General features: G+C 67.3%; 53 protein-coding genes and 1 pseudogene (1 of these 54 cut by a window edge). 14 read left to right on the plus strand and 40 right to left on the minus strand.

All coding sequences use genetic code 11. The annotated features are described in order from the left end of the window. From dapF to AC50X6_RS13655, 6 genes are all read right to left on the minus strand, one after another. Window positions 1-176 carry the start of a diaminopimelate epimerase gene (gene dapF / locus AC50X6_RS13630; RefSeq protein ID WP_494966742.1) on the minus strand. The gene continues 781 nt to the left of window position 1, outside the view, so the window shows 176 of its 957 coding nt (coding positions 1-176); its start codon is at window positions 174-176; the stop codon falls past the left edge of the window. A gap of 222 nt (window positions 177-398) precedes the next feature. Then, window positions 399-1,298, minus strand: coding sequence for a tRNA (adenosine(37)-N6)-dimethylallyltransferase MiaA (gene miaA / locus AC50X6_RS13635; RefSeq protein WP_494966792.1), 900 nt, complete (start codon window positions 1,296-1,298; stop codon window positions 399-401). 121 nt (window positions 1,299-1,419) lie between these two features. Next, window positions 1,420-3,012: a tRNA (N6-isopentenyl adenosine(37)-C2)-methylthiotransferase MiaB gene (miaB, locus tag AC50X6_RS13640; RefSeq protein WP_494966743.1), complete on the minus strand. Its 1,593-nt coding sequence runs from the start codon at window positions 3,010-3,012 to the stop codon at window positions 1,420-1,422. A 98-nt stretch (window positions 3,013-3,110) separates the two neighbouring features. Next, complete coding sequence (locus tag AC50X6_RS13645) at window positions 3,111-3,608, minus strand: regulatory protein RecX (RefSeq protein ID WP_494966793.1); 498 nt, start codon at window positions 3,606-3,608, stop codon at window positions 3,111-3,113. Between the two features lie 178 nt (window positions 3,609-3,786). Continuing rightward, complete coding sequence (gene recA, locus AC50X6_RS13650) at window positions 3,787-4,839, minus strand: recombinase RecA (RefSeq protein ID WP_494966744.1); 1,053 nt, start codon at window positions 4,837-4,839, stop codon at window positions 3,787-3,789. A 312-nt stretch (window positions 4,840-5,151) separates the two neighbouring features. After that, window positions 5,152-5,370 carry a DUF3046 domain-containing protein gene (locus AC50X6_RS13655; RefSeq protein WP_494966745.1) on the minus strand — a complete coding sequence of 73 codons (219 nt, stop codon included), beginning with the start codon at window positions 5,368-5,370 and terminating at the stop codon, window positions 5,152-5,154. A gap of 44 nt (window positions 5,371-5,414) precedes the next feature. Between AC50X6_RS13655 and AC50X6_RS13660 the strand changes: the two genes are divergently transcribed. Beyond that, window positions 5,415-5,924, plus strand: coding sequence for a MarR family winged helix-turn-helix transcriptional regulator (locus AC50X6_RS13660; RefSeq protein WP_494966746.1), 510 nt, complete (start codon window positions 5,415-5,417; stop codon window positions 5,922-5,924). 451 nt (window positions 5,925-6,375) lie between these two features. Here AC50X6_RS13660 and AC50X6_RS13665 read toward each other — a convergent pair whose 3' ends face one another. The 8 genes from AC50X6_RS13665 to AC50X6_RS13700 all read right to left on the minus strand — a co-directional run bounded on the left by AC50X6_RS13665 (window position 6,376) and on the right by AC50X6_RS13700 (window position 15,235). Then, a complete protein-coding gene (locus tag AC50X6_RS13665; protein WP_494966747.1) occupies window positions 6,376-6,828 on the minus strand; it encodes a helix-turn-helix domain-containing protein in 453 nt (150 codons plus the stop codon). A 152-nt stretch (window positions 6,829-6,980) separates the two neighbouring features. After that, on the minus strand, window positions 6,981-7,472 hold the full coding sequence (locus AC50X6_RS13670; RefSeq protein ID WP_494966748.1) for a CinA family protein: 492 nt from the start codon (window positions 7,470-7,472) through the stop codon (window positions 6,981-6,983). Further along, window positions 7,469-8,110, minus strand: coding sequence for a CDP-diacylglycerol--glycerol-3-phosphate 3-phosphatidyltransferase (gene pgsA, locus AC50X6_RS13675; RefSeq protein WP_494966749.1), 642 nt, complete (start codon window positions 8,108-8,110; stop codon window positions 7,469-7,471). Before pgsA ends, AC50X6_RS13670 begins: the two co-directional genes overlap by 4 nt. Window positions 8,111-8,119: 9 nt before the next feature. Then, window positions 8,120-11,062 carry an FtsK/SpoIIIE family DNA translocase gene (locus AC50X6_RS13680; RefSeq protein WP_494966750.1) on the minus strand — a complete coding sequence of 981 codons (2,943 nt, stop codon included), beginning with the start codon at window positions 11,060-11,062 and terminating at the stop codon, window positions 8,120-8,122. Between the two features lie 168 nt (window positions 11,063-11,230). Next, the gene (locus AC50X6_RS13685; RefSeq protein WP_494966751.1) at window positions 11,231-12,922 is read right to left on the minus strand and encodes a ribonuclease J; all 1,692 of its coding nucleotides are present in this window, start codon (window positions 12,920-12,922) and stop codon (window positions 11,231-11,233) included. A gap of 60 nt (window positions 12,923-12,982) precedes the next feature. Further along, window positions 12,983-13,891 (minus strand): 4-hydroxy-tetrahydrodipicolinate synthase, encoded by a 909-nt coding sequence (dapA, locus tag AC50X6_RS13690; RefSeq protein ID WP_494966752.1) that lies wholly within the window; start codon window positions 13,889-13,891, stop codon window positions 12,983-12,985. Window positions 13,892-13,986: 95 nt separating this feature from the next. Then, a complete protein-coding gene (locus AC50X6_RS13695) occupies window positions 13,987-14,736 on the minus strand; it encodes a carbon-nitrogen hydrolase family protein (protein WP_494966753.1) in 750 nt (249 codons plus the stop codon). Between the two features lie 61 nt (window positions 14,737-14,797). Next, window positions 14,798-15,235, minus strand: a complete 438-nt coding sequence (locus tag AC50X6_RS13700) for a hypothetical protein (RefSeq protein ID WP_494966754.1) — start codon at window positions 15,233-15,235, stop codon at window positions 14,798-14,800. Window positions 15,236-15,352: 117 nt separating this feature from the next. On the opposite strand from AC50X6_RS13700, the gene AC50X6_RS13705 reads away from it, so the two are divergent. Next, complete coding sequence (locus AC50X6_RS13705; RefSeq protein WP_494966755.1) at window positions 15,353-16,588, plus strand: heparan-alpha-glucosaminide N-acetyltransferase domain-containing protein; 1,236 nt, start codon at window positions 15,353-15,355, stop codon at window positions 16,586-16,588. Window positions 16,589-16,641: 53 nt separating this feature from the next. Here the strand turns inward: AC50X6_RS13705 and AC50X6_RS13710 are convergent, their stop codons facing one another. The 7 genes from AC50X6_RS13710 to AC50X6_RS13740 all read right to left on the minus strand — a co-directional run bounded on the left by AC50X6_RS13710 (window position 16,642) and on the right by AC50X6_RS13740 (window position 22,571). After that, window positions 16,642-17,121: a hypothetical protein gene (locus AC50X6_RS13710; protein ID WP_494966756.1), complete on the minus strand. Its 480-nt coding sequence runs from the start codon at window positions 17,119-17,121 to the stop codon at window positions 16,642-16,644. Between the two features lie 5 nt (window positions 17,122-17,126). Then, entirely contained in the window at window positions 17,127-17,885 is a 759-nt protein-coding gene (gene dapB / locus AC50X6_RS13715) for a 4-hydroxy-tetrahydrodipicolinate reductase (RefSeq protein ID WP_494966757.1), read from the minus strand. 101 nt (window positions 17,886-17,986) lie between these two features. Beyond that, window positions 17,987-18,505 (minus strand): molybdenum cofactor biosynthesis protein MoaE, encoded by a 519-nt coding sequence (locus AC50X6_RS13720; RefSeq protein WP_494966758.1) that lies wholly within the window; start codon window positions 18,503-18,505, stop codon window positions 17,987-17,989. After that, window positions 18,495-19,007 carry a MogA/MoaB family molybdenum cofactor biosynthesis protein gene (locus AC50X6_RS13725; protein WP_494966759.1) on the minus strand — a complete coding sequence of 171 codons (513 nt, stop codon included), beginning with the start codon at window positions 19,005-19,007 and terminating at the stop codon, window positions 18,495-18,497. The genes AC50X6_RS13720 and AC50X6_RS13725 overlap by 11 nt, the downstream gene beginning before the upstream one ends. Next, window positions 19,004-19,540 (minus strand): cyclic pyranopterin monophosphate synthase MoaC, encoded by a 537-nt coding sequence (moaC, locus tag AC50X6_RS13730; RefSeq protein WP_494966760.1) that lies wholly within the window; start codon window positions 19,538-19,540, stop codon window positions 19,004-19,006. The genes AC50X6_RS13725 and moaC overlap by 4 nt, the downstream gene beginning before the upstream one ends. After that, on the minus strand, window positions 19,528-20,751 hold the full coding sequence (locus AC50X6_RS13735) for a molybdopterin molybdotransferase MoeA (protein WP_494966761.1): 1,224 nt from the start codon (window positions 20,749-20,751) through the stop codon (window positions 19,528-19,530). The genes moaC and AC50X6_RS13735 overlap by 13 nt, the downstream gene beginning before the upstream one ends. 53 nt (window positions 20,752-20,804) lie before the next feature. Further along, on the minus strand, window positions 20,805-22,571 hold the full coding sequence (locus tag AC50X6_RS13740) for a molybdopterin-dependent oxidoreductase (protein WP_494966762.1): 1,767 nt from the start codon (window positions 22,569-22,571) through the stop codon (window positions 20,805-20,807). A gap of 119 nt (window positions 22,572-22,690) precedes the next feature. On the opposite strand from AC50X6_RS13740, the gene moaA reads away from it, so the two are divergent. Both moaA and AC50X6_RS13750 read left to right on the plus strand, forming a co-directional pair. Further along, complete coding sequence (moaA, locus tag AC50X6_RS13745) at window positions 22,691-23,836, plus strand: GTP 3',8-cyclase MoaA (protein WP_494966763.1); 1,146 nt, start codon at window positions 22,691-22,693, stop codon at window positions 23,834-23,836. A 7-nt stretch (window positions 23,837-23,843) separates the two neighbouring features. Continuing rightward, window positions 23,844-24,110 (plus strand): MoaD/ThiS family protein, encoded by a 267-nt coding sequence (locus AC50X6_RS13750; protein WP_494966764.1) that lies wholly within the window; start codon window positions 23,844-23,846, stop codon window positions 24,108-24,110. A gap of 91 nt (window positions 24,111-24,201) precedes the next feature. Here the strand turns inward: AC50X6_RS13750 and AC50X6_RS13755 are convergent, their stop codons facing one another. From AC50X6_RS13755 to AC50X6_RS13785, 7 genes are all read right to left on the minus strand, one after another. Continuing rightward, window positions 24,202-24,687: a DUF1579 domain-containing protein gene (locus tag AC50X6_RS13755; protein WP_494966765.1), complete on the minus strand. Its 486-nt coding sequence runs from the start codon at window positions 24,685-24,687 to the stop codon at window positions 24,202-24,204. A 146-nt stretch (window positions 24,688-24,833) separates the two neighbouring features. After that, window positions 24,834-26,177 (minus strand): M16 family metallopeptidase, encoded by a 1,344-nt coding sequence (locus tag AC50X6_RS13760; protein ID WP_494966766.1) that lies wholly within the window; start codon window positions 26,175-26,177, stop codon window positions 24,834-24,836. Window positions 26,178-26,321: 144 nt separating this feature from the next. Then, window positions 26,322-28,571, minus strand: coding sequence for a polyribonucleotide nucleotidyltransferase (locus AC50X6_RS13765; protein WP_326966979.1), 2,250 nt, complete (start codon window positions 28,569-28,571; stop codon window positions 26,322-26,324). A 247-nt stretch (window positions 28,572-28,818) separates the two neighbouring features. Beyond that, complete coding sequence (gene rpsO / locus AC50X6_RS13770) at window positions 28,819-29,088, minus strand: 30S ribosomal protein S15 (protein WP_069951170.1); 270 nt, start codon at window positions 29,086-29,088, stop codon at window positions 28,819-28,821. A 186-nt stretch (window positions 29,089-29,274) separates the two neighbouring features. Beyond that, window positions 29,275-30,558 carry a kynureninase gene (gene kynU, locus AC50X6_RS13775; protein WP_494966794.1) on the minus strand — a complete coding sequence of 428 codons (1,284 nt, stop codon included), beginning with the start codon at window positions 30,556-30,558 and terminating at the stop codon, window positions 29,275-29,277. A gap of 5 nt (window positions 30,559-30,563) precedes the next feature. Beyond that, window positions 30,564-31,418: a tryptophan 2,3-dioxygenase gene (kynA, locus tag AC50X6_RS13780; RefSeq protein WP_494966767.1), complete on the minus strand. Its 855-nt coding sequence runs from the start codon at window positions 31,416-31,418 to the stop codon at window positions 30,564-30,566. Between the two features lie 138 nt (window positions 31,419-31,556). Further along, the gene (locus AC50X6_RS13785; protein ID WP_494966768.1) at window positions 31,557-32,579 is read right to left on the minus strand and encodes a bifunctional riboflavin kinase/FAD synthetase; all 1,023 of its coding nucleotides are present in this window, start codon (window positions 32,577-32,579) and stop codon (window positions 31,557-31,559) included. Between the two features lie 418 nt (window positions 32,580-32,997). On the opposite strand from AC50X6_RS13785, the gene AC50X6_RS13790 reads away from it, so the two are divergent. After that, complete coding sequence (locus AC50X6_RS13790; RefSeq protein WP_494966769.1) at window positions 32,998-33,393, plus strand: hypothetical protein; 396 nt, start codon at window positions 32,998-33,000, stop codon at window positions 33,391-33,393. Window positions 33,394-33,543: 150 nt separating this feature from the next. On the opposite strand, the gene AC50X6_RS13795 is transcribed toward AC50X6_RS13790, so the two are convergent. Continuing rightward, a complete protein-coding gene (locus tag AC50X6_RS13795; RefSeq protein ID WP_494966770.1) occupies window positions 33,544-35,235 on the minus strand; it encodes an HNH endonuclease signature motif containing protein in 1,692 nt (563 codons plus the stop codon). A 141-nt stretch (window positions 35,236-35,376) separates the two neighbouring features. Continuing rightward, window positions 35,377-35,514 carry a hypothetical protein gene (locus tag AC50X6_RS13800; RefSeq protein ID WP_494966771.1) on the minus strand — a complete coding sequence of 46 codons (138 nt, stop codon included), beginning with the start codon at window positions 35,512-35,514 and terminating at the stop codon, window positions 35,377-35,379. A gap of 439 nt (window positions 35,515-35,953) precedes the next feature. On the opposite strand from AC50X6_RS13800, the gene AC50X6_RS13805 reads away from it, so the two are divergent. From AC50X6_RS13805 to AC50X6_RS13815, 3 genes are all read left to right on the plus strand, one after another. Further along, window positions 35,954-36,157, plus strand: coding sequence for a hypothetical protein (locus tag AC50X6_RS13805; RefSeq protein WP_494966772.1), 204 nt, complete (start codon window positions 35,954-35,956; stop codon window positions 36,155-36,157). Between the two features lie 107 nt (window positions 36,158-36,264). Next, window positions 36,265-36,951 (plus strand): hypothetical protein, encoded by a 687-nt coding sequence (locus tag AC50X6_RS13810; RefSeq protein ID WP_494966773.1) that lies wholly within the window; start codon window positions 36,265-36,267, stop codon window positions 36,949-36,951. A gap of 245 nt (window positions 36,952-37,196) precedes the next feature. Next, a complete protein-coding gene (locus AC50X6_RS13815; RefSeq protein WP_494966774.1) occupies window positions 37,197-37,793 on the plus strand; it encodes an NUDIX domain-containing protein in 597 nt (198 codons plus the stop codon). Between the two features lie 17 nt (window positions 37,794-37,810). Here the strand turns inward: AC50X6_RS13815 and AC50X6_RS13820 are convergent, their stop codons facing one another. From AC50X6_RS13820 to truB, 3 genes are read right to left on the minus strand one after another with little or no spacing between them, the layout of a single operon-like run. Further along, window positions 37,811-38,305, minus strand: coding sequence for a hypothetical protein (locus AC50X6_RS13820; RefSeq protein ID WP_494966775.1), 495 nt, complete (start codon window positions 38,303-38,305; stop codon window positions 37,811-37,813). A 19-nt stretch (window positions 38,306-38,324) separates the two neighbouring features. Next, window positions 38,325-38,678, minus strand: a complete 354-nt coding sequence (locus AC50X6_RS13825; RefSeq protein ID WP_494966776.1) for a hypothetical protein — start codon at window positions 38,676-38,678, stop codon at window positions 38,325-38,327. Further along, window positions 38,678-39,631: a tRNA pseudouridine(55) synthase TruB gene (gene truB, locus AC50X6_RS13830; RefSeq protein WP_494966777.1), complete on the minus strand. Its 954-nt coding sequence runs from the start codon at window positions 39,629-39,631 to the stop codon at window positions 38,678-38,680. Before truB ends, AC50X6_RS13825 begins: the two co-directional genes overlap by 1 nt. Before the next feature lie 111 nt (window positions 39,632-39,742). Here truB and AC50X6_RS13835 point away from each other — a divergent pair, with 111 nt between their 5' ends. Together AC50X6_RS13835 and AC50X6_RS13840 are read left to right on the plus strand one after the other, a co-directional pair. Next, window positions 39,743-40,900 carry a pyridoxal phosphate-dependent aminotransferase gene (locus tag AC50X6_RS13835; RefSeq protein ID WP_494966778.1) on the plus strand — a complete coding sequence of 386 codons (1,158 nt, stop codon included), beginning with the start codon at window positions 39,743-39,745 and terminating at the stop codon, window positions 40,898-40,900. A gap of 124 nt (window positions 40,901-41,024) precedes the next feature. After that, window positions 41,025-41,231 carry a hypothetical protein gene (locus AC50X6_RS13840; RefSeq protein WP_494966779.1) on the plus strand — a complete coding sequence of 69 codons (207 nt, stop codon included), beginning with the start codon at window positions 41,025-41,027 and terminating at the stop codon, window positions 41,229-41,231. 48 nt (window positions 41,232-41,279) lie between these two features. Here the strand turns inward: AC50X6_RS13840 and trxA are convergent, their stop codons facing one another. Both trxA and AC50X6_RS13850 read right to left on the minus strand, forming a co-directional pair. Continuing rightward, complete coding sequence (gene trxA / locus AC50X6_RS13845) at window positions 41,280-41,717, minus strand: thioredoxin (RefSeq protein WP_494966780.1); 438 nt, start codon at window positions 41,715-41,717, stop codon at window positions 41,280-41,282. Window positions 41,718-41,845: 128 nt separating this feature from the next. Continuing rightward, a pseudogene (locus AC50X6_RS13850) lies at window positions 41,846-42,266 on the minus strand (tRNA-specific adenosine deaminase). A 191-nt stretch (window positions 42,267-42,457) separates the two neighbouring features. On the opposite strand from AC50X6_RS13850, the gene AC50X6_RS13855 reads away from it, so the two are divergent. Further along, window positions 42,458-43,582 carry a ScyD/ScyE family protein gene (locus AC50X6_RS13855; RefSeq protein WP_494966781.1) on the plus strand — a complete coding sequence of 375 codons (1,125 nt, stop codon included), beginning with the start codon at window positions 42,458-42,460 and terminating at the stop codon, window positions 43,580-43,582. Between the two features lie 83 nt (window positions 43,583-43,665). Here AC50X6_RS13855 and rbfA read toward each other — a convergent pair whose 3' ends face one another. The 5 genes from rbfA to rimP form a co-directional block, all read right to left on the minus strand. Further along, on the minus strand, window positions 43,666-44,190 hold the full coding sequence (rbfA, locus tag AC50X6_RS13860) for a 30S ribosome-binding factor RbfA (protein ID WP_494966782.1): 525 nt from the start codon (window positions 44,188-44,190) through the stop codon (window positions 43,666-43,668). A gap of 251 nt (window positions 44,191-44,441) precedes the next feature. Next, window positions 44,442-47,348, minus strand: coding sequence for a translation initiation factor IF-2 (infB, locus tag AC50X6_RS13865; RefSeq protein WP_494966783.1), 2,907 nt, complete (start codon window positions 47,346-47,348; stop codon window positions 44,442-44,444). A gap of 152 nt (window positions 47,349-47,500) precedes the next feature. Then, the gene (locus AC50X6_RS13870; protein WP_494966784.1) at window positions 47,501-47,842 is read right to left on the minus strand and encodes a YlxR family protein; all 342 of its coding nucleotides are present in this window, start codon (window positions 47,840-47,842) and stop codon (window positions 47,501-47,503) included. A 181-nt stretch (window positions 47,843-48,023) separates the two neighbouring features. Further along, window positions 48,024-49,004, minus strand: coding sequence for a transcription termination factor NusA (gene nusA, locus AC50X6_RS13875; protein WP_494966785.1), 981 nt, complete (start codon window positions 49,002-49,004; stop codon window positions 48,024-48,026). Next, complete coding sequence (rimP, locus tag AC50X6_RS13880; protein WP_494966786.1) at window positions 49,004-49,621, minus strand: ribosome maturation factor RimP; 618 nt, start codon at window positions 49,619-49,621, stop codon at window positions 49,004-49,006. The genes nusA and rimP overlap by 1 nt, the downstream gene beginning before the upstream one ends. A gap of 115 nt (window positions 49,622-49,736) precedes the next feature. On the opposite strand from rimP, the gene AC50X6_RS13885 reads away from it, so the two are divergent. From AC50X6_RS13885 to AC50X6_RS13895, 3 genes are all read left to right on the plus strand, one after another. Then, window positions 49,737-50,873 (plus strand): DUF4439 domain-containing protein, encoded by a 1,137-nt coding sequence (locus tag AC50X6_RS13885; protein WP_494966787.1) that lies wholly within the window; start codon window positions 49,737-49,739, stop codon window positions 50,871-50,873. Between the two features lie 97 nt (window positions 50,874-50,970). Beyond that, window positions 50,971-51,699, plus strand: coding sequence for a VIT1/CCC1 transporter family protein (locus AC50X6_RS13890; RefSeq protein ID WP_494966788.1), 729 nt, complete (start codon window positions 50,971-50,973; stop codon window positions 51,697-51,699). A gap of 72 nt (window positions 51,700-51,771) precedes the next feature. Next, window positions 51,772-52,818, plus strand: coding sequence for an aminoglycoside phosphotransferase family protein (locus tag AC50X6_RS13895; protein ID WP_494966789.1), 1,047 nt, complete (start codon window positions 51,772-51,774; stop codon window positions 52,816-52,818). The last annotated feature ends 321 nt before the right edge of the window (window positions 52,819-53,139 follow it).

Raw genomic sequence — 53,139 nt, forward strand, 5'->3', positions numbered from 1 at the left:
TGGCGGTCGCAGAGGGCCGCGACCTGCTCGGGAGTGATGGAGAGGGTACCGTTCGGGTCTGCGAGGAGCACAAAGTCGTTGCCCGTGCCGTGGCCTTTGGAGAATTTAAGTCCGCTCAGGGCTGCCGTGCCACCGATGGAGCTGCGGTCAGCGGCCACGGCCAAGGATTTGTCCATGGTCCAAGGTTACCGTTCCGGCGCGGTCGCTGAAAAAGGGACCCGATATTCCACCCGGACTCCACGGAACGTGTCGCGGCATCCTCGCCGGAAGGCTGCGCCGGACTGGAAGGTCGCGGCGGGCTGGCAGGCTGCGCCGGACTGGAAGGCCGCGGCGGGCTGGCAGGCTGCGCCGGAATGGAAGGCCGCGGCGGGCTGGAAGGCTGCGCCGCGGCGCGAGTGCTACGCCGCGTTCGCGCCGGGGCTGCACAGCGCGGCGGCCTTGGCCACGAGTTTCGGGTCCTGCCAGTCCAGCCAGTGGATGCGCGGGTCCGCGCGGAACCAGGTGAGCTGGCGGCGGGCAAACTGCCGGGTCGCCACAATGGTTTCCTCCACCGCCTGCGCCTCGTCCGACTCGCCATCGAGGACCTTGAGGAACTGGGCGTAGCCGAGCGCGCGCGGGGCGGTCCTGCCGAGCCGGAGCCCCGCGGCATCGAGCTGCCTCACTTCCGCGAGCAGTCCGCGCGCCACCATGGCGTGGACGCGGGCAGCGAGCCGTTCCCGGAGCAGTTCCCGGTCCACCGAGAGGCCAATCTGCACGGCTGGCTGGAAGTACTCCCGGGTGGGCATGAACGAACTGAAGGGCCGCCCGGTGAGTTCAAACACTTCGAGGGCACGGATAACCCTGCGCGCGTCGCCGAGCCTGCCGGCGGACACCGGGTCCACGGTCTCCAGCCGAGCCAGCAGCGGGGCCGGGCCTGCCGTTGCCAGTTCGGTCTCGAGCCGGTGCCGGATTGTGGGGTCTGTGCCCGGGAATTCCAGCATGTCCAGGGCGGCGCGGACGTAGAGCCCGGAGCCGCCGGCCAGGATGGCGCGTCTGCCGCGGCCGTGGATGTCGGCAATCCGGGCCCGGGCCTGGTGCTGGAAGTCCGAGACGCTGGCTTCCCCGGTCACGTCCAGGATGTCCAGGAGGTGGTGGGGCACTCCCCTGCGTTCGGCCCCGGTGACCTTTGCCGTCCCGATGTCCATGCCGCGGTAGAACTGCATGGAATCGGCGTTGATGACTTCGCCGTCGAGTTCCAGCGCAAGCGAGGCGGCAAGATCGGACTTGCCAGAACCGGTCGGCCCGACGACGGCGATCACCGGCGGTGCCGGTGTTGCGACTTCCGGTGTTGCGCCTGTGGCGGCGTTCTCTGCCGGTGCTGTGCCTGCTCGCGCGTCGCCGGCGCTGCCGCCAGGGGCTCCCTGCGGAGGTGCCACGGGACTAGCGGCCGCGGACCGGAAGGGTGGGCATGCCCAGAGACACACCCGTGGTACCGGAGGCTGCCCCCGGCACGGGTGCACCACAGGAGTCGGCCAGGGACCGGTCCCAGGCGTCGCCGGCGCGGGAACGGCGGAGGCTGTAATCCTCCGCCGACGCCGGATCGGAGACAAGGTGGAAGGCAGCCGCCGCGGTGATGGTCACGGTGACGAGATCGCCGGGGCGGGGTGCTTCAGCGCCGGCAGGCACGGAGAAGTGCACCAGCCGCTGGTCCTGGGCACGGCCGGAAAGCCGTTGGGTTTCCTCGGCTTTGCGGCCAGGCTGGGCCGTGACCATGACCTCGACGCGGCGGCCAAGCTGGCGGGCGTTTTCCTCGGCCGCGATCCGGTCCTGCAGCGCGGTGAGGCGTTCGAAGCGTTCCTGGACCACGGCCTTCGGGAGCTGGTCCGGCAGCTCCGCGGCGGGCGTGCCGGGCCGCTTGGAGTACTGGAAGGTGAAGGCGGTGGCGAAGCGGGACTTCTCCACGACGTCGAGGGTGGCCTGGAAGTCCTCTTCGGTTTCGCCGGGGAAACCGACGATGATGTCCGTGGAGATGGCCGCGTGCGGGATCTTCTCGCGGACCTTGTCCAGGATGCCGAGGAACTTCGTGGAACGGTAGGACCGCTTCATGTCCCTGAGGACTTTGTCCGAGCCGGACTGCAGCGGCATGTGCAGCTGCGGCATGACGTTGGGGGTCTCGGCCATGGCGTCGATGACGTCATCGGTGAAGGCGGCCGGATGCGGACTGGTGAACCTGACGCGTTCGAGACCGGAGATCTCGCCGCAGGCGCGCAGGAGCTTCGAGAAGGCCTGCCGGTCGCCGAACTCCACGCCGTAGGAGTTCACGTTCTGGCCCAGCAGGGTCACTTCGATGGCGCCGTCATCGACGAGGGCCTGGATCTCGGCCAGGATGTCGCCCGGCCGGCGGTCCTTCTCCTTGCCGCGCAGCGCCGGCACGATGCAGAAGGTGCAGGTGTTATTGCAGCCCACGGAGATCGACACCCAGCCTGCGTAGACCGAGTCGCGCTTGGTGGGAAGCGTGGAGGGGAACACATCGAGGGACTCGAGGATTTCCAGCTGCGCCTCGTTGTTATGGCGCGCGCGCTCCAGCAGGGCGGGCAGGGCGCCGACGTTGTGGGTGCCGAAGACAGCGTCCACCCAGGGTGCCTTCTTCAGGATGGCCTCGCGGTCCTTCTGTGCCAGGCAGCCTCCGACGGCGATCTGCATTCCCGGGTTGGCAACCTTGGCCGGCGCCAGCATGCCGAGGTTGCCGTAGAGCTTATTGTCGGCGTTTTCCCGCACTGCGCAGGTGTTGAAGACCACGACGTCGGCCAGTTCCCCGGCGGCGGGGACGTAGCCGGCGGCTTCCAGCATCCCGGCCATACGCTCGGAATCATGGACGTTCATCTGGCAGCCGAAGGTGCGCACCTGATAGCTGCGGGGCTGCACGCCATCACGCGCCGGTGCGGACTCCGGCACCGGCCCAGCGCTCGTCAAAGGCGCAGTGTCCGTTGAAGGGGTGATGCCGGCTATTGGGGAGGGAATGGTCAAACTCACCTGTTAAGGGTACCGGGTCGGCGCCGTCACCGCGCGGCGTACGCCGGCGGGCCCATCATGGGCGATGCACCCGGCAGTCCGACCGGCCGGCACCCGATTCAGAAATCCGGTTCAGTTTCCGTTTCGGCGCCAGCCACGGCGGCATCGAGGACTTCGCCGACGATCCGGAAGGACTGGGCGGGCTGGTACCCCTTGCGCGCTAGCATCGAGGCAAGCCGGCGCGTGGCCTTGTCACGCTCGGCGCGGTCCGCGAATCCGGTGACGGCCCTGAGCTTGCGCTGGACCAGGCCACGCGCCGCGACCTCCTCGTCCTCCTCGCTGAGCTGGTCAAGGGCGACGTCCGCGACGTCCCCGTCAATGCCCTTCTCAGCAAGTTCACGTCGGAGTGCTCCCTTGGCCAGCTTGCGGCTCCGGGACCGGCCGCGGACCCACATGTCCGCAAAGTCGGCGTCGTCAATGAGTCGCACTTCCTCGAAGCGGTCAAGCACAGCTTCGGCGATGTCCTCCGGGATGTCGCGGTCGGCCAGCTTCCTGGCGAGCTGGAGCCGGCTCTTGGGCGAATTCGTCAGCTGCCGGAGCACCACGGCCCGGGCCACGGCCGCTGGATCGACGTCGCGGTCCTGCGCCGATGCCGGCTCCCCGGGCGGCGACTCCGACAGTGCCGCTCCCCCGGAGCGGATGCCCTCAGCGAAGCCGGGGGCAGGTTTCCGGGCGGGGAATCCTGCCCCCTTGGATGCTCCGCGCGGGGAAACCGCGGCCCCGGACGCCCTCCTGCTAGAAGCCGTCAACGGCCTTCAGCTTCGGTGATTCCTCGGTCTCGGCGGGGGCCTTGACGCCGACGCCGAGCTTTTCCTTAATGAGGCGCTCCAGCTCGGATGCCAGTTCAGGGTTGTCGCGCAGGAACCGCCGGGAATTCTCCATGCCCTGGCCCAGCTGGTCGCCGTCGTAAGTGAACCAGGACCCCGACTTCTTGATCAGGCCGTGCTCGACACCCATGTCGATGATGCCGCCCTCACGGGAAATGCCCTGGCCGTAGATGATGTCGAATTCGGCAATCTTGAAAGGCGGAGCCATCTTGTTCTTGACGATCTTGGCCTTGGTCCGGTTGCCGACTGAATCCGCGCCCTCCTTGAGGGTCTGGATCCGTCGAACGTCGATGCGGATCGAGGCGTAGAACTTCAAGGCCTTACCACCGGTGGTGGTTTCGGGGGAGCCGAAGAACACGCCGATCTTTTCGCGGAGCTGGTTGATGAAGATGGCGGTGGTCTTGGTCTGGCTCAGGCGGCCGGTAATCTTACGCAGGGCCTGGCTCATCAGACGGGCCTGAAGACCGACGTGACTGTCGCCCATGTCGCCTTCGATTTCCGCACGGGGAACCAGCGCTGCGACGGAGTCGATGACGATGACGTCAAGGGAGCCGGATCCGATAAGCATGTCCATGATTTCCAGGGCCTGCTCGCCGGTGTCCGGCTGCGAGACAAGGAGTGCGTCGGTGTCGACGCCCAGCCTGGCTGCATACTCGGGATCGAGGGCATGTTCGGCGTCAATGAAGGCGGCGATGCCGCCGAGGCGTTGGGCGCTGGCTACTGCGTGCAGCGCCACGGTGGTCTTACCGGAAGATTCCGGACCGTAGATTTCCACGACACGGCCGCGGGGCAGGCCACCAATTCCCAGTGCGATGTCCAGCGCAATGGAACCGGTCGGAATGACCTCGATCGGCGCACGGACTTCGTCACCCAGGCGCATAACCGAGCCTTTGCCGAACTGCTTGTCAATCTGTGCAAGCGCTGCGTCGAGCGCCTTCTGACGATCCGGGGCTGCGGCCATGGTTCACACCTCTAATACTTTCTCGCTGTGGAGTGGCCGTTGCGGCCCTATGGTTGTGATCAGTGTTTCAATCATCGTTTCGATCAGTGATCTATCATCACTGACGCTAGCGGCACCCACCGACAGTGTTGCCGGCCGGCGTCGCGTATGTGGATAACGCTCTGAAAAAAGCATAGTCCTGCCCGAACAAATATTCGAACAATTGGGCGGCGTGTCAGGCACCGGCTGCACCGAACCGACTCTCAGCGGCAGGCCACCGGGACTCGCATTCAGGACCCAGCTACCAGAATCCTGCCGTCAATGGTGCCGCCGTCAGCGGGGTTTCACGTCGCGGCCCAGCCGCCGCTCAGGCGGAACCTCCTGGACATCGCACAGGGCCAGCCACACCTGCCGGGGCGGTACACCGGCCCGGAGTGCCTGGTCGGCCGTGTGGCCGCCCACTCCGGCCAGGACCAGCGAACTGCTGAGGACACGCGAGTAGCCTGACCCGAATTCGTCGTCCATGAGGCGCCAAAAATCACTGATTCGCACGAATAGAGTCTCTCACGACGCGGACGGACCCTAGAATGGTTGCCATGAGCAACGCCGTCGAGGGGCCCGTGCTAGCCGGGAGCGCCGAGGACACCGCAGAAGCCGGCCTGATAGAGGTCGAAAACCAATTGAGTCTGCTCTGGCGCCGCGGCCGCTCCATTTCACATCAGCTCTCGCGGCAGCTCCACCCGGACATGGAACCTGCGGCGTATGGCCTGCTCTCGGTGATCCACCGGCGAGGCGCCGTGCGGCTTACCGAGCTGGCCTCGAGTATCTGCGTCGGTAAGCCCTCGGTAAGCCGCCAGGTCGCGTTCCTCGAAGGCCTCGGGCTTGTGTTCAAGCAAGCCGACCCTCTCGACGGCCGCGCCCAGATGATCCGCTTGACGCCCTTGGGCGACGAGAAGATGCACCACGTGCAGGACGCCCGGCGCGAAGTTTTTCGCCGACAGCTCGGAGACTGGCCGGCGGAAGAGCTGGAGACACTCGCCCGGTATATTGCCAGGCTCAACGCGAGCTATGAGCGCGTCGGCCTCCCCCAGGACGACACCCGCTAGTTCGAACCGACTGCATGCGATACCCTCCGGCACATGGCCGGGGGCCGGGTGCGGTGGCCGGGCTCAGGGACATACCCCGCGCCGGGGCCAGCCAGTGGACTTAGTGTCACTATGCCCAATCCCGGGTGCGAAGAATGGGCATGTCCCCCTGGACTGGACACCCGCCCTAATGGACATGCTCCGCGCCGCGGCCAGCCGGTGGACATAGTGGCATTATGCCCAGTCCCGGGTGCCAAGAATGGGCATGTCCCCCGGCGCGAGGAGGCCCCGGCGCTGCCTGACCCCCGACGAACCAGCGTAAATGACCGCTGGTTCGAACCGACTGCATGCGACACCCTCCGGCACGCATTCCCGTGGGCAGGAGCACCCCCCGCAGCATGCAGGAGGACCCCCCGCACGTGGCCGGAGGTCCTCCTGTCTGGAACTATGCGCGTCTAGAGCGCGGCTCGGGCTACCGTGCCCCGGAGAGCAGGCCCGTGGCCAACTCAACGTTGAGGTCGGTGTTCAGCTCACGGTCCAGGTCGCGGCCGTAGCGCTGGGCGAACTCCTGCGGGACGGTGTCCGGAACAGCGACACCCTCGGCGACGGCGACGCGGTCGCTCACTTCGCGGAGCATAAGCGAAAGCGGAACATCGAGGGCCGAACAGATCGAGGACAGCAGCTCCGAGGAGGCTTCCTTCTGGCCACGTTCCACTTCACTTAGGTATCCCAGCGAGACGCGGGCACTGTGCGAGACTTCGCGAAGGGTACGGCCCTGGCGCTGGCGCACATCGCGGAGTACATCACCGATTTCGTGACGAAGTACAACCATCTTGCGCCCCTTCTGTTCGCTCTTAGCCTTATCGGCGAGGCCCACATCCTTCCAGCGGACAACGCCGTTCACGGATACGGGCTGCTTTACCATCTGTATCGCCTTGCTCCCTCGTATATCGAGTCCGCCGGTTGAGGCTGACTAGTGATGCCTTCATCCTAGGCGCCTCCCCTCTTCGGAGGCGTCACAATCTAACAACTAACGAGAATCGACTTTTGTTCCCGGCAACTTTACGCCCGGTAGCCCTAGGAGGCCAGGGCGTCGAGCAGACGCTCCAGCGCGGCGCCGCAGGCCAGGGCCCGGATTTCGGGACGGGTACCCTCGAAGCCGTACTCGTACGACGTCGAGCCCTCCGCGGTGGCGATCCCGATGAAGACGGCGCCGATGGCCTTGCCGCCGTGCGGTTCCGGCCCGGCGACGCCAGTGGTGGACACGCCGATGTCGGCGCCGCAGATCCTGCGGGCACCGTCGGCCATGGCCTTCGCGACCTTCCCGTCCACGGCGCCGACGGCGTCGAGGAGGTCCTGGGGCACGCCGAGCACGCGGGCCTTGACCGAGTTCTGGTAGGAAACCACGCCGCCCTGGAGCATTGCGGAGGCGCCGGGGGTGTCGGCGAGGACGGCCGCGACCATGCCGGCGGTGAGGGACTCGGCGGTGGCCACGGTGAGGCCCCGGTCGATCGCCCCGGTGACGGCCAGTCCAGCCATACGGTGAAGATTGGGGTGCAGATTGGTCATGCGTTGCCCTCCTGGGTCTGCCGTTGCCCTGCCCGGATGCCGCTGGAGCGCAGCTTGAGGGCTTCGATGACGTATTCGCCGCCGGTCCAGACCGTGATGGCCAGGGCCACCATCATGACCGCGAAGGCCATCACCCCGAGCCACGGCGCCAGCGAGGCCAGCGGAATGACGTACAGGACGATGGCCACCGTCTGGATGACAGTTTTAAGCTTTCCGCCGCGTGAGGCCGGGATCACGCCGTAGCGGATGACGTAGAAGCGCAGCGCGGTGACGCCCCACTCGCGGACCAGGATCAGGATAGTGACCCACCACGGGAGTTCCTGGAGCACGGAGAGCATCACCAGGGCGGAGCCGATCAGAAGCTTGTCCGCGATCGGGTCCGCGATTTTGCCGAAGTCGGTGATGAGGCCGCGGCTGCGGGCGATGTCGCCGTCGAGCTTGTCCGTGTAGATGGCCACCGCGAACGTTGCGGCGGCAATCCAGCGCCACATCCCGTTTTGGGCATCCAGTCCCGGTGCGTCGAGAACGAGGAACCAGACGAAGAAAGGCACCATCACAATCCGCAGCATCGTCAGGATGTTGGGCAGGTTCCAGATCCGCGCGGCGGGCCCGGCGCTGTCTTCTTCGGCGCTAGTCACCTTCCTAGGCTACCGTCCGGTGAGTGACCAGGCGTCCTCGGAGCCGTTGTCATCATCGTCGCCGGAGCCGGAGCCGCCATCAGCGCCGTCAGCGCCGTCAAAGTACTCCGTGTTCTTGCCACGCCGGTCCAGATCCGCGGCCACGAGGTCCTCCGCATACCCGCCCTGCGCGATGTTGGCATTGGCGTTATCGCTCAGCGCGGCCGTCTGGGAATCGGCGACGGCGGGCACATCCATGCCCTTCATGGCGGCGAGGACGGCGGCAAGGTCATCCGGCTTGACCAGGACGTCACGGGCCTTGGAACCCTCGGAGGGGCCCACGACGCCGCGGGACTCGAGCAGATCCATCAGGCGGCCTGCCTTCGCAAAGCCCACCCTCAGTTTGCGCTGGAGCATCGAGGTGGAGCCGAACTGTGTGGTGACCACGAGTTCGGTGGCCTGCAGCAGGACTTCGAGGTCGTCGCCGATGTCGTCGTCGATCTGCTTCTTCGGCGCTTCGGGGGCGACGTCGTCGCGGTAGTCCGCCTTGAGCTGGCCCTTGACGTGCTCGACGACCTTGTGGATTTCCGATTCCGTGACCCAGGCGCCCTGGACCCGCATGGCCTTGGAGGCGCCCATCGGCAGAAACAGCGCGTCGCCCTGGCCGATGAGCTTCTCGGCGCCCGGCTGGTCCAGGACCACGCGGGAGTCGGTGACCGAGGAGGTCGCGAACGCCATCCGGGAGGGCACGTTGGCCTTGATCAGGCCGGTGACCACATCCACGGACGGGCGCTGGGTAGCCAGGACCAGGTGGATGCCGGCGGCCCGGGCCAGCTGGGTGATGCGGACGATGGAGTCTTCGACGTCGCGCGGGGCGACCATCATCAGGTCGGCGAGTTCGTCCACGATCACCAGCAGATAAGGGTACGGCCGGATGACCCGCTTGGAGCCCTCCGGCGGGTGGACCTTGCCGGCCCGGACGGCCTTGTTGAAGTCGTCGATGTGCTTGAAGCCGTAGTTGGCGAGATCGTCGTAGCGGGCGTCCATCTCCCGGACCACCCATTGCAGGGCCTCGGCGGCTTTCTTGGGGTTGGTGATGATGGGGGTGATGAGGTGCGGGACGCCCTCGTACGCCGTGAGCTCCACACGCTTGGGGTCCACCATCACCATGCGGACCTCATCGGGGGTGGCCCGCATCAGGATGGAGGTGATCATAGCGTTCACGAACGCCGACTTGCCGGCACCGGTGGCGCCCGCCACCAGGAGGTGCGGCATTTTGGCGAGGTTCGCGACCACGTAGCCGCCCTCGACGTCCTTGCCGACGCCGATCACCATGGGGTGCTCTGTGCGGCGGGCATTCTGGCTCCGCAGCACGTCGCCGAGGGAGACGGTCTCGCGGTCCGTGTTGGGGATCTCGATGCCGATGGCCGACCGGCCGGGGATGGGGCTGAGGATGCGCACGTCCGAGCTGGCGACGGCGTAGGAGATGTTCTTGGACAGCGCGGTGACGCGTTCCACCTTGGTGCCCGGGGACAGCTCAATCTCGTAGCGAGTCACGGTGGGGCCGCGGCTGAAGCCGGTGACCTGGGCTTCCACATTGAACTGGTTAAGGGTTTCGGTCAGCGAGGCGACAATGGCGTCGTTGGCCTCGGTGCGCTCCTTGGGAATGGATCCCGGTGTCAGGACGTCCGACGGCGGCAGGGTGTACGTGACGTCGCCGGCGAGCGAAAGCTGCTCGGTGCGCTGCGGAATCGGCGTGGGCAGCGGTGGCGGGGTGACAGGCCGCGAGGGGACCTGCGCTGCAGCAGCGGCGGCGGTGGCCGACGGCACGTTGAGCGAACCCGCGGCGATCATGCCGGGGGTGACGAGCGGGATCGCCTCCGTGGCGTTCTCCCCCGCTGTCCCGGCAACACTTCCTGCCGCGGTACCCAGGCCCTGGGCTGCCTTGATTTTTTCGACGGCGATCTCGGCCTGGGTGGGCCGGCGCACGCCGGGTGCCACGGACTTGGAGCCCTTGGCGGCCTCGGCTTCTTCATCCTCGATGAGGGCACGTTCGAAGGCCTCGTCGCCGACGTAGCCCTCGAGGCCGGCGTCGTCGCTGTGATCCTTGCCGAAGAGTCGGCGGCGTTTCTTCCTGGCCGGGGCCGGGGCGTCGTTTTCGGACAGATAGCTGCGGTCGTGGCCGTCCCGGTTGTCGCCGTCGGCGGCCTGGAGGTCGATGCCCATGAGGTGCTCATAGGCCGCACGCAGCCGGCCCGGGATGGCGCCAAAGGGGGTGGCCGTAACGATCAGCAGGGAGGTGAAGGCCAGCAGGGCGTAAAAAGCCACCGGGACGGCGGCATGGATCGCGGCGAGCGGCGCGGCGGCCAGATAGCCGAGCATGCCACCCGCCTGTCGCAGTCCGTCGAAGCCGTCCGCGACGGTGGGCTCGCCCCCGATGATGTGGGCCAGGCCGGACCCGGCGAACGTCATGATCAGGAAGCCGATGCCGATCCTGTTGTTGCCGCGGCCGTCAACGGGCTGGCGGAACAGGCGGAAAGCGCAGACGAAGAGCATAAGCGGCAGCAGCAGGGACATCCAGCCGAAGGTGCCGTTGACGATTCCGAAGACCATGTCCGGGAACCAGCCGCGGAAGCCCCACCAGGCAAAGGTGGCGATGAAGACGCCGAGGGCGAGGTTGAACAGGGCTGCGCCGTCGCGGCGCTCGCCGGGGGCGAGATCGCTGACGTCGGAGCCGATCCGGCGGACACCGGCGCCTACAACGTGGGCAACGCCCAGCCAGGCGCCGGCCACCACCCGGACCAGCCACGGCTGTTTGGGTTCGACGGCGGCCAGCTGGCGGGTGCGCGCGGTGCCTGCGGATCCTCCGGACCTGCTGGATTTGGACGCAGCCGGGCCGGCGCCCCGGGCCGGGGAGCTGCCTGATTTACCGCTGGAGTTTCCTCTAGGCGCGGAGGAAGTTCGTGTCGCCATACCCGCTACGGTACCCGACGCCTGGCCGAAACCTGCGGATTTTCGGGCCTGCGCGGGGATCATGTTGCGCCGGACGGGCGCACAAAAGAGGCCCTCCCGGCCCGCCGCAACCAGAAGGCTGCGGGCAGGCCGGGAGGGCCGCCGTCGTGCTGTAAGTGGCTGGGACGCTTAGGCCTCCAGGACCACCGGGATGATGAGGGGCTTGCGGCGCAGCTTGCGGTTGACCCAGGTGCCGACGACGCGGCGGACAACCTGCTGCAGTTGGTGCGTGGTGTGGTCCGAGCGGTTGAGCACGGCTTCCTCCAGCGCGGCATTGATCTTGGGGATGATCTCGTCGAAGACGGAGTCGTCCTCGGCCACGCCGCGGGCGTGGATCTCCGGACCGGAGACCACCTTGCCGGTGGCGCGGTGGATCACGGTGATGATGGAGATGAAGCCTTCATCGCCGAGAGTCTGGCGGTCCTTCAGATCGGCGTCGGTGATTTCGCCAACGCTGGAGCCATCGACGTAGACGAAGCCCACCTCGACCTGGCCGACGATGTCGGCCTGGTGGTCACGAAGGTCGATCACGGTGCCGTTGTCCGCGAGGAGAATGCTCTCCTCGGGGACGCCGGAATCCAGGGCGATCTTGCCGTTGGCGATCAGGTGGCGGGTTTCACCGTGCACCGGCATCGCGTTGAGCGGCTCGAGGATGTTGTAGCAGTACAGCAGCTCGCCGGCGGCCGCGTGGCCGGAGACGTGCACCTTGGCATTGCCCTTGTGGATGACGTCGGCGCCGAGCTTGAGCAGGCCGTTGATGATGCGGAAGACGGCGTTCTCGTTGCCCGGGATCAGGCTCGAGGCGAGGATAACGGTGTCGCCCTGGCCGACCACAACGCGGTGGTCGCCGTTGGCCATGCGGGACAGGGCCGCCATCGGCTCGCCCTGGGAACCGGTGGACATCAGGACCACCCGGTTGTCCGGCAGGTTGTCGATGTTCTTGATGTCGACCAGGATGCCGGCCGGTACATCGAGGTAGCCGAGCTTCTCGGCGATCGCCATGTTGCGGACCATCGAGCGGCCGACGAAGGCAACTTTGCGGTTGTGGTTGGCGGCAGCGTCGAGGACCTGCTGGACGCGGTGGACGTGCGAGGAGAACGAGGCCACGATCAGGCGCTTGGAGGCCTGGCCGAAGAGCCGGTCCAGGGTGGGCCCGATGTCCTTCTCGGCGGTAGTGAAGCCCGGCACGTCGGCGTTCGTGGAGTCCGACATAAACAGGTCCACGCCTTCTTCGCCCAGCTTGGCGAAGTGGCGGAGGTCCGTGATGCGTCCGTCCAGCGGCAGCTGGTCCATCTTGAAATCGCCGGTGTGCAGCACGGAGCCGCCGGCTGTGCGGATGAACACGGCGAGGGCATCGGGGATCGAGTGGTTGACGGCTACGAATTCGCATTCGAAGGGGCCGAACTTTTCAACCTGCCCCTCGGTGACAGTCTGCAGGACGGGCTTGATCCGGTGCTCCTGCAGCTTCGCCTCGATGAGGGCCAGCGTCAGCCGGGAGCCCACCAGGGGGATGTCGGCGCGCAGGCGCAGCAGGTACGGAACCGCGCCGATGTGGTCCTCGTGGCCGTGGGTCAGGACGACGGCGACGATGTCGGCGAGGCGGTGCTTGATGTAAGAGAAATCAGGCAGGATCAGGTCGACACCGGGCTGGGTTTCCTCCGGGAAGAGGACACCGCAATCGACAATGAGCAGCTTGCCGTCGACCTCGAAGACGGTCATGTTCCGGCCGATCTCGCCCAGGCCGCCCAGGGGAACGATCCGCAGGGTGTCCTTGAGCAGTTTCGGCGGCGTGACAAGGCCGGGAAGGGCGGTTTGGGTCATAATGCACTACTTTCCAGGCAGGATCCGGCCTGGTCTTTGCCGATCAGGATCAATACCCGATCAGGAAAAGACCATTCCGGCTTCCGCCAAGTCCTCGTGGATGGTTTCGATCTCGGCGTCGCCCGGCTCCACGAGGGGCAAACGGACAACCGAGTTGGGCAGGATTCCCTGCCACTTAAGAACTTGCTTCGCAGCAACAGCACCCTGGATATGGGTCATCACTGCACGGACCACGGGGTCCAGTTCGAAATGTATGGTGCGGGCGGCAGCAAAGTCGCCCGCAAGTGCGGCATCGATCATGGCGCGGAATTGACGGGTCGCGACGTGGGCGGTGACGCTGACGAGGCCGACGGCGCCGGCTGCCATCCACGGCAGGGTCAGTCCGTCGTCGCCGGAATAGACGTCGAGGTCCGTGTTGGCGAGCACGCGGGTGACGGCAGCAAAGTCAGCTTTGGCGTCTTTGAGCGCAATGATGTTCGGGTGGTCCGCGAGCCGGATCATGGTTTCCGGCAGGATCGGGACGCCGGCCCGGCCGGGAATGTCATAGACCATCACCGGAAGATCCGCAGCGTCGGCGATGGCTTCGATGTGGGCCTGGATGCCGGCCTGGCTCGGCTTGTTGTAGTAAGGGGTCACGATCAATTGGCCGTGGGCCCCGGCCTTGACGGCCCGCTTGGCCATCTCGATCGAGTGCGAGGTGTGGTTGGTGCCGGTTCCGGCGATGACTTTGGCGCGGTCCCCGACAGCCTCGACGATGACGCGGAACAGCTTTTCCTTTTCGTCGTCCTCCAGCGTGGAGGTTTCCCCGGTAGTGCCGGAAACAACTAAGGCATCGTTGCCGTCGTCGACGAGCTTGTTGGCCAGCTCTGCGGACTGCTGATAGTCGACTTCCCCGTCGGAAGTGAACGGCGTGACCATGGCGGTCACAAGGGTTCCGAACGTGTAGGAGCGAATGTCAGAGTCAGCCATATGAAAAACGTTACCCTGTCCCCGGCGTGTTATGACAATGCAGCGGACGTGACGAAGATCAAACCCGGCCGTCGAGCGTCTCCTGAGCCCAGTGTTCAAGCACGCTGGTGTTCAAGCACGCCGTGCTGCAAGGTTGCGGTCAGCACCTCGGTCCCGGTCCCGGCGGCCTTGCGGATCGCGAGCCCGTCCGGCCCCCAGAAGCCGCTCCGTCCTGCCGACGGACCGAGCGGCGTAATGCCGCCCAGGTTTGCCAGCACGGTGAACATCCGGTTGTCCCTGGCCCGCGCGCCGAGGTGCAGGGCGAGCCGGCGCTCGTCGCCGGCAGAGTAAAGGGCCGAGACCGCGTAGACGTCCGCGCCGTTGTCCCCTGCGGCGCTGGCGTGCGCGGGGTCGGCGGCATCGAAGCAGATCGCCAGAGCGATTTTCCAGCCGTCGAGGTCCAGTACGGCAGCCCGCCTCCCGGCAAGGAAGAGTTCATTCTCGGGCCCGTGCAGCCGCATCTTGAAGCCGGCTTCGATCACGCCGGAAGGGTGCACCGCGAGCGAAGCAAGCCGCGGCGTGCCGTCCGGTTCCTTGAACGGGGCTCCGATGACGGCCGTGATCCCGGTCCGTCGGCAGATTTCGAGCAGGCTGTCCAGCCTCGTATCCCCGGCGGTCACCCACTGCTCCGGATCCGCGAGCAGTTCCAGCTCATAGCCGGTGAGGGACAGTTCCGGGAAAATCACGAGCCGGGCGCCGTGATCGTCCGCATCCTCGATGAGGCGAACGTGCTCCGGCACGTTCGCGGCGATGCCGCCGTCGAGGGCCCGGTACTGGATAGCGGAGAGCGTCAGCGCTGTGGTCACCCTGCCATCCTAGGCATTGCGCCGGCCGCACGGCGGGCCCCGGCAAAGGTCACCCTGCAGCTCACGCTGCCGGGGCTGCCGGGGCTGCCCTGGCGGACGGTGCGGCGGACGGCGCGGCGCAGTACCGGCCGACCGCGCTCTCACGCAGGGATTCGGCCCAGGCGGAGAGACGCTGAGCGGCGCGCACATAGTGGAACAGTTCGGTGGGGGTGAGTGCTTCGAGGTCGGTCTCGGCAAGTCGGCGGGCCAATTCGGCGCCGGGCGTCTGGGCCGAGAGTGCCGACCCCTCGCGGTGCCAGTGGACATCCTCCGCAGATTCACCGGCGACCAGCCGGCGGAAGAGGAAGTCCACCACGCCGGGACTCATGGCTTTGAGCACCCCGGCCATACCCTCCCCTGGGCTGCGCTCCTCAGAAGCGCCGTCCTCAAAGGCCCGGTCCTGGAATGGTCGGTCCTGGAAGAGTCGGTCCTGGAATGCGGGCTCCGGTGCGTTGTCCATGACCTCATGTTATTCGAACATATATTCGAACGCAAGGGCCTCTCCCCTCCCTGGCGCCCTACGGTTTAGAGCTTCAGCCTAAAGCCTCGGCACAACCGGATATGAGACGATCGGACGATGACCCAGCGCGGATTGGCTTCTACGTCCCGGACCGCCGCGGGCAAGGCCGCCGGTGTCCGGCTGATCGGCATCGATGCCGCCCGCGGGCTGGCCCTGCTCGGCATGATGGCCACGCATGTACTGCCAACCTTCGAATCCGATGAGCAGCTCACCCCCACCTGGGTCGGGCTCGTTTTCTCCGGACGGGCCTCGGCGCTGTTCGCCGTACTCGCCGGGATCGGTCTCGCGCTATCGACCGGGAAGCAGCAGCCGCTGCAGGGCACGGCATTGTGGGCCGCTCGCCGGGGAATTGCGCTCCGGGCCCTCGTGGTCGGCGCCGTCGGACTCTCCATCGGCGGACTCGAAGTGAACATCGCCATCATCCTGGTCCACTACGCCGTACTGTTCCTCTGCGTTCTGCCGTTCCTCGGATTCGACGTCAAACGCCTGCTCTTCCTTGCTGCCGGCTGGGTGCTGATCACGCCCGCTCTCGCCTTCCTGCTCCGGCCCTGGCTCCTCTCCTCCACGCCTCCGCTGCGACTGGGCCACAACCCCAGGTGGGAGGACCTCGCTACGCCGCCTGCCCTGCTCGGCGACCTCTTCCTGACCGGCTATTACCCGGTTTTCCAATGGATCGCCTACCTACTGATCGGGCTCGCCATTGGCAGGCTGGCACTCACGACGGCGGCGGTTCCGGTCCTGCTGCTGGCGGCGGGTACCGCCGTGGCGGTCCTGGCCAAGTGGCTCAGTACGGTGATGATGGAGGACTGGGGCGGCCGTGCGGCCCTGCAGGCACAACTTACCGATCCCTCGTACCCGTTGAAGAGCCTTCTCGAGGTCAATCTGGCGGGTGTCGACCAGTCAGGCTCCGCCTGGTGGCTCGCCACGAGTGCCCCGCACTCGGGCACCACGCTGGATCTGCTGCACACCTCGGGGGTAGCGGCAGCCGCCGCCGGCGTGTTTCTGCTGCTGGGCCGGCTCAGCCAGGGCGCCAGGCTGGATGCGCTGCTTCCGCTGCGGGGCGCCGGTGCCATGACCCTGAGTCTTTACGCAGCCCACCTCTGCGTGATGGCGTCCCTGTACGGCCAACCGCTGCCATCCGGATGGACGGTGGAGGGCCTCTACTGGGTCCAGGCGGCCGCCGTCGTGCTGATCGGCGGGATCTTCGCGGCATTGTCCTGGCGGGGTCCGCTGGAATGGGTGGCCCATGCCGCCGACCGGCTCGGCCGGTACCGGCCCGCCCGGATCCGGTAGCGCAAGTAGCCGGGAGCGCCGCAGGCCCGGCGTCGGCGATGGGCCCTGGTTGCTCAGGCTTTCGGTGCGGCGCGGAACAGCCGGACGGCGTCGCGCATCGAGGCGCGGGCGCGCTTGCGGTCGCCGGCGGCGTCGTAGGCGCAGCTGAGCCGGAACCAGGAGCGCCAGTTCTCCGGCGCCGCTTCGGTCTCGACGCGGTACTTCTCGAACTCGGCGTCGGCTGCCTCCCGGATGATCCGGCCGGCCGGGGTGCGCGGCAGATTGTCTTCCGGCAGCCCGCCCTCGGCTTCGAGGACCTTGGCCATTTGTTCGGTCCGGACGCCGAACAGCAGTTCCCGGAGCAGGGCCCAGGCACCGATGACGGGCAGGGCCAGGTAGGCAACGCCGATGGCCTTCGCCATCGGGTTCTCGTCCGCCATCAGCAGCACCGAACGCTGGAAGGACACCACCAGATAGAACACCAGCAGCAGGGTGACGGCGCCCACCCAGATCTTAGTGCGGTTTGCTTTCAGGGCGGTCAGCACATTGGCCACGGCGTTCAGAGCCCCAGGTCCAGGTAGCCGTCGAGGCCCACGGTGAGGCCCGGGTTCGCCGCCACGTTGCGGATGCCCAACAGGACGCCGGGCATAAAGGAGGCCCGGTCGAAGGAGTCGTGCCGGAAGGTCAGTTGCTCCCCCCGACCGCCGAGCAGAACTTCCTGGTGCGCAACGAGGCCGCGGAGCCGGACGCTGTGGACGCGGACGCCGTCGACCTCGCAGCCGCGCGCTCCCGGGCGTTCGCTTGTGGTGGCGTCAGGGCCGGGCGCGACGCCGGCGGCGGAGCGCTCGGCGGAGATCAGCTGGGCGGTACGCACGGCCGTTCCCGAAGGCGCGTCCACCTTGTCCGGGTGGTGCAGTTCAATGATTTCCACCGATTCGAAGTAGCGCGAAGCCTTTGCCGCGAAGGCGGAGGCCAGCACCGAGCCGAGCGCGAAATTCGGCGCGATCAGGACTCCCACGCCGGTCTGGCCGGCGAGGAGTTCCTCGAGCCGGCCCAATATCTCAGCATCCCAGCCGGTGGTGCCGACGACGGCGTGGATGCCGTGTTCGACGGCGAAGCGGACGTTGGCTTCGGTGCTCTCGGGTACGGTGAGGTCCACCACGATCTGCGCGCCGGATTCGACCAGGATGTCGAGGGGATCGTTCCGGCCCAGGGCGGCGACGAGCGACAGGTCCGCGGCGGCCTGGACAGCCTTCACCGCTTCGGCGCCCATGCGCCCGTTCGCGCCCAGTACGGCGACTGCGAGTTCTTCGATCATGGCATCAACCCTACCGCCAGGGCCGGGGCCGCCTTGAACCGGCGGCCGTGCGTGACAGGCCCGCCGCTGGGCCCTGATGCCACGCGTTGGGGCCGGAGCGTTTACTCCCCTGCACCCACCCACTCCACCGTGCCGTCGTCAAAGAACTGTTCCTTCCAGATAGGGACCTCGGCCTTGATCCGGTCCACCAGCTCAGAGCAGACCTCGAAGGCCTGGCCGCGGTGCGGAGCCGAGACCGCGCAGACGAGCGCGGGGTCCCCGATCCGGAGCATCCCGATCCGGTGCGCCGCCCAGATCCGGACCGGTCCGACCAGGCTTCCGCCGGGCGCCCCGCCGGTTACGCCGGGCGCTCCGGCTGCTTCGCCGGCGGCCGCCTGTTCGGCCGCCAGGGACGCGACGACGTCGGCCATCACCTGGTGCGCCGTCGGGTGCGCGCTGTAACTGAGCCGCTCCACCGGCCTGCCGCCATCGTGGTTCCGGACCACACCGCTGAAGCTGACCACGGCACCGGCGGTGTCCGATTCGACGGCGGCGATCGCCTGGTCCACGGAGAGGGGATCGGCGCTGAGCACCGCGTGCAGCACTTCAAAGGCTGGTTCAAATGCTGGTTCAGTGGCCATGGCTGCCTTCCAGCTGGTCGCAGAGGTGCCCGAGAACGGGATCCAGCACGCTCAGGCCGTCCATCACGCCCTTCGGGGATCCGGGGAGGTTGACGATGAAGGTCTGGCCGGCCGCGCCGGCGTGGCCGCGGCTGAGCATGGCCATCGGGGTCTTGCTTATCCCGGCGCTCCGGATGCCTTCCATGATGCCGGGGATCTCACGGTCCAACAGGGGCAAGGTCTGCTCCGGGGTGGCGTCGGTGGGGCTGAGGCCGGTGCCGCCGCTGGTGATGATGACGGCCGGTGCCTGGCTCAGGAGTGCGCGCAGGGCTGCGCCCACGGCCGCCCCGTCCGGGACCACCATCACCGGAAAAGGTTCGAAGCCGTGTTCCGTGAGCCAGTCGATGATGACCGGCCCGGTGAGGTCCTCGTAGATTCCGGCCGCGGCCCGGGTGGAGGCGATGACGACGCCGGCCTTCCGCCCCGTGGCTTCACCGTGACGGTGTGGTTCGGGCGTGCTCATAGTGTCCAGTCCCCGCTCTTGCCGCCGCTTTTGGCGAGCACTTTGATGTCGGTAAGCACCGCGTGTTTGTCCACGGCCTTGATCATGTCGTACACGCTGAGGGCGGCCACCGAGGCGGCGGTCAGAGCTTCCATTTCGACGCCGGTGACGCCGCGGGTTTTGACCGTGGCAAACACGGTGACCATGTCGGCGTCGAGCTCAAAGTCGACCGTGACCTTCGCGATCGGCAGCGGGTGGCACAGCGGGATGAGCTCGGGGGTCTTCTTGGCGGCCATAATGCCGGCGACGCGGGCGACGGCGAGGGCGTCGCCTTTGGGCAGGTCCCCGGAGCCGAGGAGGACCAGGACCTCGGCCGTGGTGCGGACCGTGGCGGTGGCCGTGGCCTCGCGGGAGCTTTCGGCCTTGTTGGACACATCCACCATGTGGGCAGTGCCGTCCTGGCGCAGATGCGTCAGGACGGGCCTTGCTGTGCCGGCGGTATCTGTTCCGGCGGTATTTGCTGCGGGATCTTCTGTTTGGTTCACAGCATCCATACTTCCACCTCGGCGCCCTCGGCGAGCGCGGCAATTCCGTCCGGCACATGCACCAGCGCATTGGAGTGCGCCAGCGCGCTGACCAGGTGCGAGCCGGCGCCGCCTTCCAGCCTGACCGTACCGTCCGGCCGGAGCGTGCCGCGCCGGACCTGGTGCTTGCCCGGCGGGGACGTCAGCGCTTCGGCCAGCCGCGCCCGGACCGCCGGGCGCGGTGCCGGTGAGCCGAACAGGGCGCCCAGCACGGGGCGAAGGAACATTTCGAAGGAGACGAGGCAGCTGACCGGGTTCCCCGGGAACCCGAGGACGGGGACGCCGTCGAACGTTCCGATCCCCTGCGGTCCGCCGGGCTGCAGTGCGACGCCGAGGAACTCGACGTCGTGTCCCTCCATCGCCTGCCGGACCACCTCGTAGGCGCCCTTGCTGACGCCGCCGGTGGTGACGATGAGGTCAACGTCCGGCCTGTGCCGGCGCAGCAGGCCGGTGAGCTCCGCCGGGCGGTCGGTGGAGATCCCGGTCCTGGTCACCTCGAGTCCGGCCTGCCGCATGGAGGTTTCGAGCAGGGTCGCGTTGGAATCGTAGATCTTACCGGGCCCCAGCGGGCTGCCGGGTTCAACCACTTCATCCCCGGTGGTGACCAGGAGGATCCGCAGGGCGCGGTAGGCGGGCACCTCCGTGAATCCCAGGGCTGCGAGCAGTCCCAGCTGTCCGGGCCCGAGGAACGTCCCGGCGGCGAGAGCCAACTCCCCGGTGCGGATATCGCTGCCGGCGTCCCGGACAAAGTGCCCTGCCTCAGCGGCAGGCAGGCGGACCGTGGCCGGCTCCCCGAGAACGGGAAACGAATCGGGCACGGCCAGTTCAATCGGGACGACGGCGTCCGCTCCGGGCGGCATCATCGCGCCGGTCATAATCGGCGCGGCGGTGCCGGGGGCCAGCTCAGCCGGAGCGATGCCGGCGGGAACGGGAGCGGCGACGCGCAACTCCGCTCCGCCGTCGGGCACGTCCGTGCTGCGGATCGCGAAGCCGTCCATCTGGGAGTTCGCGAACGGCGGCAGGTCCAGCGGAGCCACGATGTCCGCTGCCAGTCCCCGGCCGAGGGCCGCGAGGAGCGGGAGCCGTTCGATCCGGTCCGGTGTGCGGAGCGGGGCCAGCAGCAGGCGGACAGCTTCGCGGTGCGCTTCCAAGGTAGCGTGCCGTGTCTGGGTGCGGTGCATGCGTTGGTGACCCCTCGTTTAGCCCCGTGGCTTTAGCCCCGTGGCGTGGCTCGCTAGGACTTCACCTCAACTCTAACCGTGTGATGGCCGGTGGCACCGCTGGGCACTACGGGGGCCCGGTCCTCCACCTGCGCAGCGCCGTCCAGGTCCGTGGCCCGGACCTGGACCTCGTAACGCCCCGGGGTCAATGGCAGCGCCAGCTTCCATTGGTACCAGGTGTCCTTGGAGATCCCCGGGGCCAGCTCCGCCTCCTGCCATTCGCCGCGGTTGACCCGAAGCTCCACCTTGCCGATCCCGGTGTGCTGCGCCCAGGCCACGCCACCGAAGGCCACGTTCCCGGACCTAACGGAGCGCCCGTCCCGGGGCACGTCGATGCGGGAGGAAGTCTTGATGGGGCCGAGCTCGGACCAGCCCCGGGGGGTCCAGTAGCCAACGTCGTCCGCGAAGCGTGTGACCTTGAGCTCCGTGACCCATTTGGTCGCCGAAACGTAGCCATAGAGGCCGGGCACCACGAGCCGGACCGGGAAGCCGTGCTCCAGCGGCAGCGGCTCACCGTTCATCCCGACTGCCAGGAGCGCGTCCCGGCTGTCCGTGAGCACTTCGAGCGGCGTGCCGGCGGTCCAGCCGTCCGTGCTGCGGGAGAGGACCATGTCCGCCCCGGCTTTCGGCCCGGCCAGCGCCAGCAGTTCGCGGACCGGCCAACCGAGCCAGCGGGCGTTGCCGATCAGGTCCCCGCCCACCTCGTTGGAGACGCAGGCGATGGTCACGTGCCGTTCGATGAGGGGTTTGGCCAGCAGTGCCGCGAAGTCCAGTTCAACCTCGCGCTCCACCAGGCCGGTAACTTTCAGCGTCCACTGGCCCGGATCCACCACCGGGACGCGCAGCGCGGTGTCGATCCGGTAGAAGTCTTTGTTGGGGGTGACCAGCGGGCCGATGCCGTCCAGCCGCAGCTCGGCGCCGGCCGGGACCGGGGGCGCGGACGAGGCTGGGACGGGGAGCACGAGCTTGCTGCGCAGTTCACCGACGACGGCGGCAGCTCCCCTCAGGGTGGTGGCGAGCACGCCGGCAACGGCGGCGACGGCGGCCGTCCCGCCGAGCGTCTGCAGGAAGCGGCGCCGGGCGGGGACTGACTGGACGGGCTCTGACTGGACGGGCTCTGACTGAGCGGCTCCTTGCGGGGCAGTCTGTTCCGCGGGCTCTCCCGGGGCGGGTCCTGACAAGGCGGGCTCTTCCGGGGCGGGTCCTGACAAGGCGGGCTCCTGCGGGACAGGTCCTGGCGGGACAGGGCTGTCCTGCCACTCCCGGCGCCGCCGGATCAGCCAGCGCAGCAGCACCATACCCGCCACGGCTGCGAGCAGCGGGACCGGGATCGCATTCGCGGTCTGTCCGGTGCGGCCCAGCACGGCCACAAGACCCACCACGCCGAAGACGGCGATGATGGCAACGCCGGCGAAGCGGCGGCGACGCTCCACTATTCCGGCCACAGCCGCCAGCGCGGTGATGACCAGGGCCATGCCGCACAACAGCGCGATCTTGTCAGCGGTGCCGAACAAGGCGATGGCCCAGTCCTTGACCGCCTGCGGGACGGCGTCAATCACAGCGCCCCCCACGGCAGTCACGGGCGAGACGGAGGGGCTCACGATCCCGGCGGCAAGTTCGCCCAGGGCCACGCCCGCGCCGACGGCGACGACGCCGGAAGCCGCGGCCCACCGGCTTCGTTGCCGGCCATCCGTGCGCCGGGCGGGGTCCGGCCGCCCGGGCCGTGGGGGCGGCTGTGTAGCGTCAGCTGCTGTGTCCGACGAGCTCTGCGAGGTCTTCATCCCTCCAGCATAGGTTCGCCGGCGGTGCGGGGCACCGCGAAGGCACTCTGGCGCAAACCAGCCGAATTCCGTCACTCAACGGGCGGCATGCCGGGGCCGAGGTGGCGTAGCCTGACTTTATGAGTGTTCACCTTGGCATGCCCCAGCCCCGTGCGGATGACAGCCCCGGCGCGGGCACGTCCGGGCCGCAACTGCCCGGACGTCCGGCCGCTCTGGCCCCCGGGCTGGTGGACCGCTATGGCCGCCGCGCCACAGACATGCGGCTGTCACTGACGGACAAATGCAATCTGCGCTGCACCTACTGCATGCCGGCCGAAGGCCTGGAATGGCTCTCCAAGCAGGCCGTGATGTCCGCGGCGGAAATCGTCCGGATCGTGCGGATCGGAGTCAATATGCTGGGCGTGCGCGAACTGCGGCTGACCGGCGGGGAACCCCTGGTCCGCGCCGACCTGCTGGCCATTATTTCCGCGCTCCGCGAGGCCCACCCGGATCTGCCGATCTCCATGACCACTAACGCCGTCGGCCTGGACAAAAAGGCCGCCGGGCTGAAAGCCGCCGGACTCTCCCGGATCAACGTCTCGCTGGACTCACTCCACGAGGAAACCTTCGCGAAGCTGACCCGGCGCCCCTTCCTCAACAAAGTGCTGGCAGGCGTGGACGCCGCCTGGGCCGCCGGCCTGGGCCCCGTGAAACTCAACGCCGTGCTGATGCGCGGCATCAACGACGTCGAATCCCCTGCCCTGCTGGCGTGGGCACTGGACCGCGGCTACGAGCTGCGCTTCATCGAGCAGATGCCGCTCGACGCCGACCACGGCTGGACCCGCCGGAACATGATCACCGCCGCGGAAATCCGCGAACTGCTCTCCGTGGACTACGTACTGGGCACGGACCCGCGGGACCGCGACGGCGCCCCGGCGGAACGCTTCGAAGTCCGGGCCCGGGTGCCCGGCTCGACCGGGGCCACGGGGGCCACCGGCCCGGTTCTGGGTACCGTGGGGATCATCGCCTCCGTCACCGAGCCGTTCTGCTCGGACTGCCGCCGCACCCGCATCACGGCCGAGGGCAAGATCATGAGCTGCCTGTTCTCCCGTGAGGAAGTCGACCTGCTGGGGCTGCTCCGTGAGGGCGCCAGCGACCAACAACTCGCCGAGCGCTGGCAGGATGCCATGTGGATCAAGCCCAAGGCCCACGGTATGGACCACGTCGGACTGGACGCTCCGGACTTCGTCCAGCCGGACCGCAGCATGAGCGCCATTGGAGGCTGAACCACCCGTGAACGTACGTTACTTCGCTGCCGCGCGCGCCGCCGCCGGTGTGGACGAGGAACGCTTTGACCTTGCCGACGGCGACACGATTGCCTCGCTGCTGGCGGCGGTCCTCGCCGTCGAACGCCCGGAACCGCCGGCTGGGACCCCGCCGCTGGCCCGACTCCTGTCCCGGAGCAGCTTCCTGCTCAATGAGGTGGCCGTGCGGAACCGTTCGGCGGTGCTGAAGCCGGACGACGTCGTCGACGTGCTGCCGCCGTTCGCCGGCGGTTAGGCACCGCTTGCGCTATCACTTGCGGCGGCCAACCCGGGGTCTAAAGGCCCGGGAGTGATAGCGCAACCCCACCACAGGCGCGCGGCACTGCTCACGCGCGGACGGCGGTGTTCCCGGCCACTCGCCGGCAGACCGAGGTCATAAAAGGTGTGAATTCGCTCGCGGACCCCAGCCGGAGTCCGGCGCTGTGCGTCAGCACGTCGTCGTCCACCCGGAAGGTGTGCCGCGCGGTGCCGCGGTCGCTGCGCCGCTCCATGGTGAGGGTGCCATCGCGCCAGCTGGCGCGCGCGGCCGCCTCCGGGGGCAGGCCCCTGCTGTTGACGTGGTAAAAGAAGGTGTCCGGGCGGCCGGGGTCCGGGGTGAAGACACCGTGCCCCTCGGAGCGGGCACCGTCAGCCTCCGTGTGCCGGTAACTGTGGGTTACGGCCAGCCCGGCGGCTGCGCGGGCGAAGGTCAGTTCGACGGCGGCAACACGCGCCGGCCCCCAGGGCGTCGCCTCCCACTGTGTGGTTCCGGCCCAGTACCCCAGAAAGGCCTCAAGCGCCCCGTGTGCGCTGCCAGGCGGCGGCCGGTCCATCTGTTCCTCCCAAGTGGAGTTTCTCCCGAGTGAGCCCGTCCCCATCATCACGCGGCGCCGACGGCAGTGTCTACTACCTGCCGTGTCCAGGTGCGCCGCCCCCGCCGGTCCGGCGGAGCCACGTGCTGGTCTGGCGGAGGCCCGGCTCAGAGGCCGAAGGTCTCGGTTTCTTCGAAAGGGCCCACCACGGTGACGGTCCGCGGGGCGGCCGCGAGTTCGCGGGCCAGCTCCTGGACCTCGGCCGCGGTCACGGCCTTGATCTGGCGCAGCGTCTCGTCGATGTCCTGATACTCGCCGGAGACCAGCTCGGCCCGGCCCAGCCGGGACATCCGGGATCCGGTGTCCTCGAGGGCCAGCACGATCCCGCCGCAGAGCTGCCCGACGGCCTTGCGGAGCTCCTCATCGGAGATGCCGCCCCCGGCCAGGTGGTCCAGCTCGGCGCCGAGGAGTTCCAGGACCTGGCGGACCTTCGACGGCGTGCAGCCGGCGTACATGCCGAAGTAGCCGGCGTCGGCATAGGAGGAAGCAAAAGAGTAGGTCGAGTAGACGAGCCCACGCTTCTCCCGGATTTCCTGGAAGAGCCGGGAGGACATGCCCCCGCCGAGGACGGCGTTGAGCACGCTCATGACGAAGCGGCGCTCATCTGTCGCGACGATCGTGGGGCAGCCCATGATGATGTTGGCCTGTTCCACGGGACGCTTGACCACGTGCAGCCCGGCAGTTCCGGTGACGTCCGCCCGCTCGGTGGAACGCCGCTGCACCGGGGTGGCGTCCGCTTCCAGGGTCCAGCCGGCTGAGTGCAGGGCATCCACCACAAGCCCGCAGACGACGTCGTGGTCCAGCCCGCCTGCGGCGGTGATGACCAGCTCGTCGGGCCGGTAATAGCGGCGGTAGTGGTCCCAGACCGAGTCGCGGGCGACGGCGCGGATGGCGTCCGGGGTGCCGCCGATCGGCCGGCCGAGCGGGTGGGTGCCGAGGACCGCGGCGACGAAGTGCTCGTGGGCTACATCGGTGGGATCGTCGCTGTCCATCGCGATTTCCTCGAGGATGACGTCGCGCTCCTGCTCCATCTCCCGCGGGTCCAGCACGGCCCCGGTGATCATGTCCGCAATGACGTCGATGGCCATCGGCAGGTCGGTGTCCAGTACCCGGGCGAAGTAGCAGGTGCTTTCCTTGGCGGTGGCCGCATTGGACTCCCCACCCACCTCGTCGAAGGCCGAGGCGATCTCCAGCGCAGTGCGGCGCTTGGTGCCCTTGAACAACAGGTGCTCCAGGAAGTGGGTGGAACCGTGCTGGCCGGGAGCCTCGTCGCGGGAGCCGACGGCCACCCAGAAGCCGATGGTGGCCGAGCGCTGGCCCGGCATCGCTTCGGTCAGGACGCGGACGCCGCCCGGCAGGACCGAGCGGCGCACCTCGGAACCGCCGTCGGCGCCGTGGATCAGGGTGTCAGTGTGCTGGTTCTGCTCAAGCGGCAGGGGGACGACAGTCATCTAGGCCTTTCAGTAAAAAACGTGCGAAATCTGCCTGCAATCGTACCTTTAACGGCGGCGGGGCCGGTCTCAACAGCGGGGCCGGTCTTAACGGCGGAGGGGCCGGTGGATGATCCACCGGCCCGTCCGCTTGAGTCGGAAAGACTACTCTGCGGGCTCCAGGGAGACCTCAGCGTCGTCTGCGTTCTCAGAGTCTGCCCCGTCAGCCACAACGGGAGACAGGGAGAGCTTGCCGCGGTCATCGATCTTGGTGATTTCCACCTGGATCTTCTGGCCGACGGAGACGACGTCATCGACGTTGTCCACGCGCTTGCCGCCGGCGATCTTGCGCAGCTCGGAGATGTGCAGGAGGCCGTCCTTGCCCGGAGTCAGGGAAACGAAGGCGCCGAAGGTGGTGGTCTTGACAACCGTGCCCAGGTAGCGCTCGCCGATTTCCGGGATCTGCGGGTTGGCGATGGCGTTGATCGCGGACCGTGCTGCGTCGGCAGACGGGCCGTTCGTGGCGCCGATGTAGACCGTGCCGTCATCCTCGATCGAGATGTCGGCTCCGGTGTCTTCCTGGATCTGGTTGATCATCTTGCCCTTCGGGCCGATGACCTCGCCGATCTTGTCTATCGGGATCTTGACCGCGATGACGCGCGGCGCGAACTCGGAGAGCTCGTCAGGTGTGTCGATCGCGGAGTTCAGCACGTCCAGGATGTGCAGGCGCGCCTCGCGGGCCTGCTTCAGGGCTGCTGCCAGGACCGAGGCGGGGATGCCGTCGAGCTTGGTGTCCAGCTGGATGGCCGTGACGAATTCGGAGGTACCGGCAACCTTGAAGTCCATGTCACCGAAGGCATCTTCGGCGCCGAGGATGTCGGTCAGGGCGGCGTAGCGGGTCTGGCCGTCCACCTGGTCGGAAACCAGGCCCATGGCGATACCGGCAACGGCTGCCTTCAGCGGCACACCTGCATTAAGCAGGGACAGCGTGGAGGCGCAGACGGAACCCATCGACGTCGAACCGTTGGAGCTGAGGGCCTCAGACACCTGGCGGATGGCGTACGGGAATTCCTCGCGGGACGGCAGCACCGGCATAATGGCGCGCTCTGCGAGGGCACCGTGGCCGATTTCGCGGCGCTTCGGCGAACCGACGCGGCCGGTCTCGCCCGTGGAGTACGGCGGGAAGTTGTAGTTGTGCATGTAGCGCTTGCGCGTCACGGGAGACAGCGAGTCGATCTGCTGTTCCATCTTGAGCATGTTCAGCGTGGTGACACCCATGATCTGGGTCTCGCCGCGCTCGAAGATGGCCGAGCCATGGACGCGGGGCAGAACCTCAACCTCGGCGGTGAGCTGGCGGATGTCCGTCAGGCCGCGGCCGTCGATGCGGATCTGGTCCGTCAGGATGCGCTGGCGCACAACATGCTTGGTGACCGAGCGGAAAGCTGCGGAAAGCTCCTTCTCGCGGCCTTCGAACTGACCGGCCAAGGATGAGGTGACATCGTCCTTGAGCGCGTCGGAGGCCGTGTCGCGTTCCTGCTTGTCGGCAATCTGGAAGACAGCGGCCAGCTTCTCGGCGGCAGCGGACTCGACGGCGGCGTAGACGTCGTCCTGGTAGTCCAGGAAGACCGGGAACTCAACGGTCGGCTTGGCGGCGCGGGCAGCCAGGTCGGACTGTGCGTCACAAAGGGCCTTGATAAACGGCTTGGCGGCCTCGAGGCCCTCCGAAACAACTTCTTCGGTCGGGGCGGTGGCGCCCTGTTCCTTGATGAGGTTCCAGGAGTTGTCCGTGGCTTCGGCTTCAACCATCATGATGGCGACATCGTCATTCTTGACGCGGCCGGCAACCACCATGTTGAAGACGGCGTTCTCGAGCTGGGAGTGCTTCGGGAATGCGACCCACTGCGAACCGTGCTCGTCGGCGATCAGGGCAACGCGGACGCCGCCGATCGGGCCGGAGAACGGCAGACCGGAGAGCTGGGTGGACATCGAGGAAGCGTTGATCGCTACGACGTCGTACAGCTCATCCGGGTTGATGGACAGCACGGTGACCACGATCTGGACCTCGTTGCGCAGGCCCTTGACGAAGGCCGGACGCAGCGGGCGGTCCATCAGGCGGCAGGCGAGGATCGCTTCCGTGGACGGGCGGCCTTCACGTCGGAAGAATGAGCCCGGGATGCGGCCGGCGGCGTACATACGCTCTTCGACATCGACGGTCAGCGGGAAGAAGTCGAACCCTTCACGCGGGTGTTTGCCGGCGGTGGTGGCGGACAGCAGCGCGGTCTCCTCGTCGAGGTAGACCATCGATGCGCCGGCTGCCTGCTTGGCAAGACGGCCGGTTTCAAAGCGGATTACACGCTTGCCGAAGCGGCCATTGTCAATGACTGCTTCTGAGAACTGGATTTCGGGACCCTCCATAGAGAGTCACCTCCGTTTCATGGTTCACGGAGTCCAGCCGCATCAACCCAGTCCAGCATCTGTCTGCTGGCCTGCACTGCACCCGGTCATCGATCGAGACCCACGGGCCTGGGCTTCGTTCCTTGAAGCCGTTCCCGGGAGTCACTACCGAGGACCGCGAATGCGTGATGCGGTTGATCCTCCTGTTGAGTTTTGTTTGAAGAAGGCGGCCCCTTCCGTCACGGAAGGGGCCGCCCCCTAAAGCTGACTAGCGGCGCAGGCCGAGGCGCTCGATGAGCGCACGGTAGCGGGTGATGTCAGTGTTCTTGAGGTAGGTCAGCATGCGCTTGCGACGACCAACCATGGCCAGCAGACCGCGCTGGGTGTGGTAATCGTGCTTGTGCACCTTCATGTGCTCAGTGAGATCCTTGATCCGCTGAGTCAGGACCGCAACCTGGACCTCCGGCGAACCGGTGTCGCCCTCGGACGTTGCGAAATCCTGGATGATGGACGTCTTTACAGCGGCTTCAAGTGCCACGATAACTCCTAGAGATGTGCCGTGAGGCCCGAGTCAGTAACCCACTGCCGGGAGTGCCGCGCCGGTATTCCTCCTCCGAAGAAGGGGTTTCCCGTACACAACGGGAGCCAGCCGCCACGGACTGCAGCCGGATCCAACGTTGAGTTTACCGGCATGCCGCCAATCTTGTCGAAACGGCTGCTCCCGCTACCGCGCGGGAGCGCCGTTGTCCAGCCGTTCGCGGATGGCGGCAACGCCCCGATAAAGCTCGCCGAATGATGTACTGAGCGGCGAGAGTCCGATCCGGATGCCCTGCGGCGCCCGGAAATCCGGAATGACGTCCTGCTCCCACAGCGCCGCGGTCATCTCCCGGAACGCGGGGTGGTCCACCGTGACGTGGCTGCCGCGCAGCTCCGGGTCCCGCGGCGTGGAGAGCGTCACGCCCGCCGGGGCGAGCCAGGCGTCATGGAGTTCGACGGCGAACGCGGTCAGCAGCCGGGACTTTGCCCGGACCGCGGCCATGCCCGCCTCCTCGAGCAGGTCCAGCGTGCCGCGCATGGCGAGCATCCCGAAGATGGCCGGGGTGCCGCTGAGGAAGCCGCGGATGCCTGCGGCAGCTTCATAGCCGGGGCCCATCTCGAAGGCGTCCTTGCGGCCTATCCAGCCCCAGATCGGCTGCTGCAGGCCGGCCAGGTGCCGGGCATTGATATACGCGAACGCGGGCGAGCCCGGTCCCCCGTTGAGATACTTGTAGGTGCAGCCGGCGGCGAAGTCGACGCCGGCGGCGTCCAGTCCGATCTCTACCGAACCGGCGGAATGGCACAGGTCCCACACCACCAGCGCGCCGGCGTCGTGCACGGCGGCGGTGATCCCGGGCAGGTCCGCGAGGAAGCCGGAGCGGTAGGCGATCTGGCTCAGGACCACGACGGCGGTGGCCGGGCCGGTGGCGGCCCGCACCTGGTCGACGGTGACGCCGGAGGCGGGATCGGCGTCGATCCAGCGCAGCGTCAGGCCCTCTTCGCGGGCGATGCCCTCGACCAAGTAGCGGTCAGTGGGGAAATTCTCCGTATCCAGCACGATTTCGGAGCGGGCAGGGTCCGTCACGGCGGCCAGCGCGGCCCGGATCAGCTTATAGAGCACCACCGTGGTGGAGTCCGCGATGATGGTCTGCCCCGGCGCGGCCCCGAGGACAGCCCGGCCGAGCTGGTCGCCGATGACCTGCGGGAGTTCGAGCCATTCCTCGTCCCAGCCGCGGATCAGCCGGCCGCCCCAGCTGTCCCGGACGAAGCTGCTGACATCGGTGACGGTGCGCTTGAGCGGCCGGCCGAGGGAATTGCCGTCCAGGTAGGACAGCTCCGTGTCGGTGCCGATGAAGTCGTCGCGGTAGGCGGCGAGCGGATCGGCGGCGTCGAGTTCGCGGGCGCGCTGCAGCAGGGCGGTGTCGTTGCCGGCCGTGGCCTCTGCCGTGGGCCCCGCCGTTTGCGGGCTCAGGGCGCTCACTGGCCGATCTCCGTCCGGACGGCGAAGAGTTCGGGGAAGAACGTCAGCTCGAGGGCCTTCTGCAGGAAGGCGGCGCCGCTGGAGCCGCCGGTGCCGGACTTCATCCCGATGGTGCGCTGCACCGTGCGCAGGTGGCGGAAACGCCAGAGCTGGAAGTTGTCCTCCAGGTCCACCAGTTCCTCGCAGGCCTCGTAGGCGCCCCAGTTATCGGCCGCGTTCTCGTAGATGTACTTGAAGACCGGGACCAGTTCGGGGCAGAACTCGTGCGCCTTGGTGACGTCGCGCTCCAGCAGGGACACGGGGATGTCGAAGCCCTGGCGCTTGAGGTAGGCCAGGAATTCGTCGTAAATACTCGGCGATTCAAGGAGTTCCAGCAGCATCGCATGGGCTTCGGGGTCGGATTCGAACACCGGGAGCATCGCGGGGTTTTTGTTGCCGAGCAGGAATTCCACCGCACGGTACTGGCTGGACTGGAAGCCGGAGGAGTTGCCGAGGAAGCCGCGGAACTGTGAGTACTCGGTGGGGGTGAGCGTAGCGAGCACAGACCACTGCTCGGTCAGGGTTTTCTGGATGTGCTTGACCCGGGCGATCGCCTTCAACGCGGAGCCGAGATCGTCCGAGCGGAGCCAGCCGGCGGCGCTGCGGAGCTCGTGCAGCACCAGTTTCAGCCAGAGCTCCGTGGTCTGGTGCTGGATGATGAACAGCATCTCATCGTGGTGCTCGGGGGTGCTGACCGGCTGCTGCGCGCTCAGCAGCGTCGGCAGCTGCAGGTAGGACGCATAGCTCATCCGGGAACTGAAGTCACGGACAATGTCCCTGTCCAGCTCCCTTGTGTTTTTCTCGATCGTCACGTCTCTTGCCTTCCTTGCCAACTGACTGTGAATCTACCCTTGAATTGGCCGGTCCACCCGCTGCCGGAGCGACTCTCGGTCCGCAGCCCGGCCGCGGGTTAGCGCCCCGGAATCAGCGTGCAAATCCAGAATGCAAAATCAAGGGGCAAACAGGATTTCATGGGTCTGGACCACGTCCAGGCGCATCTGATCCACCAACGCTTCAGGGCCACGGTACGCCACCATCCCCCGCAGCCGGACGACGAATTCCACCACCACTGTCTGGCCGTACAGATCGAAGTCCTCCACGGCCTCTTCCGGGCGGTCGATCACATGGGCCTCCACCTGCCTGCTGACGCCGCCGAAGGTGGGGTTGGAGCCGACCGAAATGGCGGCGGGCCAGCGGGTTCCGGCCTGGTCCACGAGCCAACCCGCGTAGATTCCGTCCGCCGGAATGTAGCCGCTGGCCTGCGGCCCGAGGTTGGCGGTGGGGAATCCGAGGTCGCGGCCGCGAGCGGCGCCGTGCACCACCTCGCCGCGCATCCGGTGCGGCCGCCCGAGGACGGCGGCGGCGGTGGCGACGTCGCCCTCCCGCAGTGCCTCCCGCACCCATGTGGAGGAGCAGCGCCGGTCCTTGCCGGCGTCGTCGTCGTTCTGTTGTTCGTGTGGATCTTCGTGTGGATCACGGTGGACGGGGAAGCCCTCAGAGCCAAACTCGCTGATGACCAGCACCTCGAAGCCGAACTTCTTGCCGAGCCCCTGCATGGTGCTGAGGTCCCCGGAGTTGCCGCGGCCGAAGCGGGCGTCGTGGCCGATCACGACGTGGCTGGCCTTGAGGCGTCCGACGAGGATGTCGGCGACGAATTCTTCAGGGGTGAGGCTGGCCAGCTCCAGTGAGTACTTCATCACGAGCACGGCGTCGAGGCCTACTTCGCCGAGTGCCACGAGTTTGTCTTCCAGGCCCATGATCAGTTCAGGGGCGGACTCGGGGCGGTGGACCTGGGCCGGGTGCGGATCGAAGGTGATGGCGACGGTTCGGGCGTGGTTCAGGCGGGCGATGCGGATGAGTTGCGAGAGCACCTGCTGGTGGCCGCGGTGCACGCCGTCGAAGTTGCCAAACGTGACGACGGAGGGACCAAAGTCCGCCGGGACCTCGGACGGATCGTTCCAGATGTGGACCATCAACCTCGCCTTTTGCTTCCTGCCATGAGCTCCTCCGGAGAAACGTGCCGGCTCCGGAACTCTCTAAGATTACCTGCTAACGCGGCGCGCCTCCGACGGCGCCCCCTCGCCGGAGTCAGCGCTCGGCCAGCACCAGGACGGGCTGCCGGAGGGAGGGGTTGATGTCCCGCAGGCGGCGCCGCGGAAGGCGCTGGCGCCGGTGGCGCTGGCGGGATGGGCGGGCTGGGCGGGCCTGGCGGGATGAGGGGGCTGGGCGGGCCTGGCGGGATGAGCGGGCTGGGCGGGATGAGGGGGCTGGTAGGGTCAACCCATCCGCGCCGGAGACCGCCGGGCGGGGACAATCTTGGGGGAAATCATCGTGCGATTCACCACTACAGGGCCACACTTTGCCACTGTCTGTTTGATACTCGCTGCGGGAATGTCGTTGAGCGCCTGCGGCGGTGCGGCAGAAGCGGCAGGAAACGCCGGGACGCCGTCGACATCCAGATCAACGTCCGCCGCGGCGTCCACAATGCCGTCGCCGGCATCCGAAGTCGGCGGCTACGAGGGCTGGTGGAACGCCATGCCCGCCAACGGCAACCTTGCGGGACTCCCCCAGGAGACGGTGACCATCAACACGAGGACGAACACGGTGGTCGATGCTTTCAGCCGGAAGACCAACGACGCCGGACGGCCCACCTTAATCTCCGATGTTCCCTACACCGTTGTCCCCGACCCGTCCTGGCCGGCAGACTCCGTGATCATTATCGATACAACGACGAACAAGGTGATCGAGAGCTTCAACGTCGACCTCAACGGCGACCCAATCCGATAGCGTCGCCAACTGCGCCGGGGGCGAAGGCGGCAGTGCTGACAGCGGAACGGTAGTCCCGCCAGTGTCGCAGCACGCCAGCGCATCTTTGCTCAGTTCCGGTAGCCGCACACCTCAGACGCCCCGTCCTCTTCCGGGGCGGAAGCTCAAGCCCTACTCAAGCCGGAAGTAGCGGTTCCGCCGTGGCACCCGGCGAGGATCAAGGTGCGGAGGCGGTATGAACCATGGAACACCGCTTCTCAGCTGGATGGACCACTGTTCTTTGTGGATCAGGTGATGGTGATGAGAGCAGAGCAGGGCTCCGTTGCGGGCCCCCGTGCTCCCGCCGCGGGACCAGTAGTCGATGTGGTGCGCTTCGCACCAGGGCGCCGGGATAGTGCACTGGGGAAAGGCACAGCCCCCATCTCGCGCTGTGATGGCCTTGCGGATATGCGGCGGAAAAACCCGCGATGCGCGTCCAATGTCGAGGATCCGCCCCTGGCCGCCCAGCACAACCGGGATGATGTCGGCGTCGCAGGCGATCCTGCGCACTGTCGAGGCCGTGATTGGACCGGTGAACATCAGTGTCCCGGCGTTGGACCCAGGGGCGCGGGTCTCCAGGTCGGCGCCTCCGAGCCGCTCCAGCAGGTCTCGGTAGTCAACGGTGACCATCACCTGCGGGCGCAGCCCTCCCGCAGAGGGCAGGACTCCGGCGGCGAGAGCGGCTTTGCAGGCACCGACGAGGCCATCGAGAAGCCGCTGCGGCCGGGTGCGCTGATCCAGCCGTTCGAGGGCAGCCGCGTCGTCCGCATCACCGACGATGGTGGCTTCAGTGCCGGCTTCAGGCCGGGATTCAGCAGCAGGCCCGCCATGTCCGGCAGAATCCGTGCCGCCCTCGGGACAGGATGCGACGCCGGTCCGCGGGTTGGTGGCGACGTTCATGACCGTGAGCAAGTGTTCGAACTGGTCGGTCGTGGCGAAGATTTCCAGATGCTGCAGTCCGCGGTGTGCACGGCGGATGAAGGCACCCTGCCGCTGGCGCAATTCCTGCTCACTGGGTTCCTCGCCGTCCTGGTCCAGGGCGTCCGTCCAGCGTTTGGCGATCCTGGTCAGGAAATCCTGGTCGTTCTCGACCGCCGTCCGGATGAGGGCATGCTCCATCCGGACGGCATCCTCGGGTGAGGACCCGCGCCGGACCCGGTCCAGGGAAAGGCTGATGATGGTCGCCGCCCGTGAGGCGACGTCCCCGGCGGCGACCGCAGCCGCCAGCTCTTCCTTTAGGGCCGGCAGCGGCTGTTCCGTCAGGCCCGTGCGCGGCAGGACATCCCCGACGAGGGCCAGCCGGCGTCGCGCTTCCGCGGCACTGATCCGCAGCCGGGCCCGCAGGAGTTCCGCGGTGTTCCGGTACCCGTCGTCCACCCAGCCCGCGGAAAGATCAGCGCTGCCTGGCTCTTTCCAGGCGGGGCCCGACTGGTCCACCGCCGGAGCACTCGATTCAGGGTTCCAGCCGGTAAGCCAGCCCGCGGGTGCGTCAGAACCAAACGTCGCAGCGGCAGTCCTGGCCCCGGCCGCTGCCCGGCTTCGGGTCCGGTCGACCGCCGCCGCGGCCAGAAGCTGAAGGTAGTCCACCACACGCGACAGCTCCTCCACGCGGCCAGCGAAGCCCGCGGCTTCTGCCGCTCCGAACAGCGACGCGTGGGTCACTGCCGTCCCGTTGGAAGAGCGCAGCAGTGCAAGCGCCCCATCGAGAGCACAGTCCACGTCCTCCGACTGGTACGGGACGGGCGTGAACCGGGGGACGCCAGGGAGGATCACGCCGTCAAGCCGGACGGCTTGTACCGGGCTGAAATCTTCGCTGGCTTCCATAGATAAATTCGACCACGAGGCTGTGACATTTTCGGGGCCAGAGTTCTTCGAGACGCTCCGGAAAAAGGTCGAGTGTCGGAGCTAGATGTCGATCAGATCCGAGAAGGTCGCCGAAAGGATACCGGCCCTGTGGGTCCTCGATCAGACAGCCGGGTCGGGCACGAACTCGCGGACCTCTTGCGCGCAGCGGCAGGCGTAGGCGATCTTGGCAGCCCACTCCAGCGCCGCATCGCCGGTGGGCACGTGGACGACGGAAATCCGCCGAGGCGGACCGGACATGCCCCGCGCCGGGGCCAGCGGATGAACATAGTGTCACTATGGCCAGTCCCGGGTGCGAAGAATGGGCATGTCCCGCCGGCGCGACACGGTCCGGGGCCGCTGACCTGCGCCGAACTAGCGAAATGACCACTGGTCGGACTCACGAACTTAAGCATCCCGAAGCTGAATGTACGCCGTTTTTTGGATAGACACAGGGCACCGGCCTTCCGGGTGGTTACCCTCCGCATCGTGCGCCGTGGCGCGAAACCAACCTTCACGCGTCCAAAATTTGGCGCTGCGGCGCATGTCCTAACGCTTGCCCAGCCGCCCGGCCGAGTGAGTGCGCGTTTGGTGACAGGCAGCGTCCGCGGTTGTAGGCTCCGAACATGTCAGAGGGTCGGAAGCGCCTTGAGCCGCGCATGACGCGGGGCGATCCCGCTTTCAATTAGCTATGTGGGCCTTGCTGACCATGAATCCGATCTGGCAACTTGTGGTCCGGTCGACTGAACCGTGGGACGGGTTCCACTACCTAATGGTGGCACTCCTGGTCTTCTGCGCAGCCTTCCTCGCATATATTCTCTACGTGCGGCACCGCGACGGTCATTTCTGGGACGAGGAAGAAGCCCGGCGGATGGACTGGGACCATCGAGGCAGGCAGCTCTAGCCGGAACTCGAAGGACGTTGAGCCGAATGCCCACCGGACCGGTGGGCGTTCGGCACTCTCTTCTATGGATACAGGCTCCCGATCACGCGTTGGTTCATAATCGAGGCATGAGAGTGGTTGGAATTCTCCCCGAGGACGCACCCGACCCTCGCGTCGAGCAGGCTGAGCGCCTGAAACTGATGCCAATCCCGGTGATGGGACTCGTGTCCCAGCCCTCGCTGGAGGACACGGATACCGTCGGTCTGCAAAACGGTCAGGACGCTCGTGGATACAGTGAAATGACTGCGAGCGTCACCTACACAATCTGGCGAAACCCGATTGACCGCTCAGACCCGATAAACCTCGCGGACCTCGACGAGCAGACGCGGAGGGCGATCGAGGACGTTCCGCCATGGCCGCGGCCTGCGTGGCTGGTCGATCAGGTGGAGCTACTGCGATACCCGCAGCTCTGGGAGGCCGTGCGAACTACCTGGCACCGTGACGCATCCGAGCGCACTTCGGTCCGCAGCGTGTTGGCCGACCACATCAATTACATCCTCATGAACCAGTTCCGGCGGGAGCTCGGACTGAGCGACAAGCCCTGGGATCAGCCCGCACCCGTAGTGACAGACCGGATGGTCAATGATCAGGTCAGCGTCCTCGTCAACGGAGTCGAAGTACCCGGCGCGGAGGTCGATACAGACCCGTTCGTATACGGTATCGGCGCAGAACTAGCAGACGGTGGCGTTGTGACCGCCGTGCTTCCACGCGCCGAGCTCAAGCGCATCCGGGTCCAGTTCGCGACGCGGAGATAACGCCCACCGTAAGCCGGTCCCCGTGCGGGAATCCGTGCGTTTCACCTGAACCGGCGGTGCCTTCAATGGCTGGACAGGGTTCCTGGTACCTGCAAGGCGAACATGGTGCGACCCTGGTTGGAAACCGCCTGCTGCTCGCCGACGGCTCCGTCCGTGCCGCGCCGACGGTTTGGGCTTTGGGGTCTTGGCTGGCCCCGCGGAGTCACACTCCGCCTGGCGGACAGTGCCGTGGGAAACTGGGGGATATGGACAGCCATGTTGCCCTGACCTCCGGCCGGGCCTTCACCCACGATGCGAAGCCCAGCGGACCTCAGCCCCCTGCCCCAGGAAAGCAGGAGCTTCCCCTCGAGTTGCGCCGCCCGCTCGGGCGCCGTGATCCAGGTGACACGTGGGTCGACGGCGGCCATGGGAGATTCTGGGGGCGCTTTGGCTCGGCCGGACTCCTGGTCTACGACCCCGCCAAGGGCATCCTGCTCCAACACCGTGCCTTGTGGAGCGATCAGGGCGGCACCTGGGGGCTCCCGGGCGGAGCCCTCCATCAGGGCGAAGAAGCAGTCCATGGCGCCTTGCGGGAGGCCAGGGAAGAAGCTGCCGTGCTACCGGAGAACGTCCGGGTGCTGTTCACCTCGGTGTTCGACGTCGGCTACTGGCGGTACACCACGGTCGCCGTCGTGGTTGTGGAAGCGTTTGAACCGGAGATCAGCGATCCGGAAAGCCTGGAGTTGGAGTGGGTGCCGGTGGAGCGGGTGAGCGACAAGGAGTTGCATCCCGGCTTCGGGGCGGCCTGGCCGGGCCTGCGCCTCAGGCTCCTGGGCTCTGGCATCCCCGACGCTCCAGCCTAGGACGCCTCAGTAAGGCTTCAGGCCTGCTTCGGCGCCGGACGTCGGCGGTACAGCCAGATCAGTCCCAGGATGGGCAGCAGCAGCGGGATGAACGCGTAGCCGCGGCCAAACAGCGACCAGACGGTCTCGTGCGGGAAGTTGACGGAGTCGAACACGCTCAGCGCCCCGACCACGAGCACGCCGATCAGCTCCACGAGCACCGCCGCAACGGACACCTTGAACCAGGTGCGGCCGGCTTTGGCGAGGGACACCGTAGCCACGAGATAGACGACGGCGGCGAAAGCGGACAGCAGGTAGGCCAGCGGCGCTTCGGAGAATTTGGTCAGGATCTGGTATCCCGCCCGGGCGGTCGCCGAGATGGCAAACACGGCGTAGACGGCGATCAGCAGCCGGCCGGGGCCGGTATTGCGGGTGTCCCTGGTAGCCGTCGTCGGGGTGGCCGTCGAACCGGCGCCGGGCGTTGCAAGGCCCGCCGTCGAACCGGCGTCCTCGTGTGAAGATCCTGCCGTCATGTTCGTTGCCTCTTCCACGTCAATACCAAATCTGATTCATTCGGGCCGCCATCACCACGGCGGTGACGCCGACGGCGGCCAGGACGAAGTTGCTCCAGCGCGTGCGTTCCAGAACGGACCAGTACACCGCGCCAACCGGCAGCATCAGCGCTGTCAGCAGATATCCCCAAAACTCCCACGGCTCCCCCGCCATCGGCTCCCCGGCAATGACCCGGACGATCGAGCCGACGAGGTACACCAGCAGAGACAGTTCGACGGCGGCCACCGACAGGATCGTCGTGTCGTTCGGGGCCTTCTTCAGCAGGCCCGCGGTGAGGCAGATAACTGTCGAGACCAGCCCGGCCACCAGGATGATGTAGAAATACGCGTCCACTACTGGTCTGCCTGCTGCTCCGCCGTGGACTGCTTCGCGGCGCGCTTCTCGTTGTCCGGCGCGAAGACCAGCACGGGCTTGGCGTAGCTTCCCGAGTCAGCCAGCAGCGCCACGAGGGTACCGTCCGGCGCGAAGGCGGCGGCGGGCTTTTCCGCCGTCGGGGCGTCCGGGGTGCCGGCCGACGGTCCGGAGGCGATCCTGCGGCCGAAGGAAATCTCGGTGGTTTCCTCGTCGCTGAGTTCCCGGTTCGGCATCAGTGCCCGGGCAGCCGAGGACATTTCCAGTACGTCCAATTCCTCGGCGAGCTCTTCGAGCGTCCGGGCCTGGTCCAGGGTGTACGGCCCCACCCGGGTCCGGCGAAGCGCCGTCAGATGACCGCCGACGCCGAGCGCATTGCCCAGGTCGCGGGCGAGGGCACGGATGTAGGTGCCGGAGGAGCATTCAACCGTGACGTCGACGTCGAGCGCCTCGCCGTCGCGTACCGGGCGCAGCCCGTGGACCTCGAAACGGTGGATGGTGACGGCACGTGCGGCGAGGTTGACCTCTTCGCCGGACCGGACGCGCGCGTAGGCGCGTTCGCCGTTGACCTTGATGGCGCTGACGCTGCTGGGAACCTGCGCTATTTCGCCGGTAAGGTCGGCGACGCCGGCCCGGACGGCTTCCGCGGTGACCGCGGTGGCGCTGTGCACGGCGGTGACGTCCCCTTCGGCGTCGTCGGTGACCGTCGATTCGCCGAGCCGGATGGTGGCGGTATAGGTCTTGGAGGTGCCCACGATGTAGGTCAGCAGGCGCGTGGCTTTGTTGATGCCGACCACCAGCACTCCCGTGGCCATCGGGTCCAGCGTCCCGGCATGCCCCACTTTTCGGGTACCGGCGAGCCGCCGCATCCGTCCAACCACATCGTGGCTGGTCCAGCCCTGCGGCTTGTCCACTATCACCAGTCCTGAAAGCACGCTTCCCAGTATATCTGCGCGGGACGCTCCCCCCGCCCGGCCCCGTTCTCGACCGGACCCGCCCGGAGACCCGCCCGGCCCGGCTCCTGCCCGGCGGTTAGGATGGCAGACATGCCCGAGCTAGCCGCCCATGTCCGCGACGTCCCCAGAAACCAGATCCGCGAGATCACCGAAGCCGCCTGGGCCACCCCCGGCGCGATCGTCCTGAGCATCGGGGAACCCGGCTTCGCCGTCCCCCGCCACATCCTTGAAGCAGGGATGGCGTGCCTGGACCGGGACGAAACCAACTACACCCCGAATGCCGGCATCCCGGCGCTGCGCGAGGCCTTTGCGGCGAGGTTCCGCGAACACAACGGGACGCCGGTCGGGGCGGACCGGGTGTACGTCGTCGACGGCGCCCAGCAGGGCCTTCACTTCGCGATGAGCCTGCTGCTCTCCCCCGGTGACGAGATCCTCATCCCCAACCCGGGCTACCCCACGTTCGCGATGACAAGCAGACTGCTGCACGCCGTCCCGGTGCAGTATCCGCTGTATCCGGACCATGACTTCCAGCCGCGGATCGCGGACATCGAGGAGCTCATCACGCCGCGGACCAAAGTGCTGATCCTGAATTCGCCGTCCAACCCGCTGGGCGCGGTGCTGGGCGGGGAGCTCACCCGCAGCCTCGTAGCGTTGGCCGTCCGGCATGACCTGTGGATCATTTCGGACGAATGCTACGAGGCGTTCACCTACGACGTCCCCCATGTGAGCCCGGCCCGCTTCGACAGCGAGGTTCCGGGCGAGGCCCGCATTTTCACCTCGGTGACGCTGTCCAAGACCTACGGCCTGACAGGGCTGCGCATCGGCGCGCTGATCTGCCCGCCGGGGCTGGAGCAGAAGATGAACAACGTCATGGAGTCGATCGTCTCCTGCGTCGCGTCGCCCTCGCAGTACGCGGGGCTCGCCGCGCTCACCGGCCCGCAGGACTACATCGCCCATGCCCACGCCCACTACCGCGCGAACCGGGATGCGGCTTCCGCCGTGCTCGAATCCAGGGGGATCCCCTTCCTCACCGCGCAGGGGGCGTTCTACCTCTGGGCGGACATGTCCCATGCAAGCGGCGGGGACGTCCGGTCCTGGGTCCGGCGTTTCCTGGCCGACTCCGGAGTGGCGTTCGCCCCGGGCACTGCCTTCGGCTCGATCGGTGAGGGCTGGATCCGGATTGCCCTCTGCAGCAGCAAGGCGGACCTGGTGGAAGGACTCAACCGCCTCCCGGCCCGGCTCCCCTGACGGGTCTCTCCCCCCTTTAGAACGCCTCTACCGCAGGGACGCCTTAGCCCTTAGCCTGAGCCCAGGGCGTTTTCCGCCCGGTTGGTCAACGGACCGGGTTCCCGGTTCAGTCGGGGAGGTACTCATGTGGTGGCAGGATTTGTTGTGGGGCATCTGGAACGGGCTGACGGCGTGGATCGTGTTGATCGTCCATATCTTCGGACAGTGGAGCGAATTCCCGTTCTACAACACCGCCCGCGCCGGAAACTGGTATGACGTCGGCTTCCTGCTGGGCATGGGTTCGCCCGTCCTGGGCGGTCTGGGCGCCAGGGGCCGCTCGAAGCGCCGCTGAGGCACCGGTAGCACGGCAGCACGGCACCACGACGGCGGATTCCTGGCCTCAGGTGGCGCCCGCAGCCAGGGCCCCGTCCAGCCAGCTGCGCAGGGCCGCCGCCGGCGGTGCCCCCGCCTGACGGGCCACGACCTGGCCGCCCCTGATCAGGAGCAAGGTAGGGATTGCCTGGACATCGAAGCGGCGCGAGAGTTGGGGTGACTTGTCGACGTCGACCTTGACGAGCTTGACTTGCCCGGCCCGCTCCCGGGCCAGCTTGTCCAGCACGGGACTGACCATCCGGCATGGCCCGCACCAGGCGGCCCAGAAGTCGACTAGCGCCGGCGTCGAGGACTGCTCGGCGACCACCCCGAAGTCCGCGTCGCCGGCTTCCACGATCCAAGGCAGATCCTTGCGGCAGTTGCCGCAGCGCGGGTGGCCGGCGGCCACCGTCGGAACCCGGTTGGTTTTCCCGCAATGGGGGCATTTAATCAGACTCAAGTCCACGGCCGCCCGCTGTCCGCCGTCCTGGCTGTCATGATTCCTGTCCGCGCTGTCATGGTTCCATCAGACGCCACGAGGAGGAGCGGATCAAGAGTCAGATGTCCCGCCGGCGTCGGCGGCCGAGGCAGGCCTCAGTACCCGGTGCGGTCCGGGTTGGCGTGCCATGCCTGGAAGGGAAGGCCCGACGCCGGAACGGCCGTGTGGCGTACCGGCATCAGTTCCGGCCGGATCCCGTCGAAGTACTCATAGAAGACGGCGTCGTCGAAGCCGGCTGCAGCGGCCGCGTTTCGGTCCGCCGCGAAGTAGAGCACAGCACCGCGGAGATCGAAGGTGGCCGTGGCTGCGGCGGCCCTGCGGATGGCGACGACCTCGGCGTGGGCTGTGGGATCGTTGTCCCGTGTTACCCGGTTGACGCCCCCCGAAGGTCCGGCCGTCCGCGGTGACCACAAGCGCCCCAAACGGACCGCCGCCGTCGGCCACACTTGCCACCGCGAGCCGGATGGCCTGGTCCAGAAAGTCGTTGACATCGGGGGCTGGGAGTGGCGTGAGCATGGTCCGATCCTAGCCAGCCGGCCGCCGTGGGCCGCGGGCGGCCCGCAGTGGGTTACGGAAAGCATCGACTTTGGCGGCCCGACGGATTAAGATCCGATCTTGGGGGCAGCCGTGGTTTTCCCGCCCGCCGTATCGCCGGTCTCATTGGTCTCGTGCTGTGGATTCTTCATCACTCGCCACTGGAGCAAACCATGAAAAAGAAACTGTCATTGCTAGCCTCGGTTGCCACCGCAGCCGTGTTCCTCTCGGCCGGGTCGGCTGGTGCAGCCGCCGACGGGACCTCGACCGGGAATTCCCCGGTCCAACTCGCTGACGGACTAGTGGGGCCGCTTCATATCAGTGCCGGGAGCAACGGCTCGGTCACGGTGAGTGAAGAGTTCGCCGGCCGGCTGACCCGGATCGACTCCGACGGGAAGAAGAAGGTCCTCTACGAAGCCGCGGACTGGGACATCGCCGGAAATACGCAGTGGCAGGGCTCGACGTATTTCCTCGAAAGCCAGGGGGCCGGGCCGGGTGACCAACGCGACCTCGTCGGCCACATCCGGATCATCGATGACGACGGCGGCCAGCGGACGCTTGGCGATTTCGCCGCCCTGGAAAGGGACGGCAACGCCGACGGCAAAACCCGGTACGGCTTCAGCGACCTGCCTGATGGCTGCGCTGCACTGTTGCCGCCGGAGATACCGGTCAGCTACACGGGCGAAGTGGATTCCCATCCGTACGGCATTGCCGTGACCGAACACACCATCTACGTTGCCGATGCCGGGGCCAACAGTGTGGTGTCCGTGGACGTCGAGACCGGCACGACGAAGACCATCGCCGTGCTGCCGCCGCGGCCCTACAAGATCACCGCTGAAGTTGCGGCCTCCAACAACCTGCCGGACTGCGTGGTGGGGACGAGCTACGAATTCGAGGCGGTGCCCACCGACCTTGCTGTCGGCCCTGATGGCTGGCTGTACGTCACCTCGCTTCCGGGCGGACCGGAGGACCCGGCGCTCGGTGCCCGCGGCGCGATCTTCAAGGTGAACCCGGACGACGACGATGTGAAGCTCGTTGCCGACGGGATCATGTCCCCCACCGGGCTGGTCCTTGACGACGACGGCGACATGTATGTCGCATCGCTGTTCGGCGAGGGTGTCCTCAAGATCGACCGGGAATCCGGCGAACAGACAGTCGTGCTCGCCGCGGCCCTGACTGCCGACGTCGCCCTCCGCGGACACAAGCTGTATGCGACGGCCAATGCCCTCGGGTCGAACGGCCAGGTGGTGTATCTCAAGCTGGACCACGGCTCGGACGATCGCGACAGCGGCTCCTGAGCGGACCACCCGCAGAACAAAGATGGCCGGCCCCGAAATAGGGGCCGGCCGGCTCGCTGCAGAAATCCTGCGGTGCTGCGGGACTACTTGTTGCTGTCCTCGTCGACGTCGTCCTTGTCAGTAAGGTCAGAGTCCTCTTCGTCGAAGTCGTCTTCGTCGAAATCGTCTTCGTCGAGGTCCACGTCCTCGGGAGTGTCACTCTTGTACGGGTCTGGGTCGCCGGCGTGCTGCGCACTTGCCGCGAGTGCGGCCACTTCGGCGTCGCGCTTCTTGGCGGCCCGGAGCAGTTCCTCAAGGTTGGAGGCGTTGACCGGGATCTGGTCGGCAACAAACTCCAGGGTCGGGGTCAGCCGGACAGTGATGTTCCGGCCCACCTCTTGCCGAAGCACGCCCCTGGCCTTCTCCAGCCCCTTCGCCGCTTCGGCCTGGACCAGCTCGTCGCCGAACACCGTGTAGTAGATCGTGGCATGCTGCAGATCATTGGTCACGCGGGCATCAGTGACAGTAATACCCTCAAGCCGCGGATCCTTGACCCTCCGGCCCAAAGCCTCAGCAACAACAACCTTAATCCGCTGCGCCAACTTGGCAGCCCGTGCGGGATCAGCCATTTCCACTCCTAAATATTTGGATGTACGACGGCGCCGGGGCAACTGGCGTACACCGGTTGGGTTGTCATGCCACGCGCCTAAGGTGAGTCCACGACGGACTCCCGTTGGGTTTTTCCCGGCGGCCTGGGAGTGGCATCGGGCCTGCCGGAGCTGGGCGGCAAAGGATCGCAGATCCTATGCCGCCCAGCGAAGGGGCGGGGCCGCCGGGAAAAACCCAACGGCCCCGCACCTCTTACACACCAGACTTCAGACTAGACGCGCGGCTTTTCGCGCATCTCGAAGGTCTCGATGGTGTCACCCTCGTTGATGTCGTTGAACGAGCCAAGACCGATACCACACTCGAAGTCCGTGCGGACCTCGGTGGCGTCGTCCTTGAAGCGCTTGAGCGTCTCAACGGCGAGATTGTCACCGATGATCTTGCCGTCGCGGCTGATGCGGGCCTTCGCGTTGCGTCGGATAACACCCGAGCGGACGATTGAGCCTGCAATGTTGCCGAACTTGGACGAACGGAACACTTCGCGGACCTCAGCGGTGCCAAGCTGGACTTCTTCGAACTCCGGCTTGAGCATGCCCTTGAGGGCCAACTCGATGTCATCAATTGCTGCGTAGATGACGGAGTAGAAGCGCATGTCCACGCCTTCGCGGTCTGCCAGTTCGGCAACACGCTCGGCGGGCTTGACGTTGAAGCCGATGATGACGGCGCTGTCGACCGTTGCCAGGTTGACGTCGTTCTGCGTGATAGCACCGACACCGCGGTGGATGATGCGCAGCTGGACGCCTTCGCCGACGTCGATCTTGAGCAGCGCGTCCTCGAGGGCTTCCACGGCACCGGACACGTCACCCTTGAGGATGAGGTTGAGGGTGTCGATCTTGCCTTCGGCGACGGCCTGGTCGAAGTCTTCCAGGCTGATGCGCTTGCGGCGCTTGGCCAGCGCGGCGTTGCGGTCGGCGGTTTCACGCTTCTCGGCGATCTGACGGGCGGTGCGCTCGTCAGCGGTCACGAAGAACGTGTCACCGGCGCGGGGGACGTTGGACAGACCCAGGACCTGCACCGGGCGGGACGGGCCGGCCTCGGTCAGGACGCTGCCGTCGTCGTCGAACATCGCCCGGACACGGCCGTGCGCCGTGCCAGCCACGATGGTGTCGCCGACGTGCAGGGTGCCGGACTGAACCAGGACGGTGGCCACGGAACCGCGGCCCTTGTCCAGGTTGGCTTCAATCGCGATACCGCGGGCATCCTTGTTCGGGTTGGCGCGCATGTCCAGGGCAGCGTCTGCGGTCAGCAGAACGGCCTCGAGCAGCTCGTCGATGTTGAGGTTCTGGCGGGCAGAGACCTCCACGAACATGGTGTCGCCACCGTACTCTTCCGGAACCAGCCCGTATTCGGTCAGCTGGCCGCGGACCTTCTCCGGGTTGGCGCCTTCCTTGTCGATCTTGTTTACGGCCACCACGATCGGCACGTTGGCCGCCTGTGCGTGGTTGAGGGCCTCAACGGTTTGAGGCATCACGCCGTCGTCCGCTGCGACCACCAGGATGGCGATGTCGGTGACCTTCGCACCACGGGCACGCATGGCGGTGAACGCCTCGTGGCCCGGAGTATCGATGAAGGTGATCTTGCGATCGATGCCTTCGTGCGGGTGGGTGACCTGGTAGGCACCGATGTGCTGCGTGATGCCGCCGTGCTCGCCCGCCATAACGTCGGACTTGCGGATGGCATCGAGCAGGCGGGTCTTACCGTGGTCAACGTGACCCATGACGGTGACCACCGGAGGACGTGCCTCGAGGTCCTCATCACCTTCGGCTTCCAGCTCGGCTTCGAAGTCGATGTCGAAGCCGGAGAGCAGCTCGCGCTCCTCGTCCTCCGGTGAGACGACCTGGAGTTTGTAGCCAAGCTCCTCGCCGAGCAGTGCGAAGGTCTCTTCATCCAGCGACTGCGTGGCCGTAGCCATTTCGCCGAGGTGGAAGAGGACGGTCACCAGTGCGGCGGGGTTCGCCTCGATCTTGTCGGCAAAGTCCGTGATGGACGAGCCACGGCGAAGCCGGACGATGGTGTTGCCGTCGCCGCGGGGCACACTGACGCCACCCAGCGACGGAGCACTCATCTGCTCGAGTTCCTGGCGCTTGGCACGCTTCGACTTGCGCTGCTTGCCACGGCCTGCGCCGCCCTTACCGAAAGCACCCTGGGTTCCACCGCGACCGCGGCCACCCTTGCCGAAGCCACCGCCGGCCGGGGCGCCGCCGCCGGCACCGGGAGCACCGGTACCCGGCGCGCCACCCGGACGGCCCGGACCACGGGCGCCGCCACCGGGACGGCCTGCACCGGCCGGTGCGGGACGTTCCGTGCGGTTCGGCATCATGCCGGGAGTCGGACGGTTTCCGCCGGCTCCTGCCGGACGGCCGGCGCCGGCAGCGCCGGCCGGACGCGGAGCACCCGGACGGGCACCCGGAGCGCCACCGGTGCGGGGAGCACCCGGCCGGGGACCCCCTGCGCCTGCTGCGGGACGCGGGCCGCCGGGGCGTTCGCCCTCGGTGCGGTTGCCGCCCGGACGCGGCATGCCCTGGGAAGGAGCAAAGGGGTTGTTGCCCGGACGCGAAGGACGTTCGTTGTCGCCGCCGCGGCCCCGGGGCATGCCCTGGGACGTAGCGAACGGGTTGTTGCCGGGACGGGGACCGCCCGGGCGGGGTGCCGAACCGCCCTGGCGTGCCGGAGCAGCCGGAGCTTCAGCCTTCGGAGCAGGCCGTGCGCCGGGCTTGATGCCCGTCGACGGTGCCGCCGTCGGTGCAGCAGCCGACGGCGCAGCCGGAGCCTGTCCAGCGGGTGCCGACGGTGCGGCGAACGGTGCCGGAGCAGCCGTCGCCGGAGCCTCAGTCCTGGTTGCTGCTGGCTGCGCCGGGGCACCGGGCGCTGCCGGAGCCGGCGCGGGCGCCGGACGGGTTGCCGAGGGGCTGGCGGGTGCCTTGGGGGCGGACGCAGGCGCTTCAGACTTCGGAGCTGCTGCTGCGTCGGGGAATGCGTTGCGGAGTTTCCTCACAACGGGTGCCTCAATGGTGGAAGAGGCGGAGCGAACGAATTCGCCCAGTTCCTGCAGTTTGGTGACTGCATCTTTGGAAGTAATACCGAGCTCTTTAGCAAGCTCATGCACGCGGACCTTGGCCACATTTCTCCTGTCTCGGTCCGCACCGAGCCAGGCACGAACCGTCTACTTCTTAATGCGGACCTCCGCCGCGAGTGCGGCTGAAAGGTCCATTGCTGAGCGCAACAAAGTTGTCATCGTTGCGCACTCATCGCTGGGAACTCATCGGGTTTCCATCAGTTTTCTGACCCGCTTTCAGGTTGGACGGTTGTTGCTGCGGCCACCGGAGTGTCCACGGCTTTCGTGACTGCGGTGATCCGGCGTTCGACGTCGGTTGTTCCGGTTGCGCCGTTGAGGGCGCGACCGAACGCTCGACGTTTGACCGCCAGTGCCAGGCACTTCTCGCCGGGGTGCAGCCATGCACCCCGGCCAGCCATCCGGCGTCGTTCATCCAGTACGACGGCGGATGAACCGCTGCCGTCGGCGACGAGCCGGAGTAACTCAGACCGCGGGCCCTTTTTCCGGCATCCGATACAGGTGCGCTGGGGCTGATTCTCGAGGTGTTGCACTTGTGCCACTTCCGAGTATCTTCCTGCCATTACATATCTGCCGGCCCTAGCATCCGGATGAAAACCCGGGTGTGCTGAGGGCACACGGATACCGGCCGTTAGGCGCGGTCATGTCTAGTCTAGCCCCAGAAGCGTCCGTGCCCCGAACCTGCGGGGACGCGGACGCCGGCGGGCGGACCCGAACTGCGGCCTATCTGTCGCGGTTCACCGCGGCGTCCGAGACGATGTCGATCCGCCAGCCGGTGAGCTTGGCGGCCAGGCGCGCGTTCTGGCCTTCCTTGCCGATCGCGAGGGAGAGTTGATAGTCCGGAACCACCACGCGGGCGGAGCGGGTTGCCTCGTCCGTGATGGTGACCGAATTCACGCGCGACGGCGAGAGTGCACTGGCGATAAAGGTCGCCGGATCGTCGCTGTAGTCGACGATGTCGATCTTCTCATCGTTCAATTCGGTCATGACGGCGCGGACACGCGACCCCATCTCACCGATGCAGGCACCCTTGGCATTGACGCCGGGGGTGTTGGCCTTGACCGCCATTTTGGTGCGGTGCCCGGCTTCGCGTGCCAGTGCCACGATCTCCACGGAACGGTCGGCGATCTCCGGGACTTCCAGTTCGAAGAGCTTCCGGACGAGGCCCGGGTGCGAGCGGGACAGCGTGATGGAGGGACCCTTGGTGCCGCGGTGAACGTCGATCACAAAGGCGCGGAGCCGGTTGCCGTGGGTGTACTTCTCCCCCGGGACCTGCTCAGGCGGCGGCAGCAGTGCCTCCACGGTGCCCAGGTTGACCTGGATCATGTGCGGGTTGTTGCCCTGCTGGATGGTTCCGGAAACCAGTTCGCCTTCGCGGCCCTTGAACTCGCCGAGCACATTGTCGTCCTCGACATCGCGCAGACGCTGCAGGATGATCTGACGTGCGGTGCTGGCAGCGATGCGGCCGAAGCCCGCGGGGGTGTCCTCGAATTCGCCGATGGGGGCGCCGTCGTCGTCGATCTCGGTAGCCCAGATGGTCACATGGCCGCTCTTGCGGTCCAGCTCGGCGCGGGCGGTCTCGAAAGCACCCGGCGTCTTGTGGTATGCAACCAGCAGCGCCTGCTCGATCGTCGGGATCAGGAGATCCAGAGGGATTTCACGCTCACGCTCCAGAAGTCTCAGCGCGCTCATGTCAATATCCATTAGGCCTCCTCAGAAGGTCCATTGTGTGCGTTCTCCAGACCAGCCTCATCGAGGTGGCTGAACTCTACTTCGACTTTTCCGCTACGGATCCTGTCGAAAGGAAGTTTGACGGGCTCGCCCTGCTTGGCTTTCATGCCCTTCTTGACTGCGATCTCGGGGATCAGCGTCACGCCGTGATCGTCAACAGACTGGACCCGGCCAGTGACGTTCTCGCCCTGCAGGACATTGACCTTGACCATCCTGCCTCGGGCCCGGTGCCAGTGCCGCTCTTCGGTGAGGGGACGCCCGACGCCGGGCGAGGAAACCTCAAGCTCGTAGGGGCGCGAGTCCGTGCTGGGATCGTTGTCCAGGGTGTCGGAGAGGGTCTTGGAGATCTCGGCGATAACGTCGAGGCCAACTCCACCGGTTTCCTCCTGCGGCAGGTCCACCACAACGTGGACCACCCGGTTGGCGCCGGCGACGTGAATGGAGACGTCCTCCAGATACAGCCGGTTCGCCAGCACTTCGGGCTCGAGGAGGGCGTGCAGCCGCTCGGCCTCGAAGTTGTGTGCGGGTGCGGCTTCAGCCTTACCCGTCCCGGTCCGGTCTGTCGAAGTCGTGGCTTCTGCGTTGGTCATGATGCCGGCCGCCTCCCGCTAGATGATGTTGTGGGTACTAGCGTAGCGATTTTCCGCGCGCCGTGGTGCACTTCAGTTCCCGGCCGGCATGCCAACCATGACAATATTGTCTGTTGTGAAAGATGACACCGGGGAAAAGCGGGGACGGGAGCTCTTCGCGCGCATCGCGCTCCTCAGCGTGCTCGCCCTGGTGGTGGCAAGCCTGGGCGTGGCCCTGACACCCGGCAGCCACCCGGAGCCCGCCGCACCGCCCTTTTCCGAGCAGGCCAGGGCAGCGGCGCTCAGCGACGCGATGCGGCTCAGGGCTGCCGGTGCGGAACTCGGCCGGTCCGCCGCCGGCACCGGACAACCCGCGGTGGCGCGGACTGTGAGTTTGCTGACAAGCCAGGCCCGGGCCCTCCTGCTGCCGGGTGACTTGCTGCCGGGCGAGATGGTGCCGGGCCAAAGTGCACCGGCATCCTTTGCTTCGCCGGTCCCGGCCGCACCGTCAACTACCAGTTCGCCTGCTGCTCCTCCCCTGCCCATGCCGGCCGCCTCTTCGGCGCCCGCGCTGGCAACGGCGCTGGCGGCCAGCGCCTCGCAACGGCTCGCCGACGCCGCCGTGGCCGACGGCGGCATGGCACGGCTTCTGGCGTCAGTCGGAACCGCCCAGCTACTGCAGGCCTCGTCTCTGGCCGCCGCCATCGGCGCCCCGGCTCCCCCGCAGGCCGACCCTGCGGCGCCCCAGCCATCAGGCGCCTGCGCCGGAAAACCGGCGTCGCCGTCGTCGTCGGGCCCGTCCGACGGCGAGGCCAGCCTGCCCGGCGCACTTGCGGCGACAGTGCGGCGCGAGCAGGAGACCGTGTACGGCTATCAGGTGGCCCTGACCCGGCTCAGCGGCACGGCGGCGACGTTGGCCTCGGAACTGCTGGCCCGGCACGAAGCCCTCGCCACCGGCGCAGAGTCCCTGAGCCGGGTGCACTGCGTCCCGGTACCGCCGCGGGAAGCCGGCTACACCATGGCACCTGCGTTTCTGGCCTCGCCCGCCGCCGGCCTTGGAGAGCTGGAATTTTCGGCGCTGACTGTCTACGGGGATCTGCTGGCCCTGAGCGAGGGTGAGACCCGCCGATGGGCGATCGCCGGACTCGTGGGTGCCGCACGGCGGTCCGCTCTCTGGGGTTCCGGGACCGGCGCGCTCCCCGGCCTGGCGGCAGACCCGGCGGGGTTCCCGGAGCTGCCGTCACCCGGCGTGGCTCCTTCCCCGGGCGGCTGACGGCGCGTCGGCGCTGGTGATGCACCCGAAGCACGGGCTTACTTTGCTTAGCCTCATCACACTGGCCAGCCGGGGGCGCTAGTGCTTTGCTGGAGCAATGAACAGTCAAGCCGCAGCCACACTTCATGAGAACGAGCCCCACCACAACGACATCGCCCAGCGGCTGAACTGGCTCCGTGCGGGTGTCCTGGGCGCCAATGACGGCATTGTCTCCGTCGCAGCGATCGTGGTGGGCGTCGCCGGCGTCACAACCGATTCCGGCCCCATCCTCGTCGCCGGTGCTGCCGGCGTCGTGGGCGGCGCGATTTCCATGGCCCTGGGCGAGTATGTGTCCGTCAGCAGCCAGAAGGACAGCCAGCAGGACCTGATCGAGAAGGAGCGGCGCGAACTGGCCGAGCAGCCCGAGGAAGAGCTCGAGGAGCTCACCGCCATCTACCAAGGCAAGGGCCTCAGTGCGGACACGGCCCGTACCGTCGCCAAGGAACTAACCGCCCACGATGCCCTCGGCGCCCACCTTTCCGCCGAGCTCAATATCGATGAGACGGACATCGTCAGCCCGTGGCACGCGGCGCTCGCCTCCGCTATCGCGTTCCTGATCGGCGCCATCCTCCCCATGCTCGCCATCCTGTTGCCGCCGGAGAACGTCCGCGTCCCGCTGACTTTCGTGGCGGTGCTCGTGGCACTGGCGGCGACCGGTGCGCTGGGGGCGTGGATCGGCGGCGGCTCGAAGATGAAGGCGGCGCTTCGGGTGGTGGTTGGCGGCGCTGTGGCACTGGTGGCGACGTTCCTGATCGGCAACTGGCTCGGGGCCAGCGGCATCGTCTGATCCCCGGTGCGCCCGCGCGGCGCGGCAGCGGTGGCCGGGCCTCGCCGTCCAGCAGCGGCTACGCTGGATCCGATGAGCCCCACCGCAGACGTCCCGATCCCGCCCGACCTCGCCCGACGCTATGGCAGCTACGCCAGCGGACGGGACTGGCTGGCGTCGCTCCCCCGGCTGGTCAGGCACTGCCTGGCGCTGTGGCAGCTCGAGCTTGACCTCGTTCCCGGCACCCTGCCGTGGAACGGCCACGGGGCCATCGTGGTCCCGGTGCGCCGGCGGGGCGGTCACGGCGGGGGCCGGGAAGCCGCCGTCCTGAAGATCGCCTATCCGCACCAGGAAGCGCTCGTGGAACGGCACGCCCTCACCCTGTGGGGCGGCGACGGCGCCGTCCGCCTGCTGGCGGCCGACGACGGTGCCGGCGCGATGCTGCTGGAACGCCTGGACGCCGTGCGCTCCCTGCAGGACGTCCCCATGGCGACCGCCGTGCCCGTGTGGGGAACCCTGCTGCACCGGCTCAGCCTGGTGCCCGACGGCCGTGCGGAGTGGCGGGAATTCGAGCACATAGCGGCCCGGGCCGAACAATGGAGCGATGATTTGCCGCAGAGCTGGGAAGAACTCGCCCGGCCTTTCCCGCGCTGGCTGCTGGAAGCCGCGCTCGAGGTCTGCCAGACACGCGGCGCCGTCGGCCGCCGCGCCGGCAAGGACGTGCTGGTGCATACGGACCTGCACTACCTGAATATCCTGGCCCGGCCGCGCGGGGAGGGGAGCCGGGAGCGCACCAACGGCTTCGCCGCGATTGACCCCCAGCCCATGATCGGCGAAGCGGAGTTCGCCGTCGCCCCCGTGCTGTGGAACCGGATCCCGGAGCTGTCACGGGCGGATCCCCGGCGCGCCCTCCTGGAACGCTGCCGGGACTTCAGCACGGCCGCCGGGCTCGACTCCGAAACCGCACGGCAGTGGAGCCTCGCCCGTGAGGTGGAGAACGCCCTCGGCTATGCCTCGAAGCCCCGCCACGCGGGAGACCTCGCCCGCTCGCTCTGGGTCGCCAGCACGCTCGCCGGACGCACCCTGCCGGGGCTGCCCGCGCCGCACGAGCTGCCGGCGCCCGGAGCATCGCCCGGCTGAGCGGTACGCCAGGCCTTCCCGTGAGTTCGTCGGGGGTGTAGGCGGCGCCAAGACCTTTCCGCTCCCGTGGGACATGCCCATTCTTCGCACCCGGGACTGGGCACAATGGGACTTAGTCCACCCGCCGGCCCCGGCGCGGGGCATGTCCCCTTCAGGCCTGTGTCCTGTCCGGCGGGACATGCCCATTCTTCGCGCCCGGGGGCGAGTTCTAGTGATCGTTGCAACACCCCCTATGAACGGGAATTGCGACACACATGGAAACACCATCGATCAACAGTTCTTCCTTGAGGAAAAAAGCGTCTTTGAGGGAAGAACCTGGTC

Source organism: Pseudarthrobacter sp. HLT1-7 (assembly GCF_059383435.1).

Coding starts and splice junctions, on each gene's coding strand:
- recA (WP_494966744.1), bottom strand. CDS start 4,839: ATGGCCGCAGCCCCGGATCGTCAGAAGGCGCTCGACGCAGCGCTTGCA.
- AC50X6_RS13660 (WP_494966746.1), top strand. CDS start 5,415: ATGAGCAACGCCGTCGAGGGGCCCGTGCTAGCCGGGAGCGCCGAGGAC.
- AC50X6_RS13665 (WP_494966747.1), bottom strand. CDS start 6,828: ATGGTAAAGCAGCCCGTATCCGTGAACGGCGTTGTCCGCTGGAAGGAT.
- AC50X6_RS13670 (WP_494966748.1), bottom strand. CDS start 7,472: ATGACCAATCTGCACCCCAATCTTCACCGTATGGCTGGACTGGCCGTC.
- AC50X6_RS13680 (WP_494966750.1), bottom strand. CDS start 11,062: ATGGCGACACGAACTTCCTCCGCGCCTAGAGGAAACTCCAGCGGTAAA.
- AC50X6_RS13685 (WP_494966751.1), bottom strand. CDS start 12,922: ATGACCCAAACCGCCCTTCCCGGCCTTGTCACGCCGCCGAAACTGCTC.
- dapA (WP_494966752.1), bottom strand. CDS start 13,891: ATGGCTGACTCTGACATTCGCTCCTACACGTTCGGAACCCTTGTGACC.
- AC50X6_RS13700 (WP_494966754.1), bottom strand. CDS start 15,235: ATGGACAACGCACCGGAGCCCGCATTCCAGGACCGACTCTTCCAGGAC.
- AC50X6_RS13705 (WP_494966755.1), top strand. CDS start 15,353: ATGACCCAGCGCGGATTGGCTTCTACGTCCCGGACCGCCGCGGGCAAG.
- dapB (WP_494966757.1), bottom strand. CDS start 17,885: ATGATCGAAGAACTCGCAGTCGCCGTACTGGGCGCGAACGGGCGCATG.
- AC50X6_RS13720 (WP_494966758.1), bottom strand. CDS start 18,505: ATGGCCACTGAACCAGCATTTGAACCAGCCTTTGAAGTGCTGCACGCG.
- AC50X6_RS13725 (WP_494966759.1), bottom strand. CDS start 19,007: ATGAGCACGCCCGAACCACACCGTCACGGTGAAGCCACGGGGCGGAAG.
- moaC (WP_494966760.1), bottom strand. CDS start 19,540: ATGGATGCTGTGAACCAAACAGAAGATCCCGCAGCAAATACCGCCGGA.
- AC50X6_RS13735 (WP_494966761.1), bottom strand. CDS start 20,751: ATGCACCGCACCCAGACACGGCACGCTACCTTGGAAGCGCACCGCGAA.
- AC50X6_RS13740 (WP_494966762.1), bottom strand. CDS start 22,571: ATGAAGACCTCGCAGAGCTCGTCGGACACAGCAGCTGACGCTACACAG.
- moaA (WP_494966763.1), top strand. CDS start 22,691: ATGAGTGTTCACCTTGGCATGCCCCAGCCCCGTGCGGATGACAGCCCC.
- AC50X6_RS13755 (WP_494966765.1), bottom strand. CDS start 24,687: ATGGACCGGCCGCCGCCTGGCAGCGCACACGGGGCGCTTGAGGCCTTT.
- AC50X6_RS13760 (WP_494966766.1), bottom strand. CDS start 26,177: ATGACTGTCGTCCCCCTGCCGCTTGAGCAGAACCAGCACACTGACACC.
- AC50X6_RS13765 (WP_326966979.1), bottom strand. CDS start 28,571: ATGGAGGGTCCCGAAATCCAGTTCTCAGAAGCAGTCATTGACAATGGC.
- AC50X6_RS13785 (WP_494966768.1), bottom strand. CDS start 32,579: ATGGTCCACATCTGGAACGATCCGTCCGAGGTCCCGGCGGACTTTGGT.
- AC50X6_RS13790 (WP_494966769.1), top strand. CDS start 32,998: ATGTCGTTGAGCGCCTGCGGCGGTGCGGCAGAAGCGGCAGGAAACGCC.
- AC50X6_RS13795 (WP_494966770.1), bottom strand. CDS start 35,235: ATGGAAGCCAGCGAAGATTTCAGCCCGGTACAAGCCGTCCGGCTTGAC.
- AC50X6_RS13800 (WP_494966771.1), bottom strand. CDS start 35,514: ATGTCCGGTCCGCCTCGGCGGATTTCCGTCGTCCACGTGCCCACCGGC.
- AC50X6_RS13810 (WP_494966773.1), top strand. CDS start 36,265: ATGAGAGTGGTTGGAATTCTCCCCGAGGACGCACCCGACCCTCGCGTC.
- AC50X6_RS13815 (WP_494966774.1), top strand. CDS start 37,197: ATGGACAGCCATGTTGCCCTGACCTCCGGCCGGGCCTTCACCCACGAT.
- AC50X6_RS13820 (WP_494966775.1), bottom strand. CDS start 38,305: ATGACGGCAGGATCTTCACACGAGGACGCCGGTTCGACGGCGGGCCTT.
- AC50X6_RS13835 (WP_494966778.1), top strand. CDS start 39,743: ATGCCCGAGCTAGCCGCCCATGTCCGCGACGTCCCCAGAAACCAGATC.
- AC50X6_RS13840 (WP_494966779.1), top strand. CDS start 41,025: ATGTGGTGGCAGGATTTGTTGTGGGGCATCTGGAACGGGCTGACGGCG.
- AC50X6_RS13855 (WP_494966781.1), top strand. CDS start 42,458: ATGAAAAAGAAACTGTCATTGCTAGCCTCGGTTGCCACCGCAGCCGTG.
- rbfA (WP_494966782.1), bottom strand. CDS start 44,190: ATGGCTGATCCCGCACGGGCTGCCAAGTTGGCGCAGCGGATTAAGGTT.
- nusA (WP_494966785.1), bottom strand. CDS start 49,004: ATGGATATTGACATGAGCGCGCTGAGACTTCTGGAGCGTGAGCGTGAA.
- rimP (WP_494966786.1), bottom strand. CDS start 49,621: ATGACCAACGCAGAAGCCACGACTTCGACAGACCGGACCGGGACGGGT.
- AC50X6_RS13890 (WP_494966788.1), top strand. CDS start 50,971: ATGAACAGTCAAGCCGCAGCCACACTTCATGAGAACGAGCCCCACCAC.
- AC50X6_RS13895 (WP_494966789.1), top strand. CDS start 51,772: ATGAGCCCCACCGCAGACGTCCCGATCCCGCCCGACCTCGCCCGACGC.